Below are 56,937 nucleotides of genomic sequence, written 5' to 3'. Positions count from 1 at the left end.
AGGAGCTCCGCGAGGTCGACTCCCGTGGTGGAGTTGAGGAGTTCGACTCCCTGGGCGACGTTGTCGGCGACCGTACGGGAGAGCTGGCTCGCCCCGTCCGTCGAGATCACCGTCATCTTGTCCACCGCGCTGAGCGGCTCGGACGCCTTGGCGACCACGCTCGGCAGGACCTCGACGAGCATCTGCAGGACGGCGGCGTCCCCGTACCGCGTGAACGCGTCCGCCTTCTTGCGCATCGCCTCCGCCTCCGCGGTGCCCTTCGCGCCGATCGCGGCGGCCTCCGCCTCGCCCTCCAGGCGTACGGCGTCGGCGAGCGCGGCCCGGTGCGCCTTCTCGCCCTCACCGGTGAGGCGGGAGCGCTCCGCGTCGGCCTCCGCCTGCTTGACCAGGCCGATCCTGCGGGCCTCCGCCTCCTGCTCGGCCTGGTAGCGGGCGGCGTCGGCCGGCTTGCGGACCTTGGTGTCCAACTCCCGGTCGGTCAGCGCGGCCTGGCGCTGGGCGACCTTCTCCTGCTCGGACAGGACGTCCTGCTGCCTGGCCGCCTCGGCGAGGGGTCCCGCGGCGCCGGCGCGCGCCGCGGCCTCGTCCGTCTCGGCCTTGATCTCGGCCTGCTTGAGCGCGAACGTCCGCTGGGCGATCGCGATCTCCTCCTCGGCCTTCAGCCGTGCCTGCTCGGCGGCGCGGCGCGCCACCGCCTCGGCGATGTCCGCCTCCTGCTTGGCGCGGGCGGCCTCGGGGCGCCCGAGGTCCTCCAGGTAGGAGCCCTCGGTGGTGATGTCCTGGATCTGGAAGGCGTCAAGGACCAGGCCCTGCCCGGAGAGGCTGGCCTCGGCCTCCTCGGCGACCTGACCGGCGAACGCGGCACGGTCGCGGATGATGTCCTCGACCGACATCCGCCCCACGATGGAGCGCAGCGCGCCGGAGAGCACCTCCTGGGTGAAGCCGACGATGCCGTCCTGCTGCACCAGGAACCGCTGGGCCGCGGCCCGTATCGAGTCCTCGGTGCCGCCGACCTTCACGATGGCGACGCCTTCGAGGTTCGCCTTCACACCGCGCAGCGTGACAGCGCCGCGCACGGCGATCGGGATGTGCCGCGAGGACAGGTCGAGGGTGAACTTCTGCTGCACGAACGGCACGACGAAGACGCCGCCGCCGACCACGACCTTCTGGCCGCTGTTGTCGGTCATGACCCGGCCGGTGTCGGGGTCGGTGGACTTCTTGCCGCGCCGCCCGGTCACGATGAAGGCCTCGCTGGGCCCGGCGACCTTGTAGCGCGTGATGACGACGAGCGCCAACAGGACGAGGAGTACGACGACTCCGACGACGGCGGTCAGGACTGGACTCATGGTGCATTCCCCCCTGCCACCCGGGGACGGCAGATCGGTTACGTGAGGTGGTGCGGTCGATGCGTGAAAGCGGCGACCGGTGTGAGAGGGCCCGGCGCGCGGTCAGCGCTCCACGGGCCGTACCGCCACCGAGGTCGGCGACAGCGTCGCGTCGACCCAGATCTCGGTGCCCCGCGCCACGGCGGCCGTGCTGCGGGCCGCGAACTTCACCGGCTGGCCCGCGAGGCGCAGCAGCACCTCGCCGTAGCCGTCGGCCGGGATCGCGGTGACCACGGAGCCGGCCGTGCCCACGAGGTCGTCGCCGCGCGGGGTGCGGGCGGTCTGGTCACGCATCAGGGCCCGGGTGAACTTCCATGTCACCCAGCCCGCTCCGGTTCCGGCGCAGACGCCCACGACGGTGGCGGGGCCCGTGCCGAAGCCGGTCGTACCGAGGACGAGCGCTCCGCCGAAGCCGAGCATCGAGACGAACCCGGCGACGACGGGCAGTGAAAGCAGCCCGTCGAAGAGCCCGTCCAGCGCGCCCGCTCCTGCGAAGAGGCCTTCGAGCATGCCGTCCAGGGCGAGCGAGAGCGCCAGCAGCACGATCCCAGCAATGCCGAGACCCAGAAACACCGTCATCGGATCACTTTCCCGTCCGTGCCGTTCACCTCGGTACGGAGCGATGGTGACATGACGGGTGAGGTCTGATCACTGCCGGATTCCGGCAATCTTTACGCTTCTTTGATGCCGGTCGGACGCGGGCGCCGCGGCGGCCTCGGGGGAGCGGCGGCAACGGGCCGATTAGGCTGCCCCGCACTATGACCAGCTACGCCATGCCTGCCGACTGGCCCACCGACGAGCGGACGGCGCGCGCCGTCCAGGACGAGCTGCGCGCTCGCCTCGTCCTCGACGAGATGGGCCCGCCGCCCGGCACGGGGCATGTGACGGGAGTGGACGTCGCCTACGACGACGAGCGGGACCTCGTCGCCGCGGCCGTCGTCGTCCTCGACGCCGCGACGCTCGACGTGGTCGAGGAGTCGACAGCGGTGGGCACGGTGGCGTTTCCGTACGTGCCGGGCCTGCTGGCCTTCCGTGAGATCCCGGCGGTCCTGGCCGCGCTCGCCGGTCTGCGGGCCGACCCCGGCCTGGTCGTCTGCGACGGCTACGGCATCGCCCACCCGCGCCGCTTCGGGCTCGCGAGTCACCTCGGCGTGCTGACGGGCCTTGCGACGATCGGCGTCGCGAAGAATCCGTTCACCTTCACGTACGAGGACCCGGCCGCCGCGAGGGGGAGCGCGGCGCCGCTGCTGGACGGCGCGGCGGAGGTGGGCCGTGCCCTGCGTACGCGCGAGGGCGTGAAGCCGGTCTTCGTCTCGGCGGGCCACCGGGTGAGCCTGGCCAACGCCTGCGAGCACACCCTGCGCCTCACGCCCCGCTTCCGGCTCCCGGAATCCACCCGCCGCGCGGACGCCCTGTGCCGCTCGGCGCTGCGCGAGGCGTGCGTACGGCACCGGGTTGAAGGATCAAATGAGGGGCGAGTTAGCATATGAGCGCCGCCTAGCTCGAAAGATACTCCTGTGACTGTCAATGACGACTCGTTCACCAATTGGAAGCACCGTGAGGAGATCGCGGAGTCGATGATCCCGATCATCGGGAAGCTGCACCGCGAGCGGGACGTCACGGTCCTGCTGCACAGCCGCTCCCTGGTGAACAAGTCGGTGGTCAGCATTCTGAAGACCCACCGATTCGCCCGGCAGATCGCCGGCGAGGAGCTCTCGGTCACCGAGACGCTGCCGTTCCTGCAGGCTCTCACCACCCTCGATCTGGGCCCCTCGCAGATCGACCTCGGCATGCTCGCCGCGACGTACCGGGCCGACGACCGCGGTCTGTCGGTGGCGGAGTTCACCGCCGAGGCCGTCTCCGGCGCCACCGGCGAGAACAAGATCGAGTGCCGCGAGGGCCGCGACGTCGTCCTCTACGGCTTCGGCCGCATCGGCCGCCTCGTCGCCCGCCTGCTGATCGAGAAGTCCGGTTCCGGCAACGGCCTGCGGCTGCGCGCCGTCGTCGTCCGCAAGGGCGGCGAGCAGGACATCGTCAAGCGCGCCTCGCTGCTGCGCCGCGACTCCATCCACGGCCAGTTCCAGGGCACGATCACCGTCGACGAGGCGACCAGCACGATCGTCGCCAACGGCAACGAGATCAAGGTGATCTACGCCAACGACCCGTCCGAGGTCGACTACACGGCGTACGGCATCAAGGACGCCATCCTCATCGACAACACCGGCAAGTGGCGCGACCGCGAGGGCCTCTCGCAGCACCTGCGTCCCGGTGTCGACAAGGTCGTCCTCACCGCGCCGGGCAAGGGCGACGTCCCGAACATCGTGCACGGCGTCAACCACGACACGATCAAGCCGGACGAGCAGATCCTGTCCTGCGCCTCCTGCACCACCAACGCGATCGTGCCGCCGCTGAAGGCGATGGCGGACGAGTACGGCGTCGTGCGCGGCCACGTGGAGACCGTCCACTCGTTCACCAACGACCAGAACCTCCTGGACAACTTCCACAAGGCCGACCGCCGCGGCCGCTCGGCGCCGCTGAACATGGTCATCACCGAGACCGGCGCCGCCTCCGCCGTCGCCAAGGCGCTGCCCGACCTCAAGGCGCCGATCACCGGCAGCTCGATCCGCGTCCCGGTCCCGGACGTCTCGATCGCGATCCTCAGCCTGCGGCTCGGCCGCGAGACCACCCGCGAGGAAGTCCTCGACCACCTCCGCAACGTGTCGCTGACCTCGCCGCTCAAGCGCCAGATCGATTTCACCAGCGCGCCCGACGCGGTCTCGAACGACTTCATCGGCTCGCGCCACGCCTCGATCATCGACGCCGGCGCCACCAAGGTCGACGGCGACAACGCGATCCTCTACCTCTGGTACGACAACGAGTTCGGCTACTCGTGCCAGGTCATCCGGGTCGTCCAGCACGTATCCGGAGTCGAGTACCCGACCTACCCGGTGCCGGTGCTCTGATCCACGGTCGGCGAGGGCCCCGCACGTCGTGGCGAATTCAAGGGGCCCTCGCCGCAATGCCGCGCACTACCGCACGGACGCCACCCGGAACGTCAGCCCCGCGGCCTGCAGCCGCTGGGTCAGCGCGTCGCCCATCGCCGCCGCCGTGGTGACCTGCCCGGCCGTCGGCGGCAGGTCGTCGAGCGCCAGGCACAGGGCCGACTCGCCCAGCATCCGCGCCGTCTCGTCGTAGCCGGGGTCGCCGCCCGAGACCTCGGTGAACACCCGCTTCCCGCCGCCCTCGCCGACGAACCGCACCGAGAACCACGACGCGGCCCGCCGCTCCGGGCTCGGCCCGTCGCCGGGCTTGAGCCGCCCGGACAGCCACCGCCGCACGGGCGGCAGCTGCGCGGCCGCCAACAGAGAGCCGAGGGCCGCCGGGGCGCCCAGCGCGACCGGCAGCGACTTCACGGCCGCGTAGTGCCGGTAGCGGAAGTCCGGCCCGTACCGCTCAAGGGCGCGCGCCGAGCGCTGCACCACCTGCGGGTCGATCGTCGGCAGCGGCAGCGCCCACGCGCCGACCTCGCCCGCGTACCGGGGCGCACCCGGCGGGGCGTACGCCCTGCGTCCCACGAGGCGGGGCTCGTGCTGCCTGCGGTCCCGCGCGGCGGCCAGCATCTGCGGCCCCCGCCCGAACTGGTTGAGCGCGGAGGCGAAGGTGCCGCCGGAGAACCGCGCGCCGACCCGGACGAACCCGTCGACGCGCAGCGGCACTCCTTCGGGCAGCTGCCGCACGGTGAAGTACGCGCCCAGGTCGTGCGGGACCGAGTCGAAGCCGCAGGAGTGCACGAGCCGCGCGCCCGTCTCCCGCGCGCGGGCGTCGTGCCGCACGTACATGAGGTCGACGAACTCGGGCTCACCCGTCAGGTCCACGTAGTCCGTGCCCGCTTCGGCGCACGCGGCGACCAGTTCCTGGCCGTACGTCAGGTACGGACCGACGGTCGAGGCGACCACGCGCGCCTGGTCGGCCATCTCCCGCAGCGAATCGGGATCCGCCACATCGGCGTGGACCAGCGGCAGTTCGGCGCACGCCGGGTCGATGGCGGTGAGCCGCTCCCGCAGCGCCGTCAGCTTCGTCGTGTCGCGCCCCGCGACGGCCCAGCGCACCCCTTCGGGGGCGTGGGCGGCGAGATGCTCCGCGGTCAGCGTGCCCACGAAACCCGTCGCTCCGAAGAGCACGATGTCGTACGCGCGATCGCTGTTCCTGCTCTGCTGGCTCTTGCTGTCATCACCGGTCATGGCAGTCATGGCACCTCTCCGCCGTGCGCCCCGTGCAGTTGTGGGTGGCCGAGGCTAGCGTGCGGCGAGCGCGCCGCGATCACGCGGTACCCGTGGCTGTCCGAAAGCGCCCTGCGGAAACGGGCGGAGCGCGACGGGGCGGCGGAGTCACACGCCCGGCGCCGTGCGGACCGTGATGCCGTGCCGCTCCAGAAGCGCCGCGGTGACCCCGTCGCCCGCCACCAGCTCACCGCCGAACGACCCGTCGTACACCGCCCCGCGCCCGCACGAGGGGCTGCGCGGCATCAGCAGCGCCTCCGTGCACCCGCCGTGCCGCGCGGCCGTCAGCGCGCGCCGCGCACCGGCCACGAACTGGGCCGTCACATCACGCCCGGTGTCCTCGACCACCCGGGCGGTGCCGTCCAGGACGTCGTGGCCGTCGCCTCCGACGAGCTCGGCGGGGCGGCGCGGCGTCGGCAGGCCCCCGGCCGCCTCGGGGCAGAACGACACGACCGTGCGACCCGCCACGGCCTCTTCGAGCTCGGGCGACGCCTTGTCACGGCCGTCGTAGCGGCACGGAACTCCTCGTAGACACGCGCTGACCAGTACGGAATCCATGGATTCAGGGTAGGTGCCGGACCCCCGTGGTCCCAGTGACGGACCGGATTTGGCTAAGCGCTTGCTCGTCAGGGGCTTGTGCACGGTGGAACACGTTCTTAGCATCACTGGTGTTACATCAGTTGTGTCATAGTGCTGGGGGCTCAATGGCTGTGCCGGACAAGGGCGTTCACGGACCGCTGGCCGGGGTGCGGGTGGTGGAGCTCGCGGGCATCGGGCCCGGCCCGTTCGCGGCCATGCTCCTCGCCGATCTCGGCGCCGACGTCGTGCGCGTCGACCGCCCGCGCGGCGGCGGCCTCGCGATCGACCCCGAGTACGACGTGACCAACCGCAACAAGCGCTCCGTCGTCGTCGACCTGAAGGCCGCCGACGGCGCGGCCCGCGTCCTCGACCTCGTCGAACGCGCGGACGTCCTCATCGAGGGCTACCGGCCCGGCGTGGCCGAGCGCCTCGGCGTCGGCCCCGCGGAGTGCCGGGCCCGCAACCCGAGGCTCGTCTACGGCCGGATGACCGGCTGGGGCCAGGAGGGGCCGCTCGCCCAGCGCGCCGGACACGACATCGCGTACATCGCCATCACCGGCACCCTCGGCATGATCGGCAACCCCGGCGAACCGCCCGCGATCCCCGCGAACCTCGTGGGCGACTACGCGGGCGGCTCGCTCTACCTCGTCGTCGGCATCCTCGCGGCACTGCACCACGCGCGCGTGCACGGCGCCGGACAGGTCGTGGACGCCGCGATCGTGGACGGCGCGGCCCACCTCTCCACGATGATCCACGGCATGCTCGCGGCCGGCGGCTGGCAGGACCGCCGCGGCGCCAACCTGCTCGACGGCGGCTGCCCCTTCTACGGGAACTACGAGACCGCCGACGGCGGCTACATGGCCGTCGGCTCCCTGGAGCAGCAGTTCTACGACGAGTTCATCGCGCTGCTCGGCCTCGCCGGGGACGTGCCCGCCCGCAAGGACCTGGCCCGCTGGGGCGAGCTGCGCGAGGCCGTCGCCGCCCGCTTCAAGGAACGTACCCGCGACGAGTGGACGGCCGTCTTCGAGGGCTCCGACGCGTGCGTGGCGCCCGTCCTTTCCCTGCGCGAGGCCCCCGGCCACCCGCACCTCGCCGCCCGCGGCACCTTCGTCGACCACGGCGGCATCACCCAGCCTGCCCCCGCACCCCGCTTCTCCGCCACCCCGACCCAGGTCCGCTCCGGACCCGCGCAGCCCGGCGCCGACACCGCGGAGGTGGCCCGCGACTGGGACGTACCGGCCCTGGCGCGAGCCTCTGAGGAAGAGGAAGACCACTGATGCAGCTCTCGTCCCCGCTCGCCTACGCGGGCGACCCGCGCGAGGCCGCCGACCGCGTCGCGGCCCTGGAGTCCGCGGGCCTCGACGCGGTGTGGGTCGCGGAGGCGTACGGCTTCGACTCGCCCACGGTCATGGGCTACCTGGCGGCCCGCACGGAGCGCATGAGGATCGGCGCCGCCATCCTCAACGTCTACTCCCGCACGCCCGCCCTCATCGCCCAGACCGCCGCCGGGTTGGACGCGGTCTCCGGCGGGCGCGCCATCATCGGCCTCGGCGCCTCGGGCCCGCAGGTCGTCGAGGGCTGGCACGGCAAGGCGTACGACAAGCCGCTCGGCCGCACCCGCGAGGCCGTCGAGCTGACCCGCCGCATCCTGCGCCGCGAGGTCATCGACCACCACGGCATCACGGACATGCCGCTGCCCCCGGAGAAGGGCGGCAGGCTCGGCAAGCCCCTGAAGATCCTCACCAGGCCGGTTCGCCCCGAAGTCCCGCTCTACGTCGCCTCCCTGGGACCCGCCAACGTGAAGATGACGGCGGAGATCGCCGACGGCTGGCTGCCCACCCTCTTCATCCCGGAGAAGGCCCACCAGGTGTGGGGCGCGGCGCTCGCCGAGGGCAGGGCACAGCGCGATCCGTCCCTCGGACCGCTCCAGACCGTCGCCGGGGGACTGCTGGCCATCGGCGACGACGCGGCGGCCGTACGCGACGCGGCCCGCCCGCAGATCGCCCTCTACGTAGGCGGCATGGGCGCCAGGGGGAAGAACTTCTACAACGACCTCGCGGTGGCCTACGGCTACGAGAAGGAAGCCGCGCGCATCCAGGAGCTCTACCTCGCCGGGAAGAAGAAGGAGGCCGAGGCCGCCGTCCCGGACGAGTTCTGCGAGCTCATGTCGCTGTGCGGGCCCGAGGGCTACGTACGCGAGCGCGTCGAGGCCTTCCGCGCCGCGGGCGTCACCATGCTCAACGTCATACCCGTCGGCGCCGAGCCGGCCAAGTTGATCGAAACCGTCAAGGGCTGGCTCTGAAAGGGCTCGCTGCTCCACCGGGCTCCAGGAGGCCACGTACAGATGAAGCGGCAGATCTTCTCCGCCGAGCACGACGCGTTCCGCGAGACCGTCCGCACCTTCCTCACGAAGGAGGTGCTCCCGCACTACGAGCAGTGGGAGCAGGACGGCATCGTCTCCCGCGAGGCATGGCTCGCGGCCGGCAAGCAGGGACTCCTCGGCCTCGCCGTCCCCGAGGAGTACGGAGGCGGTGGCACCACCGACTTCCGCTACTCCGCCGTCCTCGCCGAGGAGTTCACGCGCGCGGGCGCCGCCGGGCTCGCCGTCGGCCTGCACAACGACATCATCGGCCCCTACCTGACCTCGCTCGCCACCGAGGAGCAGAAGCGCCGCTGGCTGCCCGGCTTCTGCTCCGGCGAGACGATCACCGCCATCGCGATGACCGAGCCCGGCGCGGGCTCCGACCTCCAGGCCATCCGGACCGGCGCGGAGGACCGCGGCGACCACTGGGTGCTCAACGGCTCCAAGACGTTCATCTCCAACGGCATCCTCGCCGACCTCGTCATCGTCGTCGCCAAGACGACCCCCGAAGGCGGCGCCCACGGCCTGTCCCTCCTCGTCGTCGAGCGCGGCATGGAAGGCTTCGAGCGGGGCCGCAACCTCGACAAGATCGGCCAGAAGGCTCAGGACACCGCGGAGCTCTTCTTCAACGACGTACGCGTCCCCAAGGAGAATCTGCTCGGCGAGCTGAACGGCGCGTTCATCCACCTGATGACGAACCTCGCGCAGGAGCGCATGGGCATCGCCGTGGCCGGGATCGCCGCAGCCGAGCACCTCCTGGAGATCACCACGGCATACGTCAAGGAGCGCGAGGCCTTCGGGCGGCCGCTGGCCAGGCTGCAGCACATCCGCTTCGAGATAGCGGAGATGGCCACCGAGTGCGCCGTCACCCGCACGTTCCTCGACCGGTGCATCGTCGATCACTCGAACGGGGAACTCGACGCCGTGCACGCGTCGATGGCGAAGTGGTGGGCCACCGAGCTGCAGAAGCGTGTCGCCGACCGCTGTCTGCAACTGCACGGCGGCTACGGCTACATGGCGGAGTACCGCGTCGCGAAGGCCTTCACCGACGGACGCATCCAGACCATCTACGGCGGCACGACCGAGATCATGAAGGAGATCATCGGCCGCTCCCTCCTCGGCTGACCCGCCCCTGAGGCCCCCGGGCCTCACCCTCCCGCACATCCCGAAAAGCCTCACCCTCCCGCACATCCACGAAAAGCCTCACCCTCCCGGACACCCCGAAAGGCTCACGCGTGACCACCGAAGCGTACGTATACGACGCGATCCGCACCCCGCGCGGACGCGGCAAGGCCAGTGGCGCCCTGCACGGCACGAAGCCCATCGACCTCGTCGTCGGCCTGATCCACGAGATCCAGGCCCGCTTCCCCGGCCTCGACCCGGCCGCCATCGACGACATCGTCCTCGGCGTGGTGGGTCCGGTCGGCGACCAGGGCTCCGACATCGCGCGGATCGCCGCCATCGCCGCGGGGCTGCCCGACACGGTCGCCGGTGTCCAGGAGAACCGCTTCTGCGCCTCGGGCCTCGAAGCGGTCAACCTCGCCGCGATGAAGGTCCGCTCGGGCTGGGAGGACCTGGTGCTCGCGGGCGGCGTCGAGTCGATGTCGCGGGTGCCGATGGCCTCCGACGGCGGCGCCTGGTTCGCCGACCCGATGACCAACTTCGAGACCGGCTTCGCGCCGCAGGGCATCGGCGCCGACCTCATCGCCACCATCGAGGGCTTCTCGCGGCGCGACGTCGACGAGTACGCGGCCCTCTCCCAGGAGCGCGCCGCCGCGGCCTGGAAGGACGGCCGCTTCCAGAAGTCCGTCGTGCCGGTCAAGGACCGCAACGGCCTGGTCGTCCTCGACCACGACGAGCACCTGCGCCCCGGCACCACCGCCGACTCCCTCGCCAAGCTGAAGCCGTCCTTCAAGGACATCGGCGACATGGGCGGCTTCGACGCGGTGGCGCTGCAGAAGTACCACTGGATCGAGGAGATCGACCACGTCCACCACGCGGGCAACTCCTCCGGCATCGTGGACGGCGCCTCGCTGGTCGCCGTCGGCAGCAAGGAGGTCGGCGAGCGGTTCGGCCTCGCGCCGCGTGCGCGGATCGTGTCCGCGGCCGTGTCCGGTTCCGAGCCGCTGATCATGCTGACCGGGCCGGCACCGGCGACGCGGAAGGCTCTCGCCAAGGCAGGGCTCACCATCGACGACATCGACCTCGTCGAGATCAACGAGGCGTTCGCCGCGGTCGTGCTGCGCTTCGTCAAGGACATGGGTCTGTCGCTGGACAAGGTCAACGTCAACGGTGGCGCGATCGCGCTCGGGCATCCGCTGGGGGCGACCGGGGCGATGATCCTGGGCACGCTGGTCGATGAGCTGGAGCGGAGGGACCTCCGGTACGGGTTGGCCACGTTGTGCGTGGGGGGCGGGATGGGTATCGCGACGATCGTCGAGCGCGTTTCCGGCTAAGCGCCGGAGGGGCTGTCGTCCGTCGCCGACTGCGGGTTCGTTGTGGCTGGTCGCGCAGTTCCCCGCGCCCCTGAGATGCGCACTGCGTGCGCTACCTCAAGGGCGCAGGCCGGGGGCAGTCCGCGGCGAAGCCGCATGCCTTCAGGGGTGCGGGGAACTGCGCGACCAGCCCCCACTCGCGGTCAGTCGGCCACGATCCCCCGCCATCCTCCCCAGATTCCGCCTGCCACAGACTTCACGGAGAATCAGAAATGACCGAAAGCACAACGATCCGCTGGGAACAGGACGACACCGGTGTCGTCACCCTCGTCCTGGACGACCCCAACCAGTCCGCCAACACCATGAACCAGGCGTTCAAGGACTCCATCGCGGCGATCGCCGACCGCGCGGAGGCCGCCGTCCAGGCCGACAAGGACGCGATCCGCGGGTTCATCTACACCTCCGCCAAGAAGACCTTCTTCGCGGGCGGCGATCTCAAGGACATGATCAAGGTCGGTCCGGAGAACGCACAGCAGGCGTTCGAGACAGGCACCGCGATCAAGAACTCGCTGCGCCGCATCGAGACCCTGGGCAAGCCCGTGGTCGCCGCCATCAACGGCGCGGCGCTCGGCGGCGGTTACGAGATCGCCCTCGCCTCGCACCACCGCGTCGCCCTGGACGTGTCCGGTTCCAAGATCGGGCTGCCCGAGGTCACCCTCGGCCTGCTCCCGGCCGGTGGCGGCGTCACCCGCACCGTACGCCTCATGGGCATCACCGACGCACTCCTGAAGGTGCTGCTCCAGGGCACCCAGTACAACCCGAAGCGCGCCCTGGAGAACGGCCTCGTCCACGAACTGGCGGCCACCCCCGAGGAGATGATCGAGAAGGCCCGCGCCTTCATCGACGCCAACCCCGAGTCGCAGCAGCCCTGGGACAAGCCGGGCTACCGCATCCCGGGCGGCACCCCCGCCCACCCGAAGTTCGCGGCGAACCTCCCGGCCTTCCCCGCCAACCTCAAGAAGCAGACCGCGGGCGCCAACTACCCCGCCCCGCGCAACATCCTCGCGGCGGCCGTCGAGGGCTCCCAGGTCGACTTCGAGACGGCGCTGACCATCGAGGCCCGGTACTTCACCGAGCTGGTCACGGGCCAGGTCGCCAAGAACATGATCCAGGCGTTCTTCTTCGACCTGCAGGCCGTCAACTCCGGCGCCAACCGCCCCAAGGGCATCGAGCCGCGCCAGGTCCGCAAGGTCGCCGTGCTCGGCGCCGGGATGATGGGCGCGGGCATCGCGTACTCGTGTGCCCGCGCGGGCATGGAGGTCGTCCTGAAGGACGTCTCCGCGGAGGCGGCCCGGAAGGGCAAGGGCTACTCCGAGAAGCTCTGCGCCAAGGCCGTCCAGCGGGGACGCACGACTCAGGAGAAGGCCGACGCGCTGCTCGCCCGCATCACGCCGACCGCGGACCCGCAGGCCCTGACCGGCTGCGACGCCGTGATCGAGGCGGTCTTCGAGGACACCTCGCTCAAGCACAAGGTGTTCCAGGAGATCCAGGACGTCGTAGAGCCGGACGCACTGCTCTGCTCCAACACCTCGACCCTGCCGATCACCACCCTGGCCGAGGGCGTCACGCGCCCGGTCGACTTCATCGGCCTGCACTTCTTCTCGCCCGTCGACAAGATGCCGCTGGTCGAGATCATCAAGGGCGAGCGGACGGGTGACGAGGCGCTGGCCCGCGCCTTCGACCTGGTGCGCCAGATCAACAAGACGCCGATCGTCGTCAACGACTCGCGCGGCTTCTTCACCTCGCGCGTCATCGGGCACTTCATCAACGAGGGCGTCGCGATGGTCGGCGAGGGCATCGAGCCCGCCTCCGTCGAGCAGGCGGCGGCCCAGGCGGGCTACCCCGCCAAGGTGCTCTCCCTCATGGACGAGCTGACGCTCACCCTGCCCCGCAAGATCCGCAACGAGACGAAGCGCGCCGTCGAGGAGGCGGGCGGCACCTGGGCCGGCCACCCCTCGGACGCCGTCATCGACCGCATGGTCGACGAGTTCGAGCGCCCCGGCAGGAGCGGGGGAGCGGGCTTCTACGACTACGTGGACGGCAAGCGGGCCAAGCTCTGGCCGGGGCTGCGCGAGCACTTCACCAAGCCGGGGCACGAGATCCCGTTCAAGGACATGCAGGAGAGGATGCTCTTCTCCGAAGCGCTCGACACCGTACGCCTGGTGGAGGAGGGCGTCCTGACGTCGGTCGCCGACGCCAACATCGGCTCCATCCTCGGCATCGGGTTCCCGGGCTGGACGGGCGGCGTGCTGCAGTACATCAACGGCTACGAAGGCGGTCTGCCCGGCTTCGTGGCACGCGCGCGTGAGCTCAGCGAGCGCTACGGGGAGCGGTTCGACCCGCCCGCGCTGCTCATCGAGAAGGCGGAGAAGGGCGAGAAGTTCAGCGACGGCTGATACCGCTCTTGAAATGACCCCGGGTCTTAAAAGGACTTCGGGCGGGGGTGGCTCAGCTCTCCTTGAGCCACTCCCGCAGCTCCTCCTTGAGCGAGCGCTGGAACGCGGTCACCAGTGCCTGGACCACAAGGGGCTGCATGTGGGCCGAGAGCGAGCGCATCGCCGCGACGTGCTCGGCGTCCGACTCGCCCGCGCGGTAGGGCCCACCGACCTCGTCGCGGAAGAGCCGGGAGAGCTCGTGGGCGGCCGAGCGCGTGTGCTCCATCAGGACCGTGCGCGCCGCGAGGATCGTCTCGTGCGCGATGGGCACGTCCAGGAGCTGCACGCCCAGGCGCAGCAGCCCCGGATCCACGCGGTAGGTCCCGGCCGCTCCGGTCCTGGCGATCACTCCCATCGCCGCGAGCCGGTCCAGGTCCGCCTCGCCGAGCGGGCGGCCCGACCGGCGCTCAAGCTCGGCAAGGGGCACGTCCTCCGCCGAGTCCGGCGCCCACGAGGCCACCACGGCGCGGTGGATGGCCAGATCATGGGCGCTCAGGTCCGCGGGCAGCTGCTCCACGTACCGCTCGATCGCGGCGAGTGTCATGCCCTGGTGCTGCAACTCCTCGATGAGCGCGAGCCGGGACAGGTGTTCCTGGCCGTAGTGGCCGACGCGGCGCGGGCCGATCACCGGCGGCGGCAGCAGCCCCTTGGTGCTGTAGAAGCGGATCGTGCGGACCGTGACGCCTGCGCGTGCGGCCAGTTCGTCGACCGTGAGCGTCGGCTCCTCGGTTTCCGTCGCCATGACGGCGCCCTCCCTCCCTGGCCGGCTCTCCGGACGTCTCCCCGTCTGCGCAGTGGTCCGGTGCCTGCCCGGGCGTGCATCAATCCGGTGCAACAGTATTGCTGGCACACCAGTGTTGTGAAACCCTCCGGGCCAGTCACCCGCTCGTCCACCGCTCGGCCCTCGCTCCACGCACCCGTCAGCTCACGCACAGCCGATGGCGCCAGGAGGCGGTCATGACCACGATCCTGCGGCTCCCCGGGGACCCCGCCGACATCACGCTCCCCGCCCTGCTGCTCCGCAATGCCGAGGACCACGGAGATCTTCCCGCGCTCTCCTGGCGCGCGGGCGAGGCGTGGTCGACGCTCACCTGGCGCGAGGCGCGCCGCAAGGTCGCCGTCCTCGCCGCCGGTTACGCCGCGCTCGGCATCGAGCGGGGCGAGCACGTCCTGATGATGATGGGCAACCGCCCCGAGCACTGGCTGAGCGACCTCGCCCTGGTGCACCTCGGTGCCGTGCCCGTCACCGTGTACGGCACCGCGGCCCCCGAACAGGTCGCGCACATCGTCCGGCACAGCCGGGCCCGCTTCGCGATCGTCGAGGGCGCCCGCGAACTGCCGCGCTGGGAGCCGCTGCTGGCGGACGACACCGCCCCGCTGGAGCGCCTCGTCGTCGTGGAGGGGGCCGAGGCGGGCACCCACCGCACGTACGGCTCCCTGCAGGCCACGGGCAGCCGCCTCCACGACCCCGACGCCTTCGAGAAGTCCTGGCGCGAGAGCCGCCCGACCGACCCGCTCACCGTCGTCTACACCTCGGGCACCACAGGCGACCCCAAGGGCGTCCGCCTCACCCATCGCAATGTGCTCATCGGCGGCGTCGCCCTGGACGGCGTCGTCGAGTTCCCCGAACACGTCGGGCACATCTGCTACCTGCCCTTCGCGCACATAGCGGAGCGCCTGCTCGGCATCTACCTGCCGGTGCTGCGCGCCGCCCACGTCCATCTGTGCGCGGACCCTGCCCAGGTGGCCGCCACCGCGCGCGAGCTGCACCCCGTCCAGTTCTTCGGCGTCCCGCGCGTGTGGGAGAAGCTCGCCGCCTCCGTACGGGCGGCGCTCGCCGGGCTGCCCGAGGAGCGCCGCCGCGCCATCGAGGCCGCCAACGACACGGCGCGCGAGCACGTCGCCTGCCGGGAGCGGGGCGAAGAGCCCTCCGCGGCGCTGCGGGCCGCGTACGAGCAGGCCAAGCGGGACGTCCTCGATCCGCTGCTCGCCCAGGCCGGATTCGACCGGCTCGTGTGGACGGCGAGCGCCTCCGCGCCGATGCCGCTCGACGTGTCCAGGTTCTGGGCCGGCTTCGGACTGGTGATCATGGATGCGTGGGGGCTCACCGAGACCTCCGGCGTGGTCACGACGAACGGCCCCGACGGGTTCCGGCTCGGGTCGGTGGGGCGTCCCCTGGAAGGACTCGACGTCCGCATCGCCGACGACGGCGAGATCCTCGTGCGGGGCGCGACCGTCTTCGACGGCTATCTGCGGCCCGACGGCGGCGTCGACGGCGCCTGCGACGCGGACGGCTGGTTCGCCACCGGCGACATCGGACGGCTCGACGAGGACGGGTACCTCTGGCTCACCGACCGCAAGAAGGAAATGATCGTGACGTCGACGGGGAAGAACGTCTCGCCCGCCCTCGTCGAGAACACGCTCAAGGAGCACCCGCTGATAGGACAGGCCCTCGTCCACGGTGACGGCCGCTCCTATCTCGTGGCCCTGCTCGTCCTGGACCGGGAGATGGCGCCCGCCTGGGCCGCCGCGCGCGGGATAGAGGGAGATCCAGCCACCCACGAGGCCGTGCTGGCGGAGGTGGCGCGCGCGGTCGAGGCCGCCAACGCGCGCCTGAACCGCACCGAGCAGATCAAGCGCTACCGCCTGCTCACGGAGGAATGGGGCCCCGAGACCGGCGAGCTCACCCCGTCCCTGAAACTCCGCCGCCGGGTGATCCGCGACAAGTACCGGCAGGTCATCGAGGCTTTGTATACCCCTTGACCACCATGTGAGAAGTTCCGCTATGTGACGTGCGCCACCGCGTGGGGCGCGGTGGGTGGGGGAAGGTGTCCCGTCGGTTCGCGCGCGTCAGGGGTGCGCGGGCCGGAGCACATCCGGACCCCGGAGCTCTTCCGGGCACCAGAGAGTAGATCCACCACGTGAGCAAGGAAGCCGTAGATTCGGCCACCCTGGAGGCGCCCCGTACGGACGCACCCCAGGCCCCCGCGGACGCGGGCGACGCCGGATACAGCAAGGACCTCAAGGCCCGTCACGTCAACATGATCGCGATCGGTGGCGCGATCGGCACCGGCCTGTTCCTGGGGGCGGGCGGCCGCCTCCACTCGGCGGGCCCCGCGCTCGCCCTCGCGTACCTCGTGTGCGGCATATTCGCGTTCTTCGTGGTCAGGGCGCTCGGCGAGATGGTCCTCTACCGGCCATCGTCCGGTTCGTTCGTCTCGTACGCGCGCGAGTTCCTCGGTGAGAAGGGCGCGTTCTTCGCCGGTTGGATGTACTTCCTCAACTGGTCGACCACCTGTATCGCCGACATCACGGCGATCGCGCTCTACACGCACTACTGGAGCTTCTTCACCGACATACCCCAGTGGGTGCTCGCGCTGATCGCCCTCGCGGTCGTGCTCTCGGTGAACCTCGTCTCGGTGAAGTACTTCGGCGAGATGGAGTTCTGGTTCTCGATCATCAAGGTGGCCGCGCTGAGCGCCTTCATGATCATCGGTATCTGGCTGCTGGCCACCCAGCACAAGGTGGGCGGCGAGACGCCGGGCCTCAACATGATCACCGACCACGGCGGCCTCATGCCGAACGGCCTGATGCCGGTCGTGATCGTGATGCAGGGCGTCGTCTTCGCGTACGCCTCGCTCGAACTGGTCGGCGTCGCGGCGGGCGAGACCGCCGAGCCGCAGAAGGTCGTCCCGCGCGCGGTGAACTCGATCATGTGGCGCGTCGGCGTCTTCTACGTCGGCTCCGTGATCCTGCTCGCGCTGCTGCTCCCGGGCGCGATGTACTCGGCCGACCAGAGCCCGTTCGTGACGGTCCTGTCCAAGATCGGCGTCCCGGCCGCCGGCGACGTGATGAACTTCGTGGTCCTCACCGCGGCCATGTCCTCGCTGAACTCCGGCCTGTACTCCACCGGCCGCATCCTGCGCTCGATGGCGATGTCGGGCTCCGCCCCGCGCTTCACGGCCAAGATGAACCGCAACCAGGTGCCCTACGGCGGCATCCTGCTCACCGCCTCGCTCGGTGTCGTCGGCGTCGGCCTCAACAAGATCGTCCCGGGCAAGGCCTTCGAGATCGTCCTGAACGTGGCCTCGCTCGGCATCATCGGCACCTGGATCACGATCATGGTCTGCCACCTCGCCTTCGTGCGGAGCGCGAAGCGCGGCGAGATCACCCGGCCGAAGTTCCAGCTCCCCTTCAGCGGCGTCACCGAGTACGTGACGATCGCCTTCCTGCTCGCCGTCCTCTGCCTGATGTGGAAGGACGCGGAGGTCGGGCGCAAGACGCTGTTCCTGATTCCGGTCGTGGGCCTCGCCCTGGTGGCGGGCTGGTTCGGCGTACGGCGCCGGGTGGGCCGCGAGGCGCAGAGCCTCTCGGCGCCGAAGGGCCGGTAGCGGGATCGCGGTGACGGTCCGCGGCTCCGGGGTCTGAGCGGCTGCGGCTCGCGCCGCGGCCGGTCACCGTCCGCTCCGCGGTAACTGCGGAGCAGGTGTGCGTTGTTGTGCACGGATGAGCGGGTAGAGCACGGGCATGCAGCTCATCCCCGTGGAACTCGGGCCGACCGGTCCGAAGGCCCAGGACCTGGCGCTCGCCGCCGTCCTGTGCGGCGCCCTCTGTCTCCTCGCCGGACGGCTCCTGCCCCGCTTCGGCCGTGTCCTCGAAGAGCGGGCGCTGATCCTCGCGGGCGCCGGGGACGAGGTGCGGGCCCGGGGGACACTGCACAGCGAGGCCGCACCCGTCCCCGGGGCGGCCCGCGAGACAGCCGACGGGGAGCGCGACGCGGCGCTTGCCACCGGGCAGGCCAGAGTCGAGGCGGAACGCGCCGCGGTGGAGGCGGAACTGCGCGGCCAGGTCTCCGAGTGGGCCTCCGAGCTGGCGAGCCGCATCGCGTCCGAGCCGCTCACCGGACCGCCGCCGGCGCCGGACTTCGGGCCGGGCCCGGAGCGAGTCCTGGGACCCGCCGACGGCCCGGCCCTCCTGCGGTCCGTCGAGCCGGGCGGCGATCCGGACCCCCGGCCCGGCGCCGGCCCGGCGGGTTCCGGCCGCTAGTCGTATGCATTCGCGCCCTCGTCCGCCGTGGCCCCTGGCGGCACCGCCCCGGGCCCCGGACACTCGGCCGCATGGACGTCATGGTCTCGGTCAAGGACGGCGAACTGTGGGCGCACGACTCGGGTGACCCGGGCGGCGCGAGTGGCCAGGGCGGCGAAGGCCTCCCTCTGGTCCTGCTGCATCCCGGTGTGGCCGACTCCCGCGTGTGGGACGGCATCCTGCCCCGCCTCACGGAGCGGCACCGAGTGATCCACTACGACACCCGGGGGTACGGCAGGTCTCCGGCCCCGACCGCCCCGTACTCCCAGGTCGAGGACCTGATCGCCGTCCTCGACCACTTCGGGGCGGCCCGCGCGGTCCTCGCCGGATCGAGCATGGGCGGCGCGACGGCCATCGGCCTGGCGCTCCGCGATCCCGCGCGGGTGGCGAGCCTCGCCCTGGTGGTGCCGGGCGTCACCGGTGCCGACGAACTGACCACCCCGGAGTTCATGGCGGAGGTGGGCAGGCTCGCCGAGGCGGGCGACATCGACGCCATCGTGGCACTGCTGCGGCACACCGCGGGCGCCGCGGTCACCGGGGACGACCCGGAGGTCGAGGCGTACCTGCGGGCGGTGATCCCGGCGTGGTTCGCCAACGCCCCCCACCACCTGCCGGACCCGCCCGCCTACGACCGGCTCGGCGAGCTCGACGTGCCGTGCGTCCTTGCCCTCGGGGAACTGGACAGGCCCGAGGTGATCCGCGTGAACGAGACGATGGCGCGGCGCATCCCGGGCTGCCGCCTGGTGCGGCTCGCGCACAGCGACCACTTCCCGACGGTGCGGGAACCGGACGCGGTCGTCGACGTCATCCTGGACGCGTACGCCGCGGCGCGCTGACGCTCTCCGGGCTCGCGGGCCCCGGGACCACCGCGACATCCGCAGAGACCCTGACATCCGCAGAGACCCTGACCCCGACCCCGTCCCACCACCCCCGGGCGGCATCCTGTGGAGCATCGCGGGAGACATCCGCATGGTCCTGATGCTGCCGCCCGCGCTCACCCTGCAGGTGGCGCACCACCGTCGGCCTGATGCCGCCGGACGCCCGCGCGGCGATCGGTCTGGCCTGGACGGCCGGACAGGAGCGCAGGCTGCGCAGGTTCGGCAAGGTGGTCCGGACGGTGGTGCCGCTCCTGCCGGAGCGGCTGCGCTGTCTGCCAGAGCCACGGAAGGCGCGGGCGCGGTACCGGGCCGCCGGGCGGTGAATCCCGCCGGCGGCCCGGCAGCGCCGGTCGTCAGTGCCCGTGACCGTGTGCGTGTACGCCGTTCGTCGCCGCGATCTGCTTCCACGACTTCGGCTTGGCCGGGGCCGCGGCGGAGCGGGCGATCCCGGCGTCCCGCACGGCGGGAGCCGCCGGGCGCGACGGCTGGTAGAGCCACGTGTCGAACAGCTCCGCGAGCGGCTTGCCCGAGACCTTCTCGGCGAACTTCACGAAGTCGTTCACCTTGGCGTTGCCGTACGCGTGCTGCTGCGGCCACTTCTTGAGGATCGAGAAGAACGTCGTGTCCCCGACCTCGTTGCGCAGCGCCTGCAGGGCGAGGGCGCCCCGGTCGTAGACCGCGCCGTGGAACTGGTTGTCCGGGCCCGGGTCGCCCGGCTTGACCTGCCAGAACGGGTCGTCGGCGGGGTGCTGGGCGTACACGTAGTCCGCCAGCTCCTGCGCGCTGCCCTCGCCCTCCTTCTCCGACCACAGCCACTGGCTGTAGCGGGCGAAGCCCTCGTTGACCCAGATGTCCTTCCAGCCGTCCACGGACACGCTGTCGCCGTACCACTGGTGGGCCAGCTCGTGGACGACGATCGACGCGTTGGCGCCGTTCGCGAACGCGGCGGGGCTGTAGAAGGGCCGTGTCTGGGTCTCCAGGGCGTAGCTGCTCTTCACGTTCGGGACGTACCCGCCGAGCGCGTTGAACGGGTACTTCCCGAAGACCGTCTCCAGCCATTCGGCGACCTCGGTGGTCCGCTCGATGCTGGCCCGTGCCGCGCCGGCGTTGTCGCCGAGGTCCTTGCTGTAGGCGTTGAGGACCGGCAGGCCGCCCTCGGTCTTGTCGGTCGTGATGTCGAACTTGCCGACGGCGAGCGTGGCGAGGTAGCTCGCCTGCGGCTTGTTGGACCGCCAGTTGTAGCGGGTCCAGCCCAGCTTCGAACTCTGCGACTGCAGCACGCCGTTGGAGATCGCCTGACTGCCGTCGGGCACGGAGACGGACACGTCGTACGTCGCCTTGTCCAGCGGGTGGTCGTTGGAGGGGAACCACCACACGGCGGCCTCCGGCTCCTGGGCCGCGACACCGCCGTCCGGCGTCCGGTGCCAGGCGTTGTAGCCGTTTATCTTCAGCTCGGACGGCTTGCCCGCGTACCGCACGACGACGGTGACCGCCGCGCCCTTGGGCAGCCCGGCCGGCGGCGTGATCTCCAGCTCCTGGTCGCCGGTCTTCTGGAACTTCGCCTTCTTGCCGTTGACCCGCACCTCGGAGACCTTGAGGCCGAAGTCGAGGTTGAAGCGCGAAAGGTCCTGGGTGGTGCGGGCGTTGATCGTCGCCGTGCCTTCGAGCAGGTCGGTCGTGGGCTGGTACTTCAGCCGCAGGTCGTAATGCGAGACGTCGTATCCGCCGTTGCCGCTGGCCGGGTAGTAGGGGTCGCCGATGCCCGGGGCCCCGGGGGTGAAGTCCGCGGCCGATGCCGGGATCGCCAGCAGCAGAGAGGCCGCGAGTGCGCCCGGGGCGATGAGTCTGCGGTGCACGTCAAGCTCCAAGTCGTAGGGGCTGAAGATCTGTTCGTCTGGTCGACGAGCCTATTCAGCCCCTCCTGCCCACGTCATGTCCATGGCCCCGGTCGTCATACGATCGCCATGCGGCCGACATGTGCCTCAATGTCCCATGCACCTGACGCGACGTTGGGCGGCCCTCTGTCGCGCGGCAGTTCACCGGTGTACCTTCCGCGCCATGCCGATACGTGCGCGACGCACCCGCCTCCTGTGGAGAACGCTCCTCGCGGCCGCCCTGGCCGCCCTGATCGCCACCCTCATGTCCCCGGGCGCAGCGCAGGGGGCCGCACCGGCCCCGCGCACGCCCGGCCAGGCCCCTCGCACCCAGGCCCCTCGCACCCCGGGCGAGAGCAAGCCCGTGTACTCGTACGAGGACGCGATACGCGAGTCCGTGTGGGTGGACACCGCAATCGACGGCGACGCGGACGGCAGGACCGACCGCGTCGCCGTCGACATCGTCCGGCCCCGTGAACTCGACCGCACGGGCCGCCGGATACCCGTGATCATGGATGCCAGCCCCTACTACGCGTGCTGCGGGCGGGGCAACGAGAGTCAGAAGAAGACGTACGACGCGGACGGCAATCCCGTCCAATTCCCCCTGTACTACGACAACTACTTCGTGCCCCGCGGCTACGGCTACGTCGCCGTGGACCTCGCGGGCACCAACCGCTCCGACGGGTGCGTCGACGTCGGCGGCCGCTCCGACGTCCAGTCCGCCAAGGCCGTCGTCGACTGGCTGAACGGCCGCGCCCGCGGCTATACGAGCCGTACGGGGAACGACCGCACCAAGGCGACGTGGACCAACGGCGCCACCGCAATGATCGGCAAGAGCTACGACGGAACGGTCGCGCAGGGCGTGGCCGCCACCGGGGCCCGGGGGCTCAAGACCATCGTGCCGATCGGCGCGATCTCCTCCTGGTACGACTACTACTTCGCCAAGGGCGCTCCCCTCTACGGCAGCGGCCCCGACGGTCTTTCGAACGCCGTGGAGAGCCCCGAGGCCCGCGCCCGCTGCGGCGCCGTGCAGCAGCGCCTGGTCGACGGGGCACCGCGCTCCGGCGACTGGACCGGCCTGTGGAGCGAACGCAACCACGTGCCGGACGCCGACAAGGTGCGCGCCAGCGTCTTCGCCGTGCACGGCATGCAGGACCTCAACGTCCGCACCAAGCACTTCGGCCAGTGGTGGGACGCCCTCGCGGAGAACGGCGTCGACCGCAAGGTGTGGCTCAGCCAGGCCGGTCACGTCGACCCGTTCGACCTGCGCCGCGGCGACTGGGTGCGCACGCTGCACCGCTGGTTCGACCACGAACTCCTCGGCTACGACAACGGCATCGGCCGTGAGCCGATGGCGGACATCGAGCGCTCGCCGGACCACTGGACCACCGACCGGGTCTGGCCCCCGCGCGGCACCCGCACCGTCGGACTCCACCCCGCCGAGGGAACGTCCCCCGGCGTCGGCACCCTTGGCCTCCGCCCGGGAAAGGGCACCGAGACCTTCACCGACGACCGGCGGCTGAGCGAGACGGACTGGGCCGGGCGCATCGACACGTCAACGCCCGCCAAGGCGGGCTTCGTCAGCAAGCCCCTCGGGCGTGACCTGCGCCTGTCAGGCCCCGCCACGGTGACCGTCACCGCGACCCCGACCACCCGCACCGCCCACCTCTCCGCGGTCCTCGTCGACGTCGGCCCCGACACCATCCGCGACTACTCCGCGGCGGGCGAGGGCATCACCACCCTTCCCGAGCGCACCTGTTGGGGCCCGAGCACGGCGGGTGACAGCGCCTGCTTCAAGGAGACCCGCGCCAAGACCGCCGCCGTCGACTACACGATCTTCAGCCGAGGCTGGGCCGACCTCGGCAACTGGGCGGACGCCGGGCACGGCCGCCCGCTCACCCCGGGCAAACCGCACACCATCACCCTCGACCTTGCCGCGAGCGACCACGTCGTGCCCAAGGGCCACCGGCTGGCGCTGATCGTCGCGGGCACCGACAAGAACCTCATCGAACCGCCCGCCGACACCCCGACCCTCACCCTCGACCTGGCCCGCACCTCGGCGAAGCTGCCGCTGGTCGGCGGCGCGGGCGCCTTCGCCACCACCGCACCCGTGACGCCCGGAGAGTCCCGCCTCGACGGCGTGGCCCCGCCGCGCCGGATCAACCCTCGCCCGGGAGGCAGCACTTCATGAGACCCCGCATCCGCACCCTGGCGCTCGCCTGCGCCGCCACCGCGCTGACCGCGCCGCTCCTGACGGCGCCCGCGCAGGCGACGCCGACCCCGCCCCGTACCGGATTCGAGGAGACGGACGGGGCGCGCTGGACCAGCCAGCCCGAGGAGCAGGACCTCCTCGCCACCGTGGACAGGGCAGCCGAGAGGGTCTCGGTCACCCGCATCGGCAGCACCGAACAGGGGCGGCCCCTCCAACTGGTCCGCATCGGCGAACGTCCCGCGAAGAACACCGTGCTGCTGATCTGCAGCCAGCACGGCGACGAGCCGTCGGGCCGCGAGGCCTGCCTGTCCACGATTCGCGACCTGGCGTACGCGAAGGACAAGAAGACCAGGCGCTTCCTCTCCCGCACCACGCTCCTGGTCGTGCCCACCGCCAACCCCGACGGCCGCGCCGCCGACACACGAGGCAACTCCGACGGCGTGGACATCAACCGCGACCACCTCTCCCTGCGCACGGCGGAGGCCCGCGCCATGGCTGCGGTGATCCGCGACCGCAAGCCCGATGTCATCTACGACCTGCACGAGTACGGCGCCACACCCAAGTACTACGACAAGGACCTGTTCGACCTCTGGCCGCGCAACCTCAACACGGACGAGGTGGTGCACCACGAGGCGCAGACGCTGTCGAAGGCGTACGTGCGACCGGCCGCGGAGCACGACGGGTACACCACCGGCACGTACGGCATCTGGACCGATCCGGTCACCGGCGACCCGGTCAAGCAGACCGCGGGCGACGGCCAGGAGCGCATCCTGCGCAACATGTCGGGCATCAAGCACGCGGCGGGGCTCCTCATCGAGAGCCGCGTCGATCCGATGACGGAGGCCGAGAAGAAGGACGAGGCGCTGAACAACCGGCGCCGCGTGGCCTCCCAACGCTCGGCGCTCGGCGGCCTGGTCGCGTTCACGGACGAGCGCCGCGAGCGGCTGGAGGCGGCCACCGGAGTGGCCCGCACCGAGGGCTATCGCGACCGCGGCCCGGTCTACGTCGGCGGCGCCGACAACGATCCCGCCGAACCGGCCGAGGTCATTGCGAACCCGCCGTGCGGCTACCGCCTGACCGCCGCCCAGTACCACGACATCAAGGACGAACTGGCCCTGCACGGTGTCGCCGTGGAGCGCCAGAAGTCCGGCGCGTACGTCCCGCTGCGGCAGTCCGCACGGCGCCTCGTCCCGCTCCTGCTGGACGAGCGCGCGCCGTATCACATGGTCACAGCTCGGCCCGACTTGGCCTGTTGAGGAAGTGAGAGGTGCGTCACATGTGGTAGGGGGTAGCGGAGGAGAAAGTCCGGAATCAATCGACCCCTTGAAAGGTGTCACCTGTGACGCAGGATCAGCATAAGGCGGACGACGGGGGAGGGGCCCAAGAGATCATGGCGCCCGCCCCCGGCGGCCGGTCCCCACAGACGGACCGGGTGGTCTTCGGTGTGACCGCCGTGCTCACGCTGGCGTTCGTGGTCTGGGGCGCGGTGTCGACGGACTCGCTCAAGGATGTCTCCACGGACATGCTCGAGGGTCTGATGCACAACGGCGGTTGGTTCTTCATGCTGACCGCCACCGGGTTCGTCGTCTTCGCGCTCTGGCTGGCCGTCAGCCGCTACGGCAAGATCACGCTCGGCCGGGAGGGGGAGGAGCCGGAGTTCCGCACCGTCTCCTGGGTCGCCATGATGTTCAGTGCCGGTATGGGCATCGGCCTGATGTTCTACGGAGTGAGCGAGCCCGTGGCCCACTTCACCACGCCGCCGCCGGGCACCGATCCGGCCGACGCGCCCGCGGCGATGGAGACCGCGATGGCCACCACCCTCTTCCACTGGACGCTCCACCCGTGGGCGATCTACGCGGTCGTGGGCCTGGCCATCGCGTACAGCACGTTCCGGCGCAACCGGCGGCAGACCATCAGCGCCGTCTTCGAACCGGTCATCGGCGCGAAGCACGCCCACGGCGCCTGGGGCCGGGTCATCGACATCCTGGCCATCTTCGCCACGCTCTTCGGCTCCGCCGCGTCCCTCGGCCTCGGCGCCCTGCAGATCGGCAGCGGCATCGAGGTGCTCGACTGGATGGAGGACGCGGGCACGGGCCTGCTCGTCGTCATCATCGCCGTGCTGACCCTGGCCTTCGTGGCGTCCGCCATCTCCGGTGTGGAGAAGGGCGTCCAGTGGCTGTCGAACATCAACATGGTGCTCGCCGCGCTGCTCGTGGTGTTCGTCTTCATCGCGGGCCCGACGGTCATCATCCTCGACATGGTCCCGACGTCGCTCGGCGCCTACCTCGACGACCTGCCCCAGCTGATCGGCCGCACCGAGGCATCCAGCGGCAAGGGCGTCGCGGACTGGCTGAGCAGCTGGACGGTCTTCTACTGGGCCTGGTGGATCTCCTGGACGCCCTTCGTCGGCATGTTCATCGCGCGCATCAGCCGCGGCCGTACGATCCGTCAGTTCGTCGGCGGCGTCATCCTGGTGCCAAGCACCGTGAGCCTCATCTGGTTCGCCGTGTTCGGCGGCACCGCCATGACCGTCGCCGACCGGGGTGGCCTCAAGGGTGAGACTACCCAGGAAGCACAGCTCTTCGGCCTGCTCCACGAGTATCCGATCGCCACGGTGACCAGCCTCCTGGTGATGATCCTCGTCGGCATCTTCTTCGTCTCGGGTGCCGACGCCGCGTCCATCGTCATGGGCACGCTCTCGCAGAAGGGCGCCCTGGAGCCCGGCCGGTTCGTCGTGATCTTCTGGGGCATCGTGACCGGAGCCGTCGGCGCGGTCATGCTGCTGATCGGCGACGGCTCGGACGACGCGCTCACCGGCCTGCGCAACCTCACCATCCTGGCCGCCGCACCCTTCACCATCGTGATGATCGGCATGTGCGTGGCCCTGATGCGTGACCTGCGCCACGACCCGCTGATCGTGCGCGGTGAACACGGCACGGAAGCCGTCGAGAAGGCCGTGATCGCCGGTCACGAGCAGTACGACGGCGACTTCGAGATCCGCATCGGCCCGATCCAGGACGACGAGGACAACGGCCGGGAATCGGGCAGCACCGCAGTCGACAACCGCTGACCGGCCGCGTCAGGAGGCGGCGCCCGCCAGCCGCGCCGCCTCCTCGGCGCACCCCCACGCGACCGTGACACCAGCGCCCCCGTGTCCGTAGTTGTGCACGAGGACCCGGCCCTCCGCGGTGCCGTCCCGCTCCAGGCGCACCCGGTGCCGGGCGGGCCGCAGCCCCACCCGGTGCGCGAGGACCCGCGCCCCCGCGATCTCCGGCCGCACGGCCGCGCACCGCGCGACGATGGCGGCGGCCACGGCGGGGTCGGGCTCCGTAGACCAGGCACCGACCTCGGCGGTCCCGCCGAGCAGCAGCCCGCCCGGCTGCGGAAAGAAGTACGTGGTCTCCCGCGCCCCGGAATCGGCCGCAGTGAACCACGTCTCGATCCCCGGGTTCTCCACGACGACGAGCTGCCCCCGCACCGGGTACACCGCGTCGTCCCGCACGAGTTCGCGCGCCCCGAGGCCCGAGCAGTTGACCACGACGGGCGCCTCGGCCAGGGGCTCCGCGAGCCGCCCGACCGTCCGCTCCTCCAGCACCCCGCCCGCCGCGCGCAGCCGCTCCCGCAGCCAGGCGAGATGGACCGGCATGTCGATGAGCGGCAGCCGGGCCCACAGCCCCTGCCCCGCGTACTCGCCGGGCTCCGCCGCCCGCAGACCCGCCACCCGGGCGGCCCAGGGCCCGAGCGCGTCCAGCCGATTCCCGGCGAGTACGCCCTCGACCATGCGTACGCCGCCGAGCCCGCCGCGGGCCGCCAACTCCTCGTACACGGCGAGGGACCGGAGCCCCCAGTCGCCGGCGGCCATCACCGGCTCGATCCGATAGGGCCACCACAGGGCGCCCGCAACAGCCGAGGTGGTCCGCTCGGCGGGCTCCCTGCTCCACACCCGCACCCGGCACCCGAGCTCAGCGCACACGACGGCGGTGGTGAGTCCGACGACCCCACCGCCCACCACGATCACATCGGCATCCCTCATCCCAGGAACGTAGCGGAATGTGCGATGCCGTGCTCACATCACAGGCCAGGTGGGGATACTCACAGCATGTCTGCCGAGTACGCGACCTTCGGTCTGGCACCGGCCATGCGCGCCGGTGGGGTTCTCGCCAACGGTGGCTACCAAGTGCACCGCGATTTCGTCGACTTCATCGTGGACGGCCGCCCTCTGCTCTTCCAGCTCTCCGACCTCGACGCGGTGTCGCCGCTGGCCGCCGACATCCCGCCGGCGATCTTCACCGCACACGTCCGCCGGCTGCTCCTGGAGGCGCAGGCGCCGCTGAGCGAGGGGCGGTACGTCATCTACGGTTGCCCCGAGTGCGAGGGCCTGGAGTGCGGCGCGGTGACGGCGGTGATCGAGAAGAGCGCCGACGGCAGTGACGACTTCATCTGGCGCGACTTCGCCTGGCAGACGTCCGAACCGGCCGACCTCGCCCTCAACGGCTACCACGGCATAGGGCCGTTCCGCTTCCGCGGCGACGAATACCGGTCCGCGCTGGGGCAGTTGCTCACCGACGACGAGCGACGAGCCCGCCGCCGGGTCCTCCTCATCGGCGCCCGCGTGGCGCTCCTCGCCAAGCTGGCCGCGGCGCTCCGCACGATCGGCATCGGCGCGGAGATCGCGGCGGACGCGGCGGGCGTCCCGCCCGAAGAACTCCGCACCTACGGCGCGGTCGCCTTCGGCCGCGCGGTCCCCGACGCCGTCCGCCGGTCCGTCCGCTCCGCCTTCGACCGGGCCGACGTCCGGGTCGCCTACGTCGACGGGCTCGCTCCGGTCATCCCGCTCCTCGTCGCCCAGATCGAGTACGCGCTGGACCGCAGCCCGCGCGAACAGCGCCGCCTCACCCGGCTCACCGCGGGGGCCCACTCGGCGGAACTGGAAGTCACGTCGGCATGCCGGGTCCGGTTGACGGTGTACAGGGTGGACCGCCTCTCGCGCCCCCACCTCTACGAAGTCTTCGACGAGGTCCTGGAACCGGGGTCGCACCGGGTCCCCCTCCCGGCCAAGGCCACGAAGGGCCACTCCTACGTGGTGGCCCGAACCTCCACGAACGTCCTGGTCAGCTCTACCTCCGCGTAGGGGGGGGGTGGGCTTTTCCCCCGCCTTCCTCTCCCTCTTTCGGTGCGAACAGGCCCGCCGCTCCGCGGCGGAGTTCTCCCACCCACCCACCCGTTTGCCCCGCGACGTATGGCGGGGGTAGGGGCGGGTGGTGGGTGGGGGTTTGCGGTGGCCATCCGCGGGAGTAGGGGCGAATGGGGCGTTGTCCGGCGATGTATGGCGGGAGTGGGAGGGTGGGGGGTTGCGGTGGCCATTCGCGGGAGTAGGGGCGGGGGCGTTTGCCCGGCGGCGTATGGCGGGAGCGGGTGGGCGGGGGTGCCTTGACCATCCGCAGGAGTAAGGGTGGGGCGTTTGGCCCGCGATGTGCGGCGGGAGCCCGGGCCGGGGGTCTTTGCCCCGCAACGTACGGCGGGAGTCGGAGGCAGCCGCCCCCACCGGCCGGCAGGCGCCCGAGCGGCCTGAGGGGGCGTGGGGGTATGTGCGCACGGAGCACCGAGCATCCTCTGGCGTCTTTGTCCGTGCAACGCGACGCAGGGATGGCGAGTACGCACATACCCCCACGTCCCCGCCCCCCACCGAACACCAGGCGCCCCCGCCCCAACGCCCCCGCACACGCCCCGCGACCTACAATCATCCCCTGATGACCGCAACCCTCGTCGCCAAAGATCTCGCCGCCGGCCACGGCGACCGCACCCTCTTCTCCGGTCTGGACCTGGTCGTCGCCCCCGGCGACGTCATCGGCCTGGTCGGGGCCAACGGAGCGGGGAAGTCCACGTTGCTGCGGCTCCTCGCGGGCCTGGACACCCCCGAAGGCGGCGAGCTGAGGCTCTCGCCGCCCACCGCGTCCGTGGGGCACCTGCCCCAGGAGCCGGACCGGCGCCCCGGCGAGACGATCCGCGCCTTCCTGGCCCGCCGCACGGGCGTCGCCGAGGCCCAGCGCGTCATGGACGAGGCCACGCAGGCGCTCGTCGACGGCGCCCCGGGCGCGGACGACGCGTACGCCAACAGCCTGGAGCACTGGCTGGCGCTCGGCGGCGCGGACCTCGACGAGCGCGCCGAAGAGGTCACCGACTCCCTCGGTCTCGCCGTCGGCCTGGACCAGCCGATGACGTCCCTTTCGGGCGGCCAGGCGGCCCGCGCCGGCCTCGCCTCCCTCCTCCTGTCCCGGTACGACGTGTTCCTGCTCGACGAGCCGACCAACGACCTCGACCTGGCAGGCCTGGAAAGGCTGGAGAGCTTCGTGCGGGGACTGCGCGCCGGCACGGTCGTGGTCAGCCACGACCGCGAGTTCCTCACCCGCACGGTCACCAAGGTCCTCGAACTCGACCTGGCCCAGCAGCAGATCAACCTCTACGGCGGCGGCTACGACGCGTACCTGGAGGAGCGGGAGACGGCCCGAAGGCACGCCCGCGACGACTACGAGGAGTACACCGACAAGAAGTCCGCGCTGCAGAGCCGCGCGCAGATGCAGCGCGGCTGGATGGACAAGGGCGTCAAGAACGCCCGCCGCAAGGCGGGCGACAACGACAAGCTCGGCCGGAAGTTCCGCAGCGAGGCCAGCGAGAAGCAGGCGTCCAAGGCCCGTCAGACGCAGCGGATGCTGGAGCGCCTCGACGTCGTCGAGGAACCCCGCAAGGAGTGGGAGCTGCGGATGGAGATCGCGGCGGCCCCGCGCTCCGGCACGGTCGTCGCGGGCCTGCGCGACGCGGAGGTGCGCCGCGGCGGGTTCACGCTGGGCCCGGTCACCCTGCAGATCGACTGGGCGGACCGCGTGGCCATCACCGGGGCGAACGGCTCGGGCAAGTCGACGCTGCTCGCCGCCCTCCTGGAACGCCTTCCGCTCGACGCGGGCCACGCGGCTCTCGGCTCGGGCGTCCTGGTCGGCGAGGTCGACCAGGCCCGCGCACTGTTCCACGGCGAGGAGTCGCTGATCGACGCGTTCTGTGCCGCGGTCCCCGACACCGAACCGGCCGAAGTCCGCACGCTGCTGGCCAAGTTCGGCCTCAAGGCGGAGCACGTGCTGCGCTCGGCGGCCACGCTGTCGCCCGGCGAGCGGACGCGCGCGGCCCTGGCCCTGCTCCAGGGCAGAGGCGTCAACCTCCTGGTCCTCGACGAGCCGACGAACCACCTCGACCTGCCCGCGATCGAGCAGCTGGAGTCGGCCCTGGAGTCCTACGAGGGCACGCTGTTGCTGGTCACGCACGACCGCAGGATGCTCGACGCGGTCAGCGTGACGCGCCGCCTGGAGGTGGCGGAGGGCAAAGTGACCGAGCTGTCACTCTGACCTCCGTCCCGCCTCCCGGGCGTCAGCGCCGCTTGGGGTCCACGAGACCGGCCCGCCGCAACGCCTCGGCCATAGCGTCGTTGGCGGGCGGCGGCCCCTGCCGCTTCTGCCCCCGCCCCTGACCGCCGCCCGGGCCACCGCCCTGACCGCCACCCGGGCTACCACCCTGGCCACCGCCTCGACCGCCCCCGCCCTGCCGCTGCTGAGGCGGCCGCCCCCCGCCCCGCTTCGGCTGCTCCCCGCCGGAGCCGACCGCGGCGGCCTCGTCGTCAAGTCGCAGCGTCAGCGAGATCCGCTTGCGCGGAATATCGACGTCCATGACCTTCACCTTGACGATGTCGCCGGGCTTGACGACGTCACGCGGGTCCTTGACGAAGGTCTTCGACATGGCGGACACGTGCACCAGACCGTCCTGGTGCACGCCCACGTCGACGAACGCGCCGAACGCGGCCACGTTCGTGACGACGCCTTCGAGCACCATCCCGCCGACGAGGTCGGAGAGTTTCTCCACGCCGTCCTTGAAGGTCGCCGTCCTGAAGGCGGGACGCGGGTCGCGCCCGGGCTTCTCCAGCTCCTTCAGGATGTCGGTGACCGTGGGCAGTCCGAAGACGTCGTCCACGAACTCGTCCGGCTTCAGCGAGCGCAGCGCCGCCGTGTTGCCGATGAGCGAACCGACCGCGCCGCCCGCCGACTTCACCATCTTGCGCACCACGGGGTACGCCTCCGGGTGCACGCTGGAGGCGTCCAGCGGGTCGTCGCCGCCGCGGATGCGGAGGAAGCCCGCGCACTGCTCGTACGCCTTCGGGCCGAGCCGGGCCACGTCCTTGAGGCCCTTGCGGTTCTTGAAGGGGCCGTTCGCGTCGCGGTGCGAGACGATGTTCTCCGCGAGGCCCGCGCCGATGCCGGAGACCCGGGCGAGGAGCGGGGCGGACGCGGTGTTCACGTCGACGCCGACGCCGTTCACACAGTCCTCGACGACCGCGTCCAGCGAACGCGAGAGTTTCACTTCCGACAGGTCGTGCTGGTACTGGCCGACGCCGATCGACTTGGGGTCGATCTTGACCAGTTCGGCGAGCGGGTCCTGCAGGCGCCGGGCGATGGAGACCGCGCCGCGGATCGACACGTCGAGGTCGGGCAGTTCCTGGGAGGCGAAGGCCGACGCGGAGTACACGGAGGCGCCCGCCTCGGAGACCATCACCTTCGTGAGCTTCAACTCGGGGTGCTTGTCGATGAGTTCACCGGCGAGCTTGTCGGTCTCGCGCGACGCCGTGCCGTTCCCGATGGCGATCAGGTCGACCTCGTGCTCCTGGGCGAGCTTCGCGAGGGTGGCCAGGGACTGGTCCCACTTGTTCGCCGGGACGTGCGGGTGGATCGTGTCGGTCGCGACGACCTTGCCGGTGGCGTCGACGACGGCCACCTTCACACCCGTACGGAAACCGGGGTCGAGGCCCAGCGTCGCGCGCGTGCCCGCGGGCGCCGCGAGCAGCAGGTCGCGCAGGTTCGAGGCGAAGACCCGCACCGCCTCGTCCTCGGCGGCGGTCCGCAGGCGCAGCCGCAGGTCGATCCCGAGGTGGACGAGGATCCGGGTCCGCCACGACCAGCGGACCGTGTCCTGCAGCCACTTGTCGCCGGGCCTGCCGCGGTCGGCGACCCCGAAGCGGTGGGCGACGATGCCCTCGTACGAGGACGGGGTCCCCGGCGTGGCGGCGGCCTCCTCGGGCTCCAGGGTGAGGTCGAGGACCTCTTCCTTCTCGCCGCGCAGCATGGCGAGGATGCGGTGCGAGGGGAGCTCGGTGAAGGGCTCGGCGAAGTCGAAGTAGTCGGCGAACTTGGCGCCGGCCTCTTCCTTGCCCTCGCGGACCCTGGCGGCGAGCCGGCCGCGCACCCACATGCGCTCGCGCAGCTCGCCGATGAGGTCGGCGTCCTCCGAGAACCGCTCGGCGAGGATCGCCCGGGCGCCGTCGAGTGCGGCCTGCGGGTCGGCGACGCCCTTGTCGGCGTCCACGAACGCGGCGGCGGCGGCCTGCGGTTCCACGGACGGGTCGGCGAGCAGCCCGTCGGCCAGCGGCTCGAGGCCTGCCTCGCGGGCAATCTGCGCCTTCGTGCGCCGCTTCGGCTTGAAGGGCAGGTAGATGTCCTCGAGCCGCGCCTTGGTGTCCGCCTCGCGGATCCGCGTCTCCAGCTCGTCGGTGAGCTTGCCCTGCTCGCGGACCGAGTCGAGGACAGCGGCGCGCCGGTCCTCCAGCTCGCGCAGGTAGCGCAGCCGCTCCTCGAGCGTGCGCAGCTGCGCGTCGTCGAGCATCTCGGTCGCTTCCTTGCGGTAGCGCGCGATGAAGGGCACCGTGGACCCGCCGTCGAGCAGGTCGACGGCGGCCTTCACCTGCCGCTCCCGTACGCCGAGCTCCTCGGCGATCCTGCCTTCGATGGTCGCAGGGGTGGACGTCTTCAAAGCTGCCACGTTCCGGTACCGCCTTCTCGCTGAGGTTGCCGGGCAATTGTGGCAGGTGGCGCCGACAGAGGGTGATCAGACCCGGCGGGTCCGCCCCGTACGGCCGGGCCGCCGCCCCGTGCTCCGCCCGCCCCGCCCCGTGGAACGGGAGGCTCCGCCGAACAGCCGCGCCACGGCCCGGAACGGCAGGGTGACGACGGTGGCGATGGCACCCACGATCTGGCGCAGTACGTCCGCTATGGCACGGAACATGGGTTTCCCCTCTCGTCTCCCGGCGCGGCCGGGGTGCCGGCCGGGAGACGTCCGGGTACCGCAGTGCGGCGAAGCCATGCCGGATCGGCCGTCAGCGCTTGCCGATCAGGTCCGCGGGGAACGCCCCGGCCTGCAGCGCCGTCCCGGTGAACAGGGTGGCCAGCTCCGTCAGCCGCTCGACGGCCGCGGCGCCCAGATGCTCGTAGGGCGCCCGGTCGAGGCGGTCCGTCTCGGCCTCGACGTCCCGGCGCAGCGCCACGCCCGCCTCCGTCAACTCACTCTCGCCGTCGAGCAGTCCGCGCTCGCGCAGCCGCTGAACCGCGGCGTCCCACTCCTCCTGGTTCCAGCCCCGGGTGGCGAAGACCCACTTCGGCCGGGTGCCCTTGCCGGTGGCGGCGTGGGTCACCATGGCCTCGAGGCCGTCGAGTTCGGCGGAGAGCAGCACCGCGAGGTGGCCGTCGCCGCGGTGTTCGCGCAGCAGCGTCGCCGCGTGCCAGTACGCGAGGTGCGGCTCGTCGGGGACGGGCAGATCGGCGTGCGCGGCGTACAGGGGACGGGCGCCGCGGCTGCAGGCCTCGGTGGCGCGCAGCGCGAGCCCGGCGGCCTCCGTCATCTCCGGCGAGCGGACGAGCTCGTCGCCGAGGAGCCGGCGCAGCGTCGTGTCGACGGCGCGCACGCGTGCGCCGTGCACCTCGGCGGGGACGGCGGTCTTCCACACGTCGGGCACGTGCGCGGCGACGAGCTCGTACTTGTAGTTGTAGAAGGTGGCGGCAACGGTCCCGGGGCCGACGGCGCCCAGGGCCGCCGCGCGCAGGGCGAAGTTGACCGCCGCGGGGTGCGTCACCCCGAACGCGGCCATCTCCCGCGCGGCGTCGGGCGAGAAGTAGTGCGTCGAGTGCAGCGCGTTGAGCACGCTGTGACAGCGGCGTCCCGCGCGCGGGGGCAGCGCCGCGGCCGTGGGGGAGGTCGTCGAAGAGGTCATGGGTGCACGGTACCTACTGGTTGGTATGTCGCCGTAGGGAGCCCGGCGAAAGAGCATCACGCGGCGTTCGGATGGCAGGAAAGGTGGGGTGCTCGTCATTGCGGCCATCGTCGGCCGGGCGAAGAATCGGGGCATGGAGCAGCGAACCGTCCTGGTCGTCCTCTTCGACGGCGTCCAGAGCCTCGACGTCACGGGCCCCGTGGAGGTGTTCACGGGAGCCGCACTCACCCTCGGCGCCCAGGAGAGCGGCTATCAGGAGAGCGGCTATCGCGTGCGCACCGCCTCCCTGGACGGCGCCCCCGTACGCACGTCCAGCGGCCTCACCCTGGTCCCGGACTCCGCACTGGCCGACGCCCCCGCGCCGCACACCCTGCTGGTCCCCGGCGGCCCGGGCACCCGCGCCGCCGACCCGGCCCTGACCGACTGGCTGCGCATCCACGGCCCGCACGCGGAGCGCCTCGTCTCGGTCTGCACCGGCGCCATCCGGCTCGCGGAGGCGGGCCTCCTGGAGGGGCGCCGCGCGACGACGCACTGGGCCTACTGCGCGAAGCTGGCCAGGGACCATCCGGGAATCGACGTCGACCCGGACCCCATCTACGTGCGCGACGGTCGCGTCGCGACGTCCGCCGGGGTCACCGCGGGCATCGACCTGGCCCTGGCCCTTGTCGAGGAGGACTTCGGCCGTGAGGTGGCGCTCACCATCGCCCGGCACCTCGTGGTCTTCCTGCGGCGCCCGGGCAACCAGGCACAGTTCAGCGTCCAGCTCGCCGCGCAGACCGCGCGGCGCGAGCCGCTGCGCGAGGTCCAGCAGTGGATCACCGAGCATCCGGCCGACGACCTGTCGGTCGAGGCGCTCGCCGCGCGCGCCCGGCTCTCGCCCCGGCACTTCGCCCGCGCCTTCCGGGCGGACACCGGACTCACGCCGGGCAAGTACGTCGAGCGCGTCCGCATCGAGCACGCCCGCCGCCTCCTTGAGGACAGCGACGACGGGGTCGAGCAGGTCTCGCGCGCCAGCGGCTACGGCACTCCGGAGGCCATGCGCCGCGCCTTCGTCAAAACGCTCGGCGCGGCGCCCGCCGAGTACCGCCGCCGCTTCCACCCCGCGCCGGCCGTACCGGCCGGGGCATCCACCAGCCACCCCACCAGCCATCCCACCAGTCACCCCAACCGATAGGGACACCATGCAGATCGCCATCGCCCTGTACGAGCGCTTCACCGTTCTGGACGCCATCGGCCCGTACCAGATGCTGAACTCGCTGCCGGGTCACGAGACCGTCTTCGTGGCCGAGCAGGCGGGACCCGTGCGCGACGACAGCGGCTCCCTCGCCCTGGTCGCCGACAAGTCCTTCGCCGAGGTCCAGCGCCCCGACATCGTGGTGGTGCCCGGCGGCCCGGGGCAGAGTGACCAGATGGAGAACGAGGCGCTCCTGGGCTGGCTGCGCACGGTCGACGCCACGAGCACCTGGACGACCTCGGTGTGCACCGGTTCCCTCGCCCTGGCCGCCGCGGGCCTCCTCAAGGGCCGCCGCGCCACCTCGCACTGGTGCGCCCTGGGCGAGCTGGAACGCCTCGGCGTCGAGTCGACGGGGGAACGGGTCGTCTTCGACGGCAAGTACGTCACCGGGGCGGGCGTCTCCGCGGGCATCGACATGGGACTCACCCTGGCGGGCCGGATCGCGGGTGACGAGCACGCGCAGAGCGTCCAGCTGATGACCGAGTACGACCCCCAGCCGCCCTACGACGCCGGGTCCCCCGAGAAGGCGCCCGCGCACATCGTCGCGAGGTTCCGCGACCGGAGCCGCTTCGAGCGGTAGGCGCGCGCCCGGCGGCTCAGCCGGTCGACGGGGTCCAGCTGAAGCGGGGCGGCCTGCGCTCAAGGAAGGCGGCGACACCCTCGGCGGTGTCGCCGCCGCCGCGCGCCTGCAGCGCCCAGTGCGCGTCCCGGTCCGTGCGCCCCGCCGCGAACTCCTTCGCCGCGGCCTGGGTCAGCTGCGAGCGCGACGCGAGGACCCGGGTGAACTCCGCGACCCGCTTGTCCAGACCGCCGGCCGGCAGCACCTCGTCGACCAGGCCGGTGCGCAGCGCCCGTTCCGCGTCGATCAACTCGCCGGAGAAGAGCAGGTACTTGGCGGCGGAGGGCCCCACGAGCGAGACCAGGCGCCGGGTGGACGACGCCGGATAGACGATGCCCAGCTTGGCCGGGGTGACGCCGAAGGAGGCGCCCTCGTCGGCGAACCGCAGGTCGCACGCGCCCGCCAGCTGGGCGCCGCCGCCCACGCAGTAGCCGCGCACGGCGGCGAGCGTCGGCTTGGGGAAGGCCGCCAGGGCGTCCTCGGCCCGCACCGCGAGGTCCTGCGCGGTGCCCGGCGACTCGCGCAGCGAGGAGATGTCGGCTCCCGCGCAGAAGGTGTCGCCCGCGCCGGTGAGCACGACGGCACGCACGGCCGGATCGGCGGCGAGGGCCGCGAAGAGCGGCGGCACCTGGCCCCACATGTCCGCGGTCATGGCGTTGCGCTTGGCTGGATGGTCGATGACGACGGTGGCGACGCCGTCCGTGACGGTGTGCCTCAGCTGCGGCTCCATGCGCCGGATGCTATCCGCACCCCTCGAACGTACGATCAAGAAGGGTGGAACAGAAGGTACATAAGGGAGCACAGGGCGCACATAGGGTGCGGAAGGCTCTGCCGAGCGACAGGGAGACGCTGATGGCCCGACCCAAGGACGCCAGAACCACCGGACCCACCGAGCCCGGGGCAGGGACCGGAACCGCCAGAGCGGGTGCCCAGGGCGCCAGGCTCAGCCGCAGCTTCGGCTGGCTCGCCCTGCTCGGCGTGATCCTCGCCGTGGCCGGGCTCGTCGGCCTCGTCTACACCGGCGTCGCCACGCTGACCTCGATGCTTCTGTTCGGCTGGCTGCTGCTCGTCGGCGGCGTCGTGGGTCTGCTGCACGCCGTCCAGTCACGGGGCACCAGCTTCTTCTGGCTGGGCGTGGTGGTCGCCGCGCTGAACCTCGCGGCGGGTGTCGTGATCATCCGCAGGCCCGAGGTGGCGGCGGAGGCGCTGACCATGTTCGCGGCCCTGCTCTTCCTCACGGGCGGGGTGTTCCGCCTGGTCGGCAGCCTCGTGGTGCGCGGCCCGCAATTCGCCCTGACCCTTCTGCAGGGCGCCTTCGGCCTGCTGATCGGCATCCTGGTCCTCGCGGAGTGGCCCAGCAGCAGCCAGTACGTGATCGGGTGCTTCTTCTCCCTCGCGCTGCTCTTCGACGGCCTCGGCCTGATCGCCACGGGCATCGGAGGGCGCCGCATCGTCAGCCTCGTACAACCTGAAAAACAATTGAATCCGGAACAACAGGGGCAGGATCAGTCGCACAACTGACGGCGTCATACGCCACCGATCAAATCCCGTCGATAGTCGCTGACTTCTGGTCAGCGGCGCGGTCCGGGCCGGAGCGTTCCCAACACTCGATGTGTGGCGACAATCGAGCGCAAGGGCGGCGACCCGACGATGGAGAACGGCGGGAGGCGGCCCGGCCCACTCCCCGGCGACGACGGACCATTGCCCTACGAGGGTGTATGGCGCTTCACCGCCCCGGCCGTCGACGCCTCCGTACCCCAGGCACGGCATGCGGTGCGCGACCTGCTGGCCCGGCAGGGCGTGCCGGCCCCGGACGACCTCGTCCACGGCCTGCTGCTCATCGTCTCCGAGCTGGTCACCAACGCGGTGCGCCACGCGGCCCTGCTCTCGCCGATGCTCGCGGTGGAGATCGCCGTCGGCGCCGAGTGGGTGCGGGTGTCCGTCGAGGACAATCACCCCTACCGCCCGACGGCCCTCGTGGCGGACCACGGCCAGACGGGCGGCAGGGGACTTCTCCTCGTCCGCGAGATCACCGAGGAGGCGGGCGGCGCCTGCGACGTCGAGCACACCGCGAGCGGGGGCAAGGTCATCTGGGCGGCGTTGCCCCTCAAGCCCGGTGACTACTAGGGCGCGCGTACCGGCGAGCCAGGGGGCCTCAGGAGCCGGCCGAGACCGGTGAGTCGGTCCTGTCGCCCACCGAGTCCCGGGTGGCGGACTTCGGTATGGCCCGGTCCTCGCGCAGCGCGTTCCAGACCTGGTGCGAGGCCTTGTCCAGCGGCTTGACCCGGCCCGCGTCCTGCGCGTCGTAGGTGACCGGCATGGTCACCATGTCGGTGTCCTCGGGGCTGATGCCCTTCAGCTCCTTGGCGAGGCCGAGGAGCTTGTCCGCGGAGGCCAGGTCGGAGTCGGCGCTGACGGTCTTCGTCGCGGTGTCCGCCAGGTCGTAGGACTTGCCGGGGTCGCTGAGCGGGTCGACGGTGTTGACGCGGTGGATCAGGGCCTTGATGAATGCCTGCTGGAGCTGGATGCGGCCGAGGTCGCTGCCGTCGCCCACGCCGTGCCGGGTGCGGACGAGCTCAAGCGCCTGCTTGCCCTTCAGCGTGTGCTTGCCCGCGGTCAGCGAGAGACCGCTGTTGTGGTCCTTGATGGCCTTGTGGGTGGTGATGTCCACGCCGCCGAGCTCGTCGATGAGCTTACGGAACCCCTTGAAGTCGACTTCGAGGTAGTGGTCCATGCGGACGCCCGACATCTTCTCGACCGTCTTGACGGTGCAGGCGGGTCCGCCCACCTGGTAGGACGAGTTGAACATGGCCTGCTGAGTGCCCGCCGCGCCGCCGCCGTGGGACGGCGTGCACTGGGGCCGCTGGACCATCGTGTCGCGCGGGATGCTGACGACCGAGGCCTTCTTGTGGGTCTTGTCCACGTGCAGGACCATCGCCGTGTCGGCACGGGCGCCGCTGACGCCGCTGCCGTACTCGCCGTGCGTCCCTGCCCGGGAGTCGGAGCCGAGCAGGAGGATGTTCATCGAACCGTCGCGCTGCTGGGCGGGCCGGTCCTTGCCCAGGGCGGCGTTCACGTCCGTGCCCTGGATGTTGCCGTTGAGGTGCTGCCAGGCGTAGGCCACGCCTCCGCCACCGACGATGACCGCGCCCAGGGCGCCCCACGCGACGTAGCGCAGGGCCTTCTTCCGGGGCTTGCGTCGGGAGCGGCGTACCCGCGCGGGCCCGTAGGCGGGTGCCGCGGGGCCGTCGGCCGGGTGCGCCGGGTGCTCGTTCCCGCTCTCGTGCGGCATGCGCTGACTCTCCTCGTCGACCGGGGGCTCAGTAGGCGGAGTCGACGTTGTCGATCGAGCCGTACTTGTCGGCGGCGTAGTTGGCGGCCGCGGTGATGTTGGCGACCGGGTCGGTCAGGGAGTTTGCGGTGCCGTCGACGTGGTAGGCGTCGAAGGTCGGCTGGATGACCTGGAGCAGGCCCTTGGACGGGGTGCCGTTCTGCGCGTTGACGTCCCAGCCGTTCTGGGCGTTCGGGTCGCCGGCGGACTCGCGCATGATGTTGCGGTGCAGGCCCTCGTAGGAACCGGGGATGCCCTTCGACTTCATGATGTCGAGGGACTCGCGGATCCAGCCGTCGAGGTTGTCGGCGTGCGGCTTCTTGGCGGCCTGCGCCTGCGTGGCGGCCGCCGTGCTGACCTTGGCCGGCTCCGCGGCGTGCGCGGCGGAGGGCGCCATCGTGAGGGCCGCTGCCGCGGCACCGGCGGTGGCTATGCCGGCGACGGAGAACTTGCGGAAGCGGGCGGCACGGTTCGGCGTCTGGGTCGTGGCCATGCGGGGATAACTCCTCAAGGGGGACGTGTGGGGCTCGATCCGAAGTGGGCGTCTGTGCCCGGTGGGGATCCGGGAGCCCCGGAGACCTCAGCCAGAGTTAGGGGTGCCCGGGGGTGGACGCAATGGTGTGACGTACTACCCCGGTACGCAGACGTCCCCGGGCAAAGCGGCCCATACCCGCGCCTCGGCCCCCGGCCCCCGCCCTCACCCCGCTACTACCGTCCTTAGCATGTGACGTGGCCCCTATGAGTGGGCTCACAGCCCGCGGCCCCCCGAGGTGGCCTGGGTCACCGACATGACGACGGCCCGGGCGGCTTTCGCCGGCCCGAGCCGTCCCCCCGGTGTCTTGGGGCCCTGCACCCCTTGCGGCGCCTAGGCGCCGGTCTCCGAGCGGTCACCGCCCCAGAGCGTGTGGAACGAGCCCGCACGGTCGACCCGCCGGTAGGTGTGCGCGCCGAAGAAGTCCCGCTGGCCCTGGGTGAGCGCGGCGGGCAGCCGCTCGGCCCGCAGCCCGTCGTAGTACGCGAGCGCCGCCGCGAAGCCCGGCGTGGGCACGCCCTGCGTGGTCGCGGCGACCAGGACGGCCCGCCAGTCGTCCTGCGCCCCCGCGATCTCGTCCGCGAAGCCCTTGTCCGACAGGAGCGAGACCAGGCCGGGCTGCGCCTCGTAGGCGGCGGTGATCCGGTCCAGGAACGCCGCCCGGATGATGCAGCCGCCGCGCCAGATACGGGCCACCGCGCCCAGGTCGATGTCCCAGTCGTACGTCTCGCTGCCCGCGGCGATCTCGTGGAAGCCCTGCGTGTACGACACGATCTTCGAGGCGTACAGCGCCTGCTCGACCTGGTCGGCGAAGGCGCCGGCCGCCGGTCCGCTCAGCGGCTTCGCCGTGGGGCCCGGCAGCTCCTTCGACGCGGCGCGCAGGTCGGCGTGGCCCGACAGCGAGCGGGCGAACACCGCCTCGGCGATGCCCGACACCGGCACGCCCAGGTCCAGCGCGATCTGCACCGTCCAGCGCCCGGTGCCCTTCTGCTCGGCCTGGTCCTGCACGACGTCCACGAAGGGCTTCCCGGTGGCGGCGTCCACGTGGGAGAGGACCTCCGCCGTGATCTCGATCAGATACGAGTCGAGGCGGCCCGTGTTCCAGGTGCGGAAGACGTCGGCGATCTGCGCGGGGGAGTACCCGGCCACGTCCCGCAGCAACTGATAGGCCTCGCCGATGAGTTGCATGTCGGCGTACTCGATTCCGTTGTGCACCATCTTCACGAAGTGACCGGCGCCGTCCGGGCCGACGTGCGTCACGCACGGGGCGCCGTCCTTCGCCTTCGCGGAGATCCTCTCCAGCATCGGGCCGAGCGAGGCGTACGACTCGGTGCTGCCGCCGGGCATGATGCTCGGCCCGTGCAGCGCGCCCTCCTCGCCCCCGGAGACACCGGTGCCGACGAAGTGGATGCCCTGCTCGCGCAGCTCCTTCTCGCGGCGCCGGGTGTCGGCGAAGTGCGCGTTGCCACCGTCGACGATCATGTCGCCGGGCTCCAGGAGCGGCGCGAACTCCTTGATCACCGCGTCGGTCGGCTCGCCGGCCTTCACCATGATCACGAGGCGTCGCGGCCGTTCGAGGGCGGCCACGAACTCCTCGGCGGTCTCGGTCGGCACGAAGATGCCCTCCTCGCCGAACTCCCGCACCAGGTCGTGGGTGCGGGAGGCGGTGCGGTTGTGGAGGGCGACCACGTACCCGTTGCGGGCGAAGTTGCGGGCGAGGTTGCGCCCCATGACGGCGAGGCCCGTGACCCCGATCTGGGCTGAAGTGCTCATGCCTGTCGCTCCTGGGAAGAGGGGTGGAAACGCCATTGTTCAGCGCGGCGGCTGCCGCACATGGTGCCCTCTTCCCGGGCGGCGTGTCGGTTCAAAGACAGGCTCTCAGTTGCCGGTCGTCACGTGCACGTAGTCGACGACGAGCTGCTGGGGGAAGGAGGTGCTGCCGTTCGGGTCGCCGGGCCAGTAGCCGCCGACCGCGAGGTTGAGGATGAGGAAGAAGGGCTTGTCGAAGACCCACCGGTTGCCGTTCAGGTCGGCCGGGGTGCGGGTCTGGTAGACGGTCCCGTCCACGGACCAGCTGACGCGGTTCGGCGACCAGTCCACGGCGAACGTGTGGAACTTGTCCGCGAACGCCTGGCCGCCGGGCAGCGTGTAGCCCGCGCCGATCCCGCCCGAGCCGGAGTAGCCGGGTCCGTGCAGGGTCCCGTGCACGGTGCCCGGTTCGAAGCCGACGTTCTCCATCACGTCGATCTCGCCGCTGCCCGGCCAGCCCACGCTGCCGATGTCGGCGCCGAGCATCCAGAACGCGGGCCACATGCCCTGGCCGCGCGGCACCTTCATGCGGGCCTCGACGTGGCCGTAGGTCTGGGTGAACCTGCCCGCGGTGTTCAGGCGGGCCGAGGTGTACTCGCACCTGCCGTACCAGCACTGGTAGTTGGCCGGGTTCTCCTTGCGGGCGGTGATGACCAGGTTGCCCCGGCCGTCGAGTGCGGCGTTCTTGTTGCCCGAGGTGTAGTACTGCCGCTCGTGGTTGTTGACGTTGTCGCCCGTCTCGATCTGCCACTTGGAGCCGTCGACCGCCGACCCGGCGGGGCCGTTGAAGTCGTCGGTGAACGAGGCGGCCGCGGCCGCCGGTGCGGTGGCGGGGGAGCGGGGCGCGGGCTCGGCGGAGGCCGAGGGGAGCACGGCGAGGCTCGCGGCGCCGCAGGCAAGGGCGAGCGCGCAGAGCTTGGTGCGGCGGCGGGGGGAGGTGTGCACTGTCATCACATCGCTTCGCGTGGGGGCGGTGGCCAGATGGGGCGTGCGCATGACAAATGACGGCCGAGACCTGGCCGCGGCGAGGGAGCGACCGCGGCAGGATCCGACTGTGTTCACTTCGTTCAGTACTTGATTTAAGGCAGACTCCGAGTCCCCGTCAAGGAGTTGGCGCGTACCAGCAGTCCCGTACCGACAGTCCCGTACCAACAGTCCCGTGCCAACCGCCCCGGCGGGCGGCTCACCGCGCGGGCATCGAGCGGTACATGCCGATCGAGTCGTGCGTGGCGGTGTCGGCGAAGCCGAACTTCTCGTAGAGGAAGCGCGCCGGGCCGTCGGCGATCAGCGAGACGTACGCGGTCGCGGGCGCGCGGCGCTCCAGCTCCTCGGTGAGCGCGGCCATGATGCGCTTGCCGAGGCCCTGCCCTTGGTGGTCCGGGTGCACGCAGATGTCGACGATCTGGAACGCGGTGCCGCCGTCGCCGATGACCCGGCCCATGCCGACGGGCTCGCCCTGGTGCCGCAGCACCACGCCGTACCAGGTGTTCGGCAGGGCGAGGGCGACGGCCTCGGGTGCCCGGTCGGAGAGGCCGGCCACGGTCCGCAGGTGGCGGAAGGTCTCGACGGACGGCACTCCCGCGCAGAGCTCGTAAGAGTCACTATTGGCATGCATGCATTACATGCTAGCGAACCGCCGCCGGACCGGGACCCGGCGGCGGTCTGTGCCGGCTCGGGTGGCTACCAGCCCGCGGAGGGGCCGGTCAGCTCCTTGATCGCGGGCCGGGCCGCGTCGAGCACGGTCATGAACCACGCGGAGAACGGCTCGCGCTCGTGGCGCTCGGCCAGCTCCGCCGCCGACACGAACGCGGTCCCGCCGATCTCGTCGGGGTCCGGGCTGAGCGGGGCCTGCACCATGCCCACGAAGAGGTGGTTGAACTCCTGCTCCACGAGCCCCGAGTCCGGGTCCGGGTGGTTGTAGCGCACCGTCCCCGCCTCGGCGAGCAGCGACGGCGAGACCCCGAGCTCCTCGTACGTACGCCGCGCGGCCGCCGCGAACGGGGCCTCGCCCGGGTAGGGGTGGCCGCAGCAGGTGTTCGACCAGACGCCGGGGGAGTGGTACTTGCCGAGGGCGCGCTGCTGGAGCAGCAGGCGCCCCTGCTCGTCGAAGAGGAAGACGGAGAACGCCCGGTGCAGCTGCCCGGGCGCCTGATGCGCGGCGAGTTTCTCCGCTGTGCCGATCGTCCTGCCGTCCTCGTCGACGAGTTCGAGCAAGATCGCTTCTCCGGCGCCGTTCGACGAATCGTTCGCCGCGGTGGCAGGTGTGATCGGCATACCCATCCTTCGCTTCGGTCTTCGAGCCCCAAGTCTGCCGTACGTTCCGGACGCCCCCGGCACTTCGGGGGCCCGCATGTCCCGCCGCACCGGGGCACGGCGGGACATGCGCCGGGCGCTTCCCGAGGGAGCACCCGGTGGGGCGGTCAGACGCCGAAGGCGGCCGGATACTGGATCGTGCCCCGCGCCGGCCCCGCGGAATCGTCGGATCCGTCGAGCACGAGCGCCATCATCGCCTCATCGGGCACCTCGAAACCTGGCCGGATTCCGTACCCGGAAGCGGGCTTGAAACCGAACCGCGGATAGTACGAGGGGTGCCCGAGCACGACGACCAGTTGCTCCCCACGCGCGCGTGCCGCGTCGAGCAGCGCACGGACAACGGCCGATCCCGCCCCCGTCCGCTGGTGTGCGGGCAGTACGGCAACAGGGGCGAGCGCCAGCGCGGGCGCCCCGCCCACCAGGCAGCGGGTGATCAGCGCGTGCGCGGCCACGGAACCGTCGGGCGCCTCGGCGACGTACGACAGGCCCGGCAGCCAGGCCCCGGGGTCGGCGCGCAACGCGTCGACCAGATCGGCCTCCGCCTCGCTCTCGAAGGCGGCCGCGTTCACGGCGTGCACCGCGGCGACGTCCGACGCGGTCTCCGGCCGGGTCGGCCAGGAGCCCGTGGGCCGCAGGACGTACCCCGCGTACCCGAACTCCGTGCCGTGCTCGCGCCGCATCGCGATCTCCTCGCGGGTGGCGGCGAGCGCCTCGGCCATGCCGGGAGCCGCGGGGTCCGCCGCGTCCGCGCGCGCGGCCAGCGGCCCGTAGTACTCGTCCCAGTCGGACTCGGGCTGCGGGTGCACGCCGAGCACGGAGTACCCGGCACCGGTCGCGGCCCGGAGGTTCTCCTCGCCGGTACGGAGTGTGTAATGCCGCTCCCAGAAGGCGCGGGCCGCGGCGGACGGCTCGGCGGCCGTCCACTCGCACTCGGTCAGGACGAGCGCTCCGCCGGGAGCGAGCAGCCGCCGCCAGGTGCGCAGCGCGGTGTCGAAGCCGATGGAGTAGGCCGAGCTCTCGGCCCAGACCAGATCGAACGAGCCGTCGGGGAAGGGGAGTTCGGCCATGTCGGCGTTGAGGGTGGTGATCGATCCGGCGAGCCCGCGCGCTCGCGCGGGCAGCGCGCCCGTGAGGGAGAGCAGCCGCCGGGTGGTGGCGTCGGAACCGGGACCCTGCCGGTCGAGCCCGTGGTGCAGGGCGAAGAAGGCATGGGTGAGCGACGTGTGGTCGGTCAACGTGGGAAACCCTTGAGTGAGGGGCCCGCGGACGTACGGAGCGTCAGACGCGAGCCCGGGAAGTGGGGATGCACGTGTCGCCGCGCAGAGCAGCGTCGGCCGCGACAGTCATTAACCCACCTCCAGGGAACTCAAGAACTCCGGCCACATTAACACCGAAGGTGACCACGGCGTCGTACACCGGAGCGGTGGGGCCGGGGTTCAGTGGCAGAGCTTCGCCTCGTGCTCCGCGTGTCCGCTCGGCTCCAGTTGGAAGGTGCAGTGCTCGACGTCGAAGTGGTCGCCCAGGCAGCCCTGCAGCTCGTGCAGCATCTTCTCGTGGCCGATGGAGTCGAGGGTGTAGGAGCTCACCACCACGTGTGCGGAGAGCACCGGCATGCCCGAGGTGATGGTCCAGGCGTGCAGGTCGTGGACCTCCTCGACGCCCGGCAGCTCGAGTATGTGGGCCCGCACCTCCGCCATGTCGACTCCCTTGGGGGCCGACTCCAGGAGCACGTTCAGGGTTTCCTTCAGGAGCTTGACCGTACGCGGGACGATCATGAAACCGATGACGAGCGAGGCGATCGGGTCGGCGGCCTGCCACCCGGTGGCCATGATGACGACGGCGGCGATGATGACCGCGACCGAGCCGAGGGTGTCCGCGACGACCTCCAGGAAGGCGCCCCGCACATTGAGGCTGTCCTGCTGGCCGCGCATCAGCAGCGACAGCGAGATCATGTTCGCGACGAGGCCGAAGACGCCGAAGTAGACGGCGAGGCTGCCCTCGGTCTGCGCGGGTGTGATGAACCGCTCGACCGCCTCGTACAGCACGTAGCCGCCCACGCCGAGCAGCAGCAGACAGTTGGCGAGCGCGGCGAGTATCTCCGCGCGGGCGTAGCCGAAGGTGCGGTTCTCGGTGGGCGGCCTGTTCGCGAAGTGGATCGCGAGCAGGGCCATGCCGAGGCCAAGGGCGTCGGTGGCCATGTGCGTCGCGTCCGCGACGAGCGCGAGCGAGTCCGCCATGACGCCGCCCACGATCTGGGCCACCATCACCGTGAGCGTGATGGCGAGGGCTGTACGGAGCCGGCCCTTGTAGGCGTTGGCCGCCGTCCCCGTGGCCGGTACCCCGTGTGTGTGTCCGTGATCGTGCCCAGCCCCCATGGAGCCGCCTCCCCAGTGGTCGTCGGTTCTGGCGTTCGCCGGTCGCGCGCCCACAGTGAACTACGGGTGGGGGGTATCTGGCAACGCGGCACTGAACACCGTTGTCATCTCCCTGACCTGCGAAAACGGCAACGATTGCCGTCTGGGGGAGGGGTGCAGGTCAGAGCGTCGAAACGATCAGCCGCGGACCGCTCCGGGGTGGTGCAGACACCAGCCCGCCCAGGCGGACTCGACCATCTCGCGCACCCCGCGCCGGGCCGTCCAGCCGAGCTCCTCGGCCGCCCGGCGGGCGTCGGCCACGGCGCGCGGGGCGTCGCCGGGGCGGGCCGGCTCCACCAGCGCGGGCCGGGTGTCCCCGCTCACCTCGCCGATGAGGGTGACGAGTTCGCGTACGGAAACGCCGCGCCCCCGCCCGATGTTCACCGTCAGATCGCCCCCGGCGCCCGCCGCGAGCCTGCGGGCCGCCGCGAGATGGGCCTCGGCGAGGTCGCAGACGTGCACGTAGTCACGGACGCAGGTGCCGTCCGGCGTCGGATGGGTGTCGCCGAAGATCCGCGGCGCCTCGTCGCGCCGCAGCCGGTCGAAGACCATCGGGATCACGTTGAAGACCCCGGTGTCCGCGAGCTCGGGGGAGGCGGCGCCCGCCACGTTGAAGTACCGCAGGCAGACGGTCCCGATGCCGTGCGCCCGCCCCGCCGCCCGCACCAGCCACTCACCGGCGAGCTTCGTCTCGCCATAGGGGCTGACCGGAACGCAGGGAGTGTCCTCCCGTACGAACTCCGCGTCCGGCGGATTCCCGTACACCGCGGCCGACGAGGAGAACACGAACCGCTCGATGCCGGCCTCGGCCACCGCTTCGAGCAGCGTCGTCAGGCCTCCCAGGTTCTCCCGGTAGTAGCGCAGCGGCTGCTCCACCGACTCCCCGACCTGCTTGCGGGCCGCGAGATGCACCACACCGGTGACCCCGTACTCGGCGAAGACCCGGCGCAGCAGCGCCCCGTCCAGCGAGGAGCCCTTCACGAGGGGCATGTCCGCGGGCAGCCGCCGCGGAACGCCCGACGAGATGTCGTCCAGTACGACGACGCCTTCCCCGGCACCGGCCATGACCCGCGCCACATGGGCCCCGATGTATCCCGCTCCACCTGTGATCAGCCATGTCATGGGCGCCCACCCTAAGCGAACGCGCCGAGGCGAACGCACCACGTGGACAGGTGGTCGCTATGCGGGGCAAGCCGGGCGCGGGGCGGGCGCGGTTTGTGGCCGCGGCCCCCCATCCACCATGATGATCGCGAAGCCGAGGCCCTCGCAGGCCGCCCTTATCGGGGCGTGAACGGGCGATGAACGCCCGCTTCCCCTCATCCGATAGCCTCAGCCGACGTGCCGCCCGGCCGCCATGGCCAGGGGCGTTCCCCTTACGCATGTGCCCGGCGCGAGCCGCGCCGGTACTCAAGGAGTGAGTTCGTCTGTCGACCGCCATCCTCACCGGTCAGCCGGTCCCCGGGTCGCCGCTCGAAGGCGATCTGCGGTCCCTGGGCTTCGACGTGCGGGTCGCCTCCGACGCGGCGGACGTCGAGACGCTGCTCGCCGCCGTGCCGGGCGACCAGCGGGTCGCGGTCGTCGACGCGCGCTTCGTCGGTCACGTCCACGCCCTGCGCCTCGGCCTCACCGACCCCCGCTTCGCCGCCAGCGCCGTCCCCGGCGCCGTCACGGCCAAGCCGGAGGCCCGCACGGAACTGACGCGCGCCCTGCGGGCGACCGCCGCGACCGCGGGCGGCGTCATGACGCTCGACGAGCTCCCGCACGACATCGCGGCGGCCATGGAGTCCGGCGCCGCCGACGTGCACCGCCCCGACCTCGGCACCCTCGTCGCCACCGTGCCCAGCGATCCGCAGGCCCGCAACGAGGCACGCCAGGCCGTCGCCGCCGTCGACGACGAGGCCGTACGCCTGCGCACCGCGGTCAAGTCGCGCGACGGCTTCTTCACGACGTACTGCATCTCCCCCTACTCGCGCTACATCGCCCGCTGGTGCGCCCGCCGGGGCCTCACCCCGAACCAGGTCACCACCGCCTCGCTGCTCACCGCCCTGATCGCGGCGGGCTGCGCGGCGACCGGCACCCGCGGCGGCTTCGTCGCGGCGGGCCTGCTGCTCCTCTTCTCCTTCGTCCTGGACTGCACCGACGGGCAGCTCGCCCGCTACTCCCTGCAGTACTCGACGCTGGGCGCCTGGCTGGACGCGACGTTCGACCGCGCCAAGGAGTACGCCTACTACGCGGGCCTCGCGCTCGGCGCCGCCCGCGGCGGTGACGACGTGTGGGCGCTCGCCCTCGGCGCGATGGTCCTGCAGACCTGCCGGCACGTCGTGGACTTCTCCTTCAACGAGGCAAACTCCGACAGCACGGCCGCGACCGCCAACACCAGCCCCACCGCGGCCCTCTCGGACAGGCTCGACAGCGTCGGGTGGACGGTCTGGCTGCGCCGCATGATCGTGCTGCCCATCGGCGAGCGCTGGGCGATGATCGCCGTGCTCACCGCGGTGACCACCCCGCGCATCACCCTGGTCGTCCTGCTCATCGGCTGCGCGCTCGCCGCCTGCTACACCACGGCGGGGCGCGTCCTGCGCTCCCTGACCCGCAAGGCGACCCGCACCGACCGCGCCGCGCGCGCCCTCGCCGAGCTCGCCGACAACGGCCCGCTCGCCGACGCCTTCGCCGCCCTCAGGCCCCGTACCTGGCTGCGGCCCGCCCCGGTCCTCGCCTTCGTCGGCGGAGCCGTCGTCGTCACCGCGGCCCTGACCACGCCTTACGGCGGTCCCGCCGTCGTGGTCGCCGCCGCGTTCTACGTCGCCCTCTCGGGTCTCGCCCTGATCATGCCCCTCAAGGCCTCCCTGGACTGGCTGGTCCCGCCGTTCTTCCGCGCCGCCGAGTACGGCACGGTCCTGGCGCTGGCGGCCAGGGCCGATGTGAACGGAGCGCTTCCGGCGGCTTTCGGGCTCGTGGCCGCGGTCGCCTACCATCACTACGACACGGTGTACCGCATCAAGGGCGGCACCGGCGCGCCGCCGCGCTGGCTGGTGCGGACGATCGGCGGCCAGGACGGCAGGACCCTCGTGGTCGCGCTGGCCGCGACCTTGCTGCCCGCCACAGATTTCACCGTCGCGCTCACGGCACTCGCCGTGGCCGTGGCACTCGTGGTGCTCGTCGAGAGCATCCGCTTCTGGGTGAACGCCCACAAAGTCGGCGCACCCGCCGTACACGATGAAGGAGAACCCGCATGATCGGCCTCGTCCTTGCGGCAGGCGCCGGACGGCGTCTTCGCCCCTACACCGACACCCTGCCCAAGGCTCTGGTGCCGGTCGACGGTGAGACCACCATCCTCGACCTGACGCTCGGCAACTTCGCCGAGATCGGTCTGACCGAGGTCGCGATCATCGTCGGTTACAAGAAGGAGGCCGTCTACGAGCGCAAGGCGGCGCTCGAGGCGAAGTACGGCCTCAAGCTGACCCTGATCGACAACGACAAGGCCGAGGAGTGGAACAACGCCTACTCCCTGTGGTGCGGCCGTGACGCGATCAAGCACGACGTGATCCTCGCCAACGGCGACACCGTGCACCCGGTCTCCGTCGAGAAGACGCTGCTCGCCGCGCGCGGCAACGGCCAGAAGATCATTCTCGCCCTCGACACGGTGAAGCAGCTCGCCGACGAGGAGATGAAGGTCATCGTCGACGACGCCAAGGGCGTGCAGCGCATCACCAAGCTGATGGACCCCTCCGAGGCCACCGGTGAGTACATCGGCGTCACCCTCATCGAGGGCTCCGCAGCCGACGAGCTCGCCGACGCCCTGAAGACCACCTTCGAGCGCGACCCCGACCTCTACTACGAGGACGGCTACCAGGAGCTCGTCAACCGCGGCTTCAAGGTGGACGTGGCCCCGATCGGCGACGTCAAGTGGGTCGAGATCGACAACCACGACGACCTCGCCAAGGGCCGGGAGATCGCGTGCCAGTACTGACGAGGCTCATCCCCTCGCCGGTCGTCGTCGACATCCGGCCGGGGGCGATCGACGACCTGGCCGGTGTCCTCGCCGACCAGCGGATCTGCTCGTCGACCGGCAAGCTCGCCATCGCCATCAGCGGTGGCTCGGGTGCGGTGCTCCGCGAGCGGCTGATGCCCTCGCTGAGCGGCGCGGAGTGGTTCGAGGTCGGTGGCGGCACGCTCGACGACGCCATCAAGCTCGCCGACGCCATCAGGAAGTCGGGCCGCTACGACGCGATCGTCGGCCTGGGCGGCGGCAAGATCATCGACTGCGCCAAGTTCGCCGCGGCGCGCGTCGGCCTGCCGCTGGTCGCCGTCGCGACGAACCTGTCGCACGACGGTCTCTGCTCGCCGGTCGCGACGCTCGACAACGACGCGGGCCGCGGCTCGTACGGCGTGCCGACCCCCATCGCGGTCGTGATCGACCTCGACATCATCCGCGAGGCCCCGGTCCGCTTCGTCCGCTCCGGCATCGGCGACGCGCTGTCCAACATCTCCGCGATCCGCGACTGGGAGCTGGCCGCCCGTGAGCGCGGCGAGGACATCGACGGCCTCGCGGCCGCCATGGCCCGCCAGGCCGGCGAGGCGGTTCTCCGCCACCCCGGCGGTGTCGGCGATGACGCCTTCCTGCAGGTCCTGGCCGAGGGTCTGGTCCTCACCGGCATCGCGATGTCCATCTCCGGCGACTCCCGCCCGGCGTCCGGCGCGTGTCACGAGATCAACCACGCCTTCGACCTCCTCTTTCCCAAGCGCGCCGCCAGCCACGGCGAGCAGTGCGGTCTGGGCGCGGCGTTCGCGATGCACCTGCGCGGTGCCCGCGAGGAGTCGGCGTTCATGGCCTCGGTGCTGCGCAGGCACGGTCTTCCCGTGCTGCCGGAGGAGATCGGCTTCACCGTGGACGAGTTCGTCCAGGTCGTGGAGTTCGCTCCGCAGACCCGGCCGGGCCGCTACACGATCCTCGAACACCTCGACCTGTCCACCGACCAGATCAGGGACGCATACGCCGACTATGCAAAAGCCATCGGTAGCTGAGCTCCGCCCGGTTGTTCACCCCCCGGGGGTGAAGGACCGGCGCAGCGGCGAACACTGGGCCGGCCGGCTCTACATGCGTGAGGTCTCCCTGCGCATCGACCGGCACCTGGTGAACACGAAGGTCACGCCCAACCAGCTGACCTACGTGATGACCGTGGCCGGCGCCCTCGCCGCCCCGGCCCTGCTGGTGCCGGGGATCACGGGCGCCGTGCTCGGCGTGCTCGCGGTCCAGCTCTATCTGCTGCTCGACTGCGTCGACGGCGAGATCGCCCGCTGGAAGAAGCAGTACTCGATGTCCGGGGTCTATCTGGACCGGGTCGCCGCCTACCTGTGCGACGCCGCGGTCCTGGTCGGCTTCGGTCTGCGGGCCGCCGACATCTGGGGCTCGGGACGCATCGACTGGCTGTGGGCCTTCCTCGGCACGCTGGCCGCGCTCGGCGCGATCCTGATCAAGGCCGAGACCGACCTCGTCGGCGTCGCCCGCCACCAGACGGGCAAGGAGCCGGTCAAGGAGTCGGCGGCCGAGCCGCGCTCCTCCGGCATGGCGCTGGCCCGCAGGGCCGCCGCCGCGCTGAAGTTCCACCGGCTGATCCTCGGTGTCGAGGCGTCGCTGCTGATCCTGGTCATCGCGTTCGTGGACCAGGCCAGGGGCGACCTGTTCTTCTCGCGCCTCGGCGTGGCCGTCCTCGCGGGCATCGCGCTGCTGCAGACCCTGCTCCACCTCGTGTCCATCCTCGTATCGAGCAGGTTGAAGTGAGCACCCCGGCACAGAAGCTGAAGGTCGGCGCCGTCATCATCACGATGGGCAACCGGCCGCAGGAGCTGCGCGCCCTCCTCGACTCGGTCGCCAAGCAGGACGGCGACCCGGTCGAGGTGGTCGTGGTCGGCAACGGCGCCCCCGTGCCCGAGGTCCCCGAAGGCGTACGCACCGTCGAGCTGCCCGAGAACCTCGGCATCCCCGGCGGCCGCAACGTCGGCATCGAGGCCTTCGGCCCCGGCGGCACCGACGTCGACATCCTGCTCTTCCTGGACGACGACGGCCTGCTCGCGAACATGGACACGGCCCAGCTGTGCCGCGAGGCCTTCGCCGCCGACCCGGAGCTCGGCATCATCAGCTTCCGCATCGCGGACCCGGACACGGGGGAGACCCAGCGCCGCCACGTGCCGCGCCTGCGGGCCTCCGATCCGATGCGCTCCTCGCGCGTGACGACCTTCCTCGGCGGCGCCAACGCCGTCCGTACGAAGGTCCTCGCCGAGGTCGGCGGTCTGCCCGGCGAGTTCTTCTACGCGCACGAGGAGACCGACCTCGCCTGGCGCGCGCTGAACGCCGGCTGGATGATCGACTACCGCTCCGACATGGTCCTGTTCCACCCCACGACGGCCCCCTCCCGGCACGCGGTCTACCACCGGATGGTGGCCCGCAACCGCGTCTGGCTGGCCCGTCGCAACCTCCCCGCCCTCCTTGTCCCGGTCTACCTCGGCGTCTGGCTGCTCCTCACGCTCGCCCGACGCCCCTCGGGCCCGGCCCTGAAGGCCTGGTTCGGCGGCTTCAAGGAGGGCTGGACCACGCCCTGCGGACCTCGCAGACCCATGAAGTGGCGTACGGTGTGGCGGCTGACCCGACTCGGTCGACCTCCTGTGATCTGACAAGCTCGGGTCTGAGAGCATTCGGGCCATACCCCGGTCCCTGGCCCACGCCTACGCCCGACCGGCTGCGCATCTGAAGACGAAAGTTTCCACTCGTGAGTGAGACAACGCATGACGGCGGAGTCGCGGTGACCGCGTCTCCGTCGCCCGATGACGGGCTCTCCCGATCCGAACTCGCCGCCAAGTACGGTCTGACCGTCAGCGGCGCCCGGCCCGGACTTTTCGAGTACGTCCGCCAGCTCTGGGGACGACGCCACTTCATCCTCGCCTTCTCGCAGGCGAAGCTGACCGCCCAGTACAGCCAGGCCAAGCTCGGCCAGCTCTGGCAGGTGGCGACACCGCTCCTGAACGCGGCGGTCTACTTCTTCATCTTCGGACTGCTCCTCGGCGCGAGGAAGGGCATTCCGCACGAGATCTACGTGCCCTTCCTGGTGACGGGCGTCTTCGTCTTCACCTTCACGCAGAGCTCCGTGATGGCGGGCGTGCGGGCGATCGCCGGAAACCTCGGCCTGGTCAGGGCCCTGCACTTCCCCCGGGCCTCGCTGCCGATCTCCTTCGCGCTCCAGCAGCTCCAGCAGCTGCTGTTCTCGATGATCGTGCTCGTCGTGATCATGGTGGGGTTCGGCATCTACCCGGCCTTCTCCTGGCTGCTCGTGGTGCCCGCGCTGGCCCTGCAGTTCGTCTTCAACACCGGGCTCGCGCTGATCTTCGCCCGGATGGGCAGCAAGACGCCCGACCTGGCGCAGCTGATGCCGTTCGTGATGCGCACGTGGATGTACGCCTCGGGCGTCATGTTCAGCATCCCCGCGATGCTCGCGGACAAGAAGGACGTGCCCGGCTGGGTCGGGGACGTGCTCCAGTGGAACCCGGCCTCGATCTATATGGACCTGATCCGCTTCGCCCTGATCGACGACTACGGATCCTCCTACCTGCCCCCGCACGTGTGGATCTTTGCCATCGGCTGGGCGGTCGTGATCGGCGCGGTCGGCTTCGTGTACTTCTGGAAGGCTGAGGAGCGCTACGGCCGTGGCTGACGACAAGATCACCGACAAGGGACACATCCCTACCGTCATCGCCGACGAGCTGCACATCGTCTACCGCGTCAACGGCGCGAAGACGGGCAAGGGCAGCGCCACCTCCGCACTGAGCCGCATGCTCCGGCGCGGCGAGGAGCGCGGCGTGCGCAAGGTGCATGCCGTACGCGGCGTCAGCTTCACCTCCTACCGCGGCGAGGCCATCGGTCTGATCGGCTCCAACGGCTCCGGCAAGTCGACCCTGCTCCGGGCCATCGCGGGCCTGCTGCCCGCCGAGAAGGGCAAGGTCTACACCGACGGTCAGCCCTCGCTGCTCGGCGTCAACGCGGCCCTGATGAACGACCTGACGGGCGAGCGCAACGTCATCCTCGGCGGGCTCGCCATGGGCATGTCCCGCGAGCAGATCCGGGAGCGCTACCAGGAGATCGTCGACTTCTCGGGCATCAACGAGAAGGGCGACTTCATCACCCTGCCGATGCGCACCTACTCGTCCGGCATGGCGGCCCGGCTGCGCTTCTCCATCGCGGCGGCCAAGGACCACGACGTCCTGATGATCGACGAGGCCCTGGCCACCGGCGACCGGAAGTTCCAGAAGCGCTCCGAGGCCCGCATCCGCGAGCTGCGCAAGCACGCGGGCACGGTCTTCCTGGTGAGTCACAACAACAAGTCCATCCGCGACACCTGCGACCGTGTCCTGTGGCTGGAGCGCGGCGAGCTGCGCATGGACGGCCCCACCGACGAGGTCATAAAGGAGTACGAGAAGTTCACGGGCAAGTAGCCCGTTCGAGCCATCGGGCGCGCACCCGTTCGGCAGCAGTGCCCCGCCGGGCGGAATCCGGCGGGGCACTGTCGTGGCATGGTGTCTCCCCTGAGCCACATGGGTCACTCAACTCGCGTGCGCCCAGGGAAGATTGAGGCCAATCGGTGTGTTGTTGTGATGCGCCGAACACCCCGACGATGGCTGAGTGGTTGTACAACGTAAGCTGTAGCAGTGCTGATTCGCGGCAAGTGGGGCGATATCGCGCGGAGCCCCGGCTCGGAGCACGGCCCGCCCCGGAGAGGGCTGGGCGGCGTGTCCGAAATAGGATGTATTGGGTCGGCAGTGTAGAACGGGAGATGTGACGGCAATGGCTACGGATGATCTCCAGCTCCGCGATGCATCCGCCGTCCTCGACAAGGCCGCGGACGAGAACTTCCCGGTGGCTCCCTTCTTCCTGCCCCGGGCCTGGCGCGACGATCTCATGGCCGTCTACGGCGTCGTCCGCCTCATCGACGACATCGGCGACAGCGACCTCGCGCCCGGTGCCGCCCATGCCCGCCACCTCGGCCTCGACGGCCCCGGTGACCCGCTGAGCCTCCTGGACGCCGTCGAGGCCGATCTGGGCAAGGTCTTCGACGGCGCCGACCCCGGCCACCCGCTGGTGCGGGCGCTGCGCCCGGCCGTCGAGCGCGGGACCCTGACAGTGGAGCCCTTCCTCGGCCTGCTGGAGGCCAACCGCCAGGACCAGCGCGTCACGCACTACGAGACCTACGACGACCTCGTCGCGTACTGCGCGCTCTCCGCGAACCCGATCGGCCGTCTCGTCCTGGCCATCACCGGTACGGAATCCCCCGAGCGCATCCGCCGCTCGGACGCCGTCTGCACCGGGCTGCAGATCGTCGAGCACATCCAGGACGTCGCCGAAGACCTGCGGCGCGGCCGCATCTACCTGCCGGTTGAGGACATGAAGCAGTTCCACGTGAGCGAGTCAGACCTGTCCCGGCCGACAGCGGGCGCATCGGTGCGCGCCCTGGTCGCCTACGAAACGGAACGCGTCCGGTGCCTCCTGAATGAAGGCACCCCCCTGGTGGGTAGCGTCCACGGCAGGCTGAAGCTGCTGCTGGCCGGATTCGTGGCAGGGGGGAGGGCGGCGGTCCGGGCGATCGTCGCCGCGGGATACGACGTACTGCCCGGACCACCCAGACCCACCAAGCCACGCATGCTGCGTGAGGCGGGTGCAGTTCTGCGAGGAGAGGGGTGAGCCGGGCAGTGGGGTCGGATCCGGGCGTGTCCGCGTCGGTGCTCGCCGCGTACAGCTACTGCGAGGCCGTGACCGGACAGCAGGCGCGCAACTTCGCGTACGGCATCAGGCTGCTGCCGACGCCGAAGCGACGGGCCATGTCCGCGCTCTACGCGCTCTCTCGGCGGGTGGACGACATCGGCGACGGCGGACTCGCGCCGGAGATCAAGACGGCCCGGCTCGACGACACCCGGGCCCTGCTCGCCCGGATCCGCGCGGGCGAGGTGCACGAGGACGACACCGACCCGGTGGCGGTC

The 56,937-nt window shown here is 71.3% G+C and carries 48 protein-coding genes and 2 pseudogenes (2 of these 50 only partly in view); 30 read left to right on the top strand and 20 right to left on the bottom strand.

Features of this window, described 5'->3' with window-relative positions; all coding sequences use genetic code 11:
• Positions 1-1,346, bottom strand: partial view of a flotillin family protein gene (locus tag ACFVYL_RS00735; RefSeq protein WP_389712109.1) — the 5' portion only. The gene continues 88 nt to the left of window position 1, outside the view; 1,346 of the gene's 1,434 nt are visible here — the first part of the coding sequence; it begins with the start codon at positions 1,344-1,346; its stop codon lies off the left edge, out of view.
• 102 nt (positions 1,347-1,448) lie between these two features.
• Entirely contained in the window at positions 1,449-1,964 is a 516-nt protein-coding gene (locus ACFVYL_RS00730; RefSeq protein ID WP_389712108.1) for a hypothetical protein, read from the bottom strand.
• Positions 1,965-2,143: 179 nt separating this feature from the next.
• Here ACFVYL_RS00730 and ACFVYL_RS00725 point away from each other — a divergent pair, with 179 nt between their 5' ends.
• Both ACFVYL_RS00725 and ACFVYL_RS00720 read left to right on the top strand, forming a co-directional pair.
• Entirely contained in the window at positions 2,144-2,875 is a 732-nt protein-coding gene (locus ACFVYL_RS00725) for an endonuclease V (RefSeq protein ID WP_389712107.1), read from the top strand.
• 27 nt (positions 2,876-2,902) lie between these two features.
• Positions 2,903-4,348: a glyceraldehyde-3-phosphate dehydrogenase gene (locus tag ACFVYL_RS00720; RefSeq protein WP_389712106.1), complete on the top strand. Its 1,446-nt coding sequence runs from the start codon at positions 2,903-2,905 to the stop codon at positions 4,346-4,348.
• A 66-nt stretch (positions 4,349-4,414) separates the two neighbouring features.
• Here ACFVYL_RS00720 and ACFVYL_RS00715 read toward each other — a convergent pair whose 3' ends face one another.
• Both ACFVYL_RS00715 and ACFVYL_RS00710 read right to left on the bottom strand, forming a co-directional pair.
• The gene (locus ACFVYL_RS00715; protein ID WP_389712105.1) at positions 4,415-5,635 is read right to left on the bottom strand and encodes a saccharopine dehydrogenase family protein; all 1,221 of its coding nucleotides are present in this window, start codon (positions 5,633-5,635) and stop codon (positions 4,415-4,417) included.
• A gap of 138 nt (positions 5,636-5,773) precedes the next feature.
• Complete coding sequence (locus tag ACFVYL_RS00710; protein WP_389712104.1) at positions 5,774-6,223, bottom strand: DUF523 domain-containing protein; 450 nt, start codon at positions 6,221-6,223, stop codon at positions 5,774-5,776.
• Between the two features lie 146 nt (positions 6,224-6,369).
• Here ACFVYL_RS00710 and ACFVYL_RS00705 point away from each other — a divergent pair, with 146 nt between their 5' ends.
• The 5 genes from ACFVYL_RS00705 to ACFVYL_RS00685 all read left to right on the top strand — a co-directional run bounded on the left by ACFVYL_RS00705 (position 6,370) and on the right by ACFVYL_RS00685 (position 13,497).
• The gene (locus ACFVYL_RS00705; protein WP_389712103.1) at positions 6,370-7,521 is read left to right on the top strand and encodes a CaiB/BaiF CoA transferase family protein; all 1,152 of its coding nucleotides are present in this window, start codon (positions 6,370-6,372) and stop codon (positions 7,519-7,521) included.
• Positions 7,521-8,546, top strand: coding sequence for an LLM class F420-dependent oxidoreductase (locus ACFVYL_RS00700; RefSeq protein ID WP_389712102.1), 1,026 nt, complete (start codon positions 7,521-7,523; stop codon positions 8,544-8,546). The genes ACFVYL_RS00705 and ACFVYL_RS00700 overlap by 1 nt, the downstream gene beginning before the upstream one ends.
• 42 nt (positions 8,547-8,588) lie before the next feature.
• Positions 8,589-9,731: an acyl-CoA dehydrogenase family protein gene (locus tag ACFVYL_RS00695; protein WP_389712101.1), complete on the top strand. Its 1,143-nt coding sequence runs from the start codon at positions 8,589-8,591 to the stop codon at positions 9,729-9,731.
• A 110-nt stretch (positions 9,732-9,841) separates the two neighbouring features.
• Positions 9,842-11,062 (top strand): acetyl-CoA C-acetyltransferase, encoded by a 1,221-nt coding sequence (locus tag ACFVYL_RS00690; RefSeq protein ID WP_389712100.1) that lies wholly within the window; start codon positions 9,842-9,844, stop codon positions 11,060-11,062.
• Between the two features lie 251 nt (positions 11,063-11,313).
• The gene (locus tag ACFVYL_RS00685) at positions 11,314-13,497 is read left to right on the top strand and encodes a 3-hydroxyacyl-CoA dehydrogenase NAD-binding domain-containing protein (protein WP_389712099.1); all 2,184 of its coding nucleotides are present in this window, start codon (positions 11,314-11,316) and stop codon (positions 13,495-13,497) included.
• Between the two features lie 52 nt (positions 13,498-13,549).
• Here the strand turns inward: ACFVYL_RS00685 and ACFVYL_RS00680 are convergent, their stop codons facing one another.
• Positions 13,550-14,278, bottom strand: a complete 729-nt coding sequence (locus tag ACFVYL_RS00680) for a MerR family transcriptional regulator (RefSeq protein WP_389712098.1) — start codon at positions 14,276-14,278, stop codon at positions 13,550-13,552.
• A 215-nt stretch (positions 14,279-14,493) separates the two neighbouring features.
• On the opposite strand from ACFVYL_RS00680, the gene ACFVYL_RS00675 reads away from it, so the two are divergent.
• The 5 genes and pseudogenes from ACFVYL_RS00675 to ACFVYL_RS00655 all read left to right on the top strand — a co-directional run.
• Complete coding sequence (locus ACFVYL_RS00675; protein ID WP_389712097.1) at positions 14,494-16,299, top strand: AMP-dependent synthetase/ligase; 1,806 nt, start codon at positions 14,494-14,496, stop codon at positions 16,297-16,299.
• A 158-nt stretch (positions 16,300-16,457) separates the two neighbouring features.
• Entirely contained in the window at positions 16,458-17,927 is a 1,470-nt protein-coding gene (locus ACFVYL_RS00670; RefSeq protein ID WP_389712096.1) for an amino acid permease, read from the top strand.
• A gap of 136 nt (positions 17,928-18,063) precedes the next feature.
• Positions 18,064-18,582: a hypothetical protein gene (locus ACFVYL_RS00665; protein WP_389712095.1), complete on the top strand. Its 519-nt coding sequence runs from the start codon at positions 18,064-18,066 to the stop codon at positions 18,580-18,582.
• Between the two features lie 71 nt (positions 18,583-18,653).
• On the top strand, positions 18,654-19,457 hold the full coding sequence (locus tag ACFVYL_RS00660) for an alpha/beta fold hydrolase (protein WP_389712094.1): 804 nt from the start codon (positions 18,654-18,656) through the stop codon (positions 19,455-19,457).
• Between the two features lie 176 nt (positions 19,458-19,633).
• A pseudogene (locus ACFVYL_RS00655) lies at positions 19,634-19,822 on the top strand (oxygenase MpaB family protein); the annotation flags it as partial.
• Positions 19,823-19,852: 30 nt separating this feature from the next.
• Here the strand turns inward: ACFVYL_RS00655 and ACFVYL_RS00650 are convergent.
• The gene (locus ACFVYL_RS00650) at positions 19,853-21,355 is read right to left on the bottom strand and encodes a M1 family metallopeptidase (RefSeq protein WP_389712093.1); all 1,503 of its coding nucleotides are present in this window, start codon (positions 21,353-21,355) and stop codon (positions 19,853-19,855) included.
• A 202-nt stretch (positions 21,356-21,557) separates the two neighbouring features.
• Between ACFVYL_RS00650 and ACFVYL_RS00645 the strand changes: the two genes are divergently transcribed.
• The 3 genes from ACFVYL_RS00645 to ACFVYL_RS00635 all read left to right on the top strand — a co-directional run bounded on the left by ACFVYL_RS00645 (position 21,558) and on the right by ACFVYL_RS00635 (position 26,655).
• The gene (locus tag ACFVYL_RS00645; protein WP_389712092.1) at positions 21,558-23,564 is read left to right on the top strand and encodes a Xaa-Pro dipeptidyl-peptidase; all 2,007 of its coding nucleotides are present in this window, start codon (positions 21,558-21,560) and stop codon (positions 23,562-23,564) included.
• Entirely contained in the window at positions 23,561-24,841 is a 1,281-nt protein-coding gene (locus ACFVYL_RS00640) for a M14 family metallocarboxypeptidase (RefSeq protein ID WP_389712091.1), read from the top strand. Before ACFVYL_RS00645 ends, ACFVYL_RS00640 begins: the two co-directional genes overlap by 4 nt.
• 134 nt (positions 24,842-24,975) lie before the next feature.
• Positions 24,976-26,655 carry a BCCT family transporter gene (locus ACFVYL_RS00635; RefSeq protein WP_389712432.1) on the top strand — a complete coding sequence of 560 codons (1,680 nt, stop codon included), beginning with the start codon at positions 24,976-24,978 and terminating at the stop codon, positions 26,653-26,655.
• A 9-nt stretch (positions 26,656-26,664) separates the two neighbouring features.
• Here ACFVYL_RS00635 and ACFVYL_RS00630 read toward each other — a convergent pair whose 3' ends face one another.
• On the bottom strand, positions 26,665-27,618 hold the full coding sequence (locus ACFVYL_RS00630; RefSeq protein ID WP_389712090.1) for an FAD-dependent oxidoreductase: 954 nt from the start codon (positions 27,616-27,618) through the stop codon (positions 26,665-26,667).
• A 66-nt stretch (positions 27,619-27,684) separates the two neighbouring features.
• Here ACFVYL_RS00630 and ACFVYL_RS00625 point away from each other — a divergent pair, with 66 nt between their 5' ends.
• Both ACFVYL_RS00625 and ACFVYL_RS00620 read left to right on the top strand, forming a co-directional pair.
• Positions 27,685-28,716, top strand: coding sequence for an oxidoreductase (locus ACFVYL_RS00625; protein WP_389712089.1), 1,032 nt, complete (start codon positions 27,685-27,687; stop codon positions 28,714-28,716).
• 619 nt (positions 28,717-29,335) lie between these two features.
• Entirely contained in the window at positions 29,336-30,979 is a 1,644-nt protein-coding gene (locus ACFVYL_RS00620) for an ABC-F family ATP-binding cassette domain-containing protein (protein ID WP_389712088.1), read from the top strand.
• 22 nt (positions 30,980-31,001) lie between these two features.
• On the opposite strand, the gene ACFVYL_RS00615 is transcribed toward ACFVYL_RS00620, so the two are convergent.
• The 3 genes and pseudogenes from ACFVYL_RS00615 to ACFVYL_RS00605 all read right to left on the bottom strand — a co-directional run bounded on the left by ACFVYL_RS00615 (position 31,002) and on the right by ACFVYL_RS00605 (position 34,662).
• Entirely contained in the window at positions 31,002-33,437 is a 2,436-nt protein-coding gene (locus tag ACFVYL_RS00615; RefSeq protein WP_389712087.1) for a Tex family protein, read from the bottom strand.
• Between the two features lie 111 nt (positions 33,438-33,548).
• Positions 33,549-33,680, bottom strand: a pseudogene (locus tag ACFVYL_RS00610) (LPFR motif small protein); the annotation flags it as partial.
• A gap of 91 nt (positions 33,681-33,771) precedes the next feature.
• A complete protein-coding gene (locus ACFVYL_RS00605) occupies positions 33,772-34,662 on the bottom strand; it encodes a hypothetical protein (RefSeq protein WP_389712086.1) in 891 nt (296 codons plus the stop codon).
• Positions 34,663-34,795: 133 nt separating this feature from the next.
• On the opposite strand from ACFVYL_RS00605, the gene ACFVYL_RS00600 reads away from it, so the two are divergent.
• On the top strand, positions 34,796-35,836 hold the full coding sequence (locus ACFVYL_RS00600) for a GlxA family transcriptional regulator (protein WP_389712085.1): 1,041 nt from the start codon (positions 34,796-34,798) through the stop codon (positions 35,834-35,836).
• 7 nt (positions 35,837-35,843) lie between these two features.
• Positions 35,844-36,476, top strand: a complete 633-nt coding sequence (locus ACFVYL_RS00595) for a DJ-1/PfpI family protein (protein WP_389712084.1) — start codon at positions 35,844-35,846, stop codon at positions 36,474-36,476.
• 16 nt (positions 36,477-36,492) lie between these two features.
• Here the strand turns inward: ACFVYL_RS00595 and ACFVYL_RS00590 are convergent, their stop codons facing one another.
• Positions 36,493-37,245, bottom strand: a complete 753-nt coding sequence (locus ACFVYL_RS00590) for an enoyl-CoA hydratase/isomerase family protein (protein WP_389712083.1) — start codon at positions 37,243-37,245, stop codon at positions 36,493-36,495.
• A gap of 122 nt (positions 37,246-37,367) precedes the next feature.
• On the opposite strand from ACFVYL_RS00590, the gene ACFVYL_RS00585 reads away from it, so the two are divergent.
• Both ACFVYL_RS00585 and ACFVYL_RS00580 read left to right on the top strand, forming a co-directional pair.
• Positions 37,368-38,036: an HdeD family acid-resistance protein gene (locus tag ACFVYL_RS00585; RefSeq protein ID WP_389712082.1), complete on the top strand. Its 669-nt coding sequence runs from the start codon at positions 37,368-37,370 to the stop codon at positions 38,034-38,036.
• Positions 38,037-38,165: 129 nt separating this feature from the next.
• Positions 38,166-38,642 (top strand): ATP-binding protein, encoded by a 477-nt coding sequence (locus tag ACFVYL_RS00580; protein WP_389712431.1) that lies wholly within the window; start codon positions 38,166-38,168, stop codon positions 38,640-38,642.
• 28 nt (positions 38,643-38,670) lie between these two features.
• On the opposite strand, the gene ACFVYL_RS00575 is transcribed toward ACFVYL_RS00580, so the two are convergent.
• From ACFVYL_RS00575 to galE, 9 genes are all read right to left on the bottom strand, one after another.
• On the bottom strand, positions 38,671-39,807 hold the full coding sequence (locus ACFVYL_RS00575) for an LCP family protein (RefSeq protein WP_389712081.1): 1,137 nt from the start codon (positions 39,805-39,807) through the stop codon (positions 38,671-38,673).
• Positions 39,808-39,835: 28 nt separating this feature from the next.
• Positions 39,836-40,339, bottom strand: a complete 504-nt coding sequence (locus ACFVYL_RS00570; RefSeq protein ID WP_389712080.1) for a transglycosylase SLT domain-containing protein — start codon at positions 40,337-40,339, stop codon at positions 39,836-39,838.
• A gap of 372 nt (positions 40,340-40,711) precedes the next feature.
• Positions 40,712-42,151: an NADP-dependent phosphogluconate dehydrogenase gene (gndA, locus tag ACFVYL_RS00565; protein ID WP_389712079.1), complete on the bottom strand. Its 1,440-nt coding sequence runs from the start codon at positions 42,149-42,151 to the stop codon at positions 40,712-40,714.
• Between the two features lie 105 nt (positions 42,152-42,256).
• A complete protein-coding gene (locus ACFVYL_RS00560; RefSeq protein ID WP_389712078.1) occupies positions 42,257-43,138 on the bottom strand; it encodes a family 16 glycosylhydrolase in 882 nt (293 codons plus the stop codon).
• Between the two features lie 232 nt (positions 43,139-43,370).
• A complete protein-coding gene (locus tag ACFVYL_RS00555) occupies positions 43,371-43,802 on the bottom strand; it encodes a GNAT family N-acetyltransferase (RefSeq protein WP_389712077.1) in 432 nt (143 codons plus the stop codon).
• A 65-nt stretch (positions 43,803-43,867) separates the two neighbouring features.
• Positions 43,868-44,461, bottom strand: a complete 594-nt coding sequence (gene idi / locus ACFVYL_RS00550) for an isopentenyl-diphosphate Delta-isomerase (RefSeq protein WP_389712076.1) — start codon at positions 44,459-44,461, stop codon at positions 43,868-43,870.
• Positions 44,462-44,607: 146 nt separating this feature from the next.
• A complete protein-coding gene (locus tag ACFVYL_RS00545; RefSeq protein WP_389712075.1) occupies positions 44,608-45,735 on the bottom strand; it encodes a GNAT family N-acetyltransferase in 1,128 nt (375 codons plus the stop codon).
• Positions 45,736-45,936: 201 nt separating this feature from the next.
• Entirely contained in the window at positions 45,937-46,875 is a 939-nt protein-coding gene (locus ACFVYL_RS00540) for a cation diffusion facilitator family transporter (protein WP_389712074.1), read from the bottom strand.
• Positions 46,876-47,052: 177 nt separating this feature from the next.
• Entirely contained in the window at positions 47,053-48,036 is a 984-nt protein-coding gene (gene galE / locus ACFVYL_RS00535; protein WP_389712073.1) for a UDP-glucose 4-epimerase GalE, read from the bottom strand.
• Positions 48,037-48,338: 302 nt separating this feature from the next.
• Here galE and ACFVYL_RS00530 point away from each other — a divergent pair, with 302 nt between their 5' ends.
• The 9 genes from ACFVYL_RS00530 to hpnD all read left to right on the top strand — a co-directional run.
• Positions 48,339-50,150, top strand: a complete 1,812-nt coding sequence (locus ACFVYL_RS00530; RefSeq protein ID WP_389712430.1) for a DUF5941 domain-containing protein — start codon at positions 48,339-48,341, stop codon at positions 50,148-50,150.
• Positions 50,147-50,884: a phosphocholine cytidylyltransferase family protein gene (locus ACFVYL_RS00525; RefSeq protein WP_363249683.1), complete on the top strand. Its 738-nt coding sequence runs from the start codon at positions 50,147-50,149 to the stop codon at positions 50,882-50,884. The genes ACFVYL_RS00530 and ACFVYL_RS00525 overlap by 4 nt, the downstream gene beginning before the upstream one ends.
• Positions 50,872-51,939, top strand: a complete 1,068-nt coding sequence (locus ACFVYL_RS00520; protein ID WP_389712072.1) for an iron-containing alcohol dehydrogenase family protein — start codon at positions 50,872-50,874, stop codon at positions 51,937-51,939. Before ACFVYL_RS00525 ends, ACFVYL_RS00520 begins: the two co-directional genes overlap by 13 nt.
• Positions 51,917-52,696 (top strand): CDP-alcohol phosphatidyltransferase family protein, encoded by a 780-nt coding sequence (locus ACFVYL_RS00515; protein WP_389712071.1) that lies wholly within the window; start codon positions 51,917-51,919, stop codon positions 52,694-52,696. Before ACFVYL_RS00520 ends, ACFVYL_RS00515 begins: the two co-directional genes overlap by 23 nt.
• 17 nt (positions 52,697-52,713) lie before the next feature.
• Positions 52,714-53,586, top strand: a complete 873-nt coding sequence (locus tag ACFVYL_RS00510) for a glycosyltransferase family 2 protein (RefSeq protein WP_389712429.1) — start codon at positions 52,714-52,716, stop codon at positions 53,584-53,586.
• Positions 53,587-53,681: 95 nt separating this feature from the next.
• A complete protein-coding gene (locus ACFVYL_RS00505) occupies positions 53,682-54,620 on the top strand; it encodes an ABC transporter permease (RefSeq protein WP_389712070.1) in 939 nt (312 codons plus the stop codon).
• Positions 54,613-55,398 (top strand): ABC transporter ATP-binding protein, encoded by a 786-nt coding sequence (locus tag ACFVYL_RS00500; protein ID WP_389712069.1) that lies wholly within the window; start codon positions 54,613-54,615, stop codon positions 55,396-55,398. The genes ACFVYL_RS00505 and ACFVYL_RS00500 overlap by 8 nt, the downstream gene beginning before the upstream one ends.
• Positions 55,399-55,747: 349 nt before the next feature.
• A complete protein-coding gene (gene hpnC / locus ACFVYL_RS00495; protein ID WP_389712068.1) occupies positions 55,748-56,641 on the top strand; it encodes a squalene synthase HpnC in 894 nt (297 codons plus the stop codon).
• Positions 56,638-56,937 carry the beginning of a presqualene diphosphate synthase HpnD gene (hpnD, locus tag ACFVYL_RS00490; protein ID WP_389712067.1) on the top strand. The gene runs 651 nt beyond the window's last position, so the window shows 300 of its 951 coding nt (coding positions 1-300); it begins with the start codon at positions 56,638-56,640; the stop codon falls past the right edge of the window. Before hpnC ends, hpnD begins: the two co-directional genes overlap by 4 nt.

It is taken from the genome of Streptomyces sp. NPDC058308 (assembly GCF_042880275.1).
Lineage (GTDB): Bacteria > Actinomycetota > Actinomycetes > Streptomycetales > Streptomycetaceae > Streptomyces.
Note: the sequence above shows the minus strand (reverse complement) of the source record. Positions and strands in the feature narration are given on the sequence as shown.

What these genes read in the sequence shown, in the direction of transcription:
- ACFVYL_RS00730 (WP_389712108.1), bottom strand. Translation starts at nt 1,964, where the DNA reads ATGACGGTGTTTCTGGGTCTCGGCATTGCTGGGATCGTGCTGCTGGCG.
- ACFVYL_RS00725 (WP_389712107.1), top strand. Translation starts at nt 2,144, where the DNA reads ATGACCAGCTACGCCATGCCTGCCGACTGGCCCACCGACGAGCGGACG.
- ACFVYL_RS00715 (WP_389712105.1), bottom strand. Translation starts at nt 5,635, where the DNA reads ATGACTGCCATGACCGGTGATGACAGCAAGAGCCAGCAGAGCAGGAAC.
- ACFVYL_RS00710 (WP_389712104.1), bottom strand. Translation starts at nt 6,223, where the DNA reads ATGGATTCCGTACTGGTCAGCGCGTGTCTACGAGGAGTTCCGTGCCGC.
- ACFVYL_RS00705 (WP_389712103.1), top strand. Translation starts at nt 6,370, where the DNA reads ATGGCTGTGCCGGACAAGGGCGTTCACGGACCGCTGGCCGGGGTGCGG.
- ACFVYL_RS00700 (WP_389712102.1), top strand. Translation starts at nt 7,521, where the DNA reads ATGCAGCTCTCGTCCCCGCTCGCCTACGCGGGCGACCCGCGCGAGGCC.
- ACFVYL_RS00695 (WP_389712101.1), top strand. Translation starts at nt 8,589, where the DNA reads ATGAAGCGGCAGATCTTCTCCGCCGAGCACGACGCGTTCCGCGAGACC.
- ACFVYL_RS00685 (WP_389712099.1), top strand. Translation starts at nt 11,314, where the DNA reads ATGACCGAAAGCACAACGATCCGCTGGGAACAGGACGACACCGGTGTC.
- ACFVYL_RS00680 (WP_389712098.1), bottom strand. Translation starts at nt 14,278, where the DNA reads ATGGCGACGGAAACCGAGGAGCCGACGCTCACGGTCGACGAACTGGCC.
- ACFVYL_RS00675 (WP_389712097.1), top strand. Translation starts at nt 14,494, where the DNA reads ATGACCACGATCCTGCGGCTCCCCGGGGACCCCGCCGACATCACGCTC.
- ACFVYL_RS00665 (WP_389712095.1), top strand. Translation starts at nt 18,064, where the DNA reads ATGCAGCTCATCCCCGTGGAACTCGGGCCGACCGGTCCGAAGGCCCAG.
- ACFVYL_RS00660 (WP_389712094.1), top strand. Translation starts at nt 18,654, where the DNA reads ATGGACGTCATGGTCTCGGTCAAGGACGGCGAACTGTGGGCGCACGAC.
- ACFVYL_RS00645 (WP_389712092.1), top strand. Translation starts at nt 21,558, where the DNA reads ATGCCGATACGTGCGCGACGCACCCGCCTCCTGTGGAGAACGCTCCTC.
- ACFVYL_RS00640 (WP_389712091.1), top strand. Translation starts at nt 23,561, where the DNA reads ATGAGACCCCGCATCCGCACCCTGGCGCTCGCCTGCGCCGCCACCGCG.
- ACFVYL_RS00635 (WP_389712432.1), top strand. Translation starts at nt 24,976, where the DNA reads ATGGCGCCCGCCCCCGGCGGCCGGTCCCCACAGACGGACCGGGTGGTC.
- ACFVYL_RS00630 (WP_389712090.1), bottom strand. Translation starts at nt 27,618, where the DNA reads ATGAGGGATGCCGATGTGATCGTGGTGGGCGGTGGGGTCGTCGGACTC.
- ACFVYL_RS00625 (WP_389712089.1), top strand. Translation starts at nt 27,685, where the DNA reads ATGTCTGCCGAGTACGCGACCTTCGGTCTGGCACCGGCCATGCGCGCC.
- ACFVYL_RS00620 (WP_389712088.1), top strand. Translation starts at nt 29,336, where the DNA reads ATGACCGCAACCCTCGTCGCCAAAGATCTCGCCGCCGGCCACGGCGAC.
- ACFVYL_RS00605 (WP_389712086.1), bottom strand. Translation starts at nt 34,662, where the DNA reads ATGACCTCTTCGACGACCTCCCCCACGGCCGCGGCGCTGCCCCCGCGC.
- ACFVYL_RS00600 (WP_389712085.1), top strand. Translation starts at nt 34,796, where the DNA reads ATGGAGCAGCGAACCGTCCTGGTCGTCCTCTTCGACGGCGTCCAGAGC.
- ACFVYL_RS00595 (WP_389712084.1), top strand. Translation starts at nt 35,844, where the DNA reads ATGCAGATCGCCATCGCCCTGTACGAGCGCTTCACCGTTCTGGACGCC.
- ACFVYL_RS00590 (WP_389712083.1), bottom strand. Translation starts at nt 37,245, where the DNA reads ATGGAGCCGCAGCTGAGGCACACCGTCACGGACGGCGTCGCCACCGTC.
- ACFVYL_RS00585 (WP_389712082.1), top strand. Translation starts at nt 37,368, where the DNA reads ATGGCCCGACCCAAGGACGCCAGAACCACCGGACCCACCGAGCCCGGG.
- ACFVYL_RS00580 (WP_389712431.1), top strand. Translation starts at nt 38,166, where the DNA reads ATGGAGAACGGCGGGAGGCGGCCCGGCCCACTCCCCGGCGACGACGGA.
- ACFVYL_RS00575 (WP_389712081.1), bottom strand. Translation starts at nt 39,807, where the DNA reads ATGCCGCACGAGAGCGGGAACGAGCACCCGGCGCACCCGGCCGACGGC.
- ACFVYL_RS00570 (WP_389712080.1), bottom strand. Translation starts at nt 40,339, where the DNA reads ATGGCCACGACCCAGACGCCGAACCGTGCCGCCCGCTTCCGCAAGTTC.
- gndA (WP_389712079.1), bottom strand. Translation starts at nt 42,151, where the DNA reads ATGAGCACTTCAGCCCAGATCGGGGTCACGGGCCTCGCCGTCATGGGG.
- ACFVYL_RS00560 (WP_389712078.1), bottom strand. Translation starts at nt 43,138, where the DNA reads ATGACAGTGCACACCTCCCCCCGCCGCCGCACCAAGCTCTGCGCGCTC.
- ACFVYL_RS00555 (WP_389712077.1), bottom strand. Translation starts at nt 43,802, where the DNA reads ATGCATGCCAATAGTGACTCTTACGAGCTCTGCGCGGGAGTGCCGTCC.
- idi (WP_389712076.1), bottom strand. Translation starts at nt 44,461, where the DNA reads ATGCCGATCACACCTGCCACCGCGGCGAACGATTCGTCGAACGGCGCC.
- ACFVYL_RS00540 (WP_389712074.1), bottom strand. Translation starts at nt 46,875, where the DNA reads ATGGGGGCTGGGCACGATCACGGACACACACACGGGGTACCGGCCACG.
- galE (WP_389712073.1), bottom strand. Translation starts at nt 48,036, where the DNA reads ATGACATGGCTGATCACAGGTGGAGCGGGATACATCGGGGCCCATGTG.
- ACFVYL_RS00525 (WP_363249683.1), top strand. Translation starts at nt 50,147, where the DNA reads ATGATCGGCCTCGTCCTTGCGGCAGGCGCCGGACGGCGTCTTCGCCCC.
- ACFVYL_RS00515 (WP_389712071.1), top strand. Translation starts at nt 51,917, where the DNA reads ATGCAAAAGCCATCGGTAGCTGAGCTCCGCCCGGTTGTTCACCCCCCG.
- hpnC (WP_389712068.1), top strand. Translation starts at nt 55,748, where the DNA reads ATGGCTACGGATGATCTCCAGCTCCGCGATGCATCCGCCGTCCTCGAC.